Here is a 57,671-nt window from a genome sequence, read left to right as displayed (position 1 = left end):
ACCTATGCTCACGCCGTACATGAAAGACTGCTGCAATCGGATGAACCTCATCTGCAGAGGGCCATTTTTCATGGAGCCGTCAGTGTATATCTGGACCGTTTCTTAAACGTACCGACAGCTGCGCGGCCGAAGCCGTCCAGCTCCGCCACGCCAACCGATCATCGAGAGATGCTCGATTTGCTCGATCTGCGCCAACAGGTTGGGCCAGCCGCGCAATGGGTTGTGGACTACATACATGGTGGTGGCGATCCTGGAGCGCTTCTTAATACGCTCGGCCATGCGCTGCTGCGAGAGGATGCTGAATTCCACACTTTCCAAATGTATGAAGCCTCAGTGGCTGAATACAATCACTGGCAAGCGGTGAAGGGCTCTTTTGCGGAAAAGGCCAAAGAAACGATGCTGCTCGCCTGTACTCGATATCTGGCAGCACATGCGCCAACCGCGCGTGAGCTCCCGCATACGGCCAAAATTGCCTGGAGATTGCATAAAGGTGAACGGTTGTTTGAAGAGGAATGACAGAATGTTGAATCTCTATGGAGAGCGGAGCTATCATTGCTCAGAAAAACAAAGAATCTCTTGTTTCGAAAGAAGTTGATGTAACCCCGTAGGGGGTTGTTTATCGCAAAGCGATTACAAAAACGGAGCGCCGCAGGTTTGCGGGCTCCGTTTTCTAATTAATTATGGAATTTCACAGCACCAATCACTATGAGCGTCAAAAGTTAGATATCGAGTTTGCGGTTACCAAGCCATTTCACCATTTCAGGATCGCGATGCGAAAAGAACAGGCTCTGTTTCGTATCTAGCGTAGTAATGGACTCCATATCCGCTTGGCTTAAATTAAAATCAAAGATGTCAAAGTTTTCAATAATTCTTTCTTTACGGACAGACTTTGGAATCACAACGACTTCTCGTTGTGTCAACCAACGTAAAACGACCTGAGCAACCGATTTATGATATTTTTCAGCTATATTTACCAATAGCTCATTCTGGAACAAGTTATTTTTTCCTTCAGCAAAAGGCGCCCAAGATTCGATCTGAACGTGATTCTCTTTCATGAATTTTGCATTTTCGATTTGTTGGTTGAAAGGATGTGTTTCAACCTGGTTTACTGCAGGAATGACTTCATTATGAATGATTAGATCGATCAGACGATCTTCATGGAAGTTACTAACGCCAATGGCACGGATCTTTCCTTCACGATGCAATTCTTCCATAGCCCGCCAAGAACCATGCACATCGCCGAATGGCTGATGGATTAAATACAAATCCAAATAATCCAATTGTAATCTTTGCAGCGACTTTTCAAATGCCTTTTTTGTGCGCTCATATCCAGTATCCTGAACCCAAAGCTTCGTTGTAATAAATAATTCCTCTCGTGCTACCCCACTGCGTTTAATCCCTCTGCCGACTGCTTCTTCATTTAGATAAGAGGCAGCGGTATCAATCAGCCGATAACCTGCCACAATAGCGTCATAAACGCTTTGTTCACATTCATTTTGATCTGCAATCTGGAAAACTCCAAAACCGAGTATAGGCATTTCAACACCATTATTGAAAGTTACTTTTTGCATATAAAGTCCTCCAGTTTTTTATGATTATGTGCTAGTCAACCTAATGATATCCATAAGAGCCACTCTTTTTACATTCTTATTATGCATCAAATGATAAAACGATCGTTATCCCAATCGTCTCAAATGTTTGCCTAAACCTCTCGCTACCACATGAGTAACGTAAAAGAGGGAGCAGTCGCCTAAGCTACTGCTCCCTCTTTTTCTTGCTTTACGCGTGGACCCGTTGGTCGTAGCCCGCCTTCAAGCGCTTTATATCTTCTCTAGGTGGAAAACCAAACATACGAGAATATTCACGGCTGAACTGCGATGCACTTTCATAGCCTACTCGGAAAGCAACATCAGCGGCATCCGTTGATTCAGACAGTAATAGGCGCCGGGCTTCCTGCAATCTCAGCTGTTTTTGAAATTGAAGCGGACTCATGGCAGTTACTTCCTTGAAGTGTCTGTGGAAAGTAGAAGTCCCCATATTGGCTAATTCCGCAAGCTCCTCGATTCGTAAAGGCTTATCCATATGATGGATAATTTGATCGATAGCCTCCCGGATCCGGTAGGTGCTGCTACCTTCCATCGCGATTTGGGCCAGAGTAGAACCATACTGCCCTTGAAGAAGTCTGTATAAAATTTCTTTCGTGTAGTAGGGAGCCAGAAACGGAATGTCTTTCGGTTTGTCCATTAAACGAGACAATCTCATAATCGCATCCAATATGGAAAACTCGATCTCGCCGACAAACATCGCACGTTTGGTACCCTCTTGCTGGTCGATTTGAATGTTTCCTTCATTTAATATCTCTAATATTTGATTCTGTGTAAATTCCAGCTTTAAGCTAAGATATGGTTCATCGGGAGAAGCCTTTATGACGTGACCGATCACCGGCAAATTCATAGAAGAAACCAGATAGTCAGCAGGACCATACTCAAATCGCTCCTGGGCCAGTAGCACGTCTTTAAAACCTCGAGCGATGAAACAAAAGCAAGGTTTGTATACCCTGTAAACAGGCTGAGACACTTGCGAGGCACGAACAATAAATAATGAAGGAATCACCGTCTCATAAACACCGTCTTGACCCGCATGTCGTTCAATCAATTCAGCAAGTTCATTCTGTAGGTGATCAATTTGTCCTGTCATCCTGTCCTCCTTACGTGTTGACCTTTGATGTTCTCATTATAGTATAACAATCTTCAATTGCGAAAGTAGTGACGAGAGGATTAGGCAATCATTTGAGACGAATGGGATAACGATGACTTTTAAAAGTGTAGCATAATAAGTAGGAAAGGGAGCGATTAAAATGTCAGATTCCAAAGAACTTACTATTGCTCAGAAGGCGATCGGAGATTTCGCGCCTAAGTTGGTTGAACTAACTGACGAGGTATTGTTTGGAGATGTATGGAAGCGCGAGGGACTTTCTCCACGTGACCGCAGTTTGATTACCGTAGCGAGCCTAATTACTGGTGGAAATACGCAGCAGCTGAAAAACCATTTACATTTAGCCAAACAAAACGGTCTGTCGGAAGAAGAGCTGATCGAAGCGATGACCCATCTTGCCTTCTATGCAGGTTGGCCGAAAGCAATGTCAGCCATTATGTTTGCAAAAGACGTATTTACATCCGAGAAATAATTAGCTATTCGGCCTACCCATCAAGAGAGGTGATCAAATGGAGATTCGTTCATTAGGAAGGACAGGATTAAAGGTAACCAATTTGTGTCTGGGGACAATGACCTTTGGCAACCAAGCGGATAAAAAGGCTTCCTTCGAAATTTTGGACAAAGCCTATGAGACTGGCGTGAATTTCATTGACACGGCCGATGTGTATCCGATCGGAAGGCAATCGCATGCCGTCGACGGCGCAACCGAGTCGATCATCGGGGAGTGGCTGCAAGGTAGACGAGACAAGCTGGTACTTGCGACAAAGTGTTTTGGCGCGATGGGACCTGGCCCCAACGAGAAGGGCTTGAGCAGGAAGCATATCTTCACAGCGGTCGAGGACAGTTTGCGCCGCTTTAAGACGGACTATCTAGACCTTTACCAAGCACACCAATACGATAAAGACACGCCCATGGAAGAAACACTGCGCGCGTTAGACGACCTTATCCAACAAGGAAAAGTTCGTTACATCGGAATCTCGAACTGGCGGGCCTGGCAGGTCGCAAAAGCAAACGGCATTGCGGAGCGGAAAAATTATGCCAGGATCGTAAGCGTTCAGCCGCGGTACAATCTGTTGTTTCGGATGATTGAGGACGATTTGGTTCCTATGGCACTTGATGAGGGGATCGAGGGCTGCCGCTATGCCGCAAATTTACGCATACACTCAGGAATCGGCAAATGAAAGCAACTCCGATGACAAGACTTTTGCGATGTCCACTTTACGTTCACTTGTCTCTCTCGGCTTCTTGGTAGGACCTTTAATCGGAACAATCATATTAGGAACTATTGGATATAAGGGACTCTTTTTAGGGACTTCTGCTATTTTTCTCACAATTGCATCTCTTGTTTTTATTTTTCTGCCTAAAAAAGGAGCCACTCAAAAAAAGAGATTGGGTTCTAGCGCAACTACACTCAAACGTAGTCAGATTTATTATCCTTTAATTGCCTTCATCTTTCTATTTGCGGTCAATGCCATTAATGGGGTTGTTACCCCATTATTTATTGTCAACGAGCTTCATGGTACGTATGCCAATGTTGGAATGGTTGTAAGTATATGTGCTGGTTTAGAAATTCCCATTATGTTCTTGTTAGGCGCCGTAAGTAGGAAAATATCGAACCATTCTTTGATGATCAGCGCATGTTTAATTGCTATACTCTACAACATTATTTTAAGTGTTTCTACCGATTCCTGGCAGTTGATTGCAGCACAGCTCTTACAGGCGGCATTTGTCGCTATTGTTATGGGCAATGGATTAAGCTATTTTACGGAACTGATTCCAAATTCACCAGGACTATCTACATCGATTTATTACAACGGGTCTATTATCGGAAGGTTAGTAGGAAATTTAGGTGGAGGTATCATTGCTCAGTTTGCTGGGTTTCGTGAAGTTTATTGGGCAAGTCTGGAAATTGTGATCGTCTCGTTCTTTATCTTATGGAGCATAAGACCCCTTAAGGGTGTTGAAGTAGCTGCTTGAAGAATTAGGAAGATGGAAAAGGCAAGTGAATATGGTTAATGAAGCCGCTGTTTGGCACACGTTTGAATGTATCATATACAATAAAAAGGGTGAGTTTTTTATTACATATTCATTCTGCAATAAACCATCATAGTCATCAGTCAACACATAAGTAAGCACATGGAGTAACACTGGCTAAGGAAGTGCCAGTGTTACTCCATTTGTTAATTAGAAAGAGGAGCAGTGGAGCAGTAGAGATTTATTATGAAGGAGTGTAAGATAGACTGGCACTAAATGACAGCTGTGTGATATCAGCTGCTGAGGCATCCGTCGACGCAAGTGTCCTTACACGAATACCAATACGATCACCGGCAGAGACATTTAAAAATCCGCCAACATTTAGATTCGTTGCGCTACGGAAAGTACCAGCTGTAATAATATTATTTGGAAATCCAAATCTGAGTGAACTAGTTAATGCAGTTGTCACGTAAGGTGAAGATAGATGATCAATCCCATTATTAGGAGCTGACGGTGCAAGGAATACTGTAAAGTCATATTGAAGACCTAGTGTATTGATAGAAACCACAGATGCAACCAATAAATCTGCACTTATTTGTAAATTTTGAACGGTACCATTAAAGGGGATTGGGAAAGCAAAGCCACCTGCTTCGGGTGGACTGGTTGATTGTCCACCTCCGCCAATAACTTCAACCGTATGGTTACCAAAACCCATTAAAATCGGAGCAGCGGATACTACTGTAGCGCCACTGAGGATGATTCCCGTTGAAAATGGAATTAATCCCCCTCCTCCTGGCCCAGGAGCACCCGTTGCACCCGTTGCACCTTGAGCTCCTGGCGTTCCCGGGGCTCCAGTTGCACCCGTTGCTCCCTGAGCTCCTGGCGTTCCGGGGGCACCCGTTGTACCCGTTGCACCTTGAGCTCCTGGCGTTCCGGGAGCACCCGTTGCACCCGTCGCACCTTGAGCTCCTGGCGTTCCTGGAGCTCCAGTTGAACCCGTTGCACCTTGAGCTCCTGGCGTTCCCGGAGCCCCAGTTGAACCCGTTGCACCTTGAGCTCCTGGCGTTCCCGGAGCCCCAGTTGTACCCGTTGCACCTTGAGCTCCTGGCGTTCCCGGAGCTCCAGTTGCACCCGTTGCACCTTGAGCTCCTGGTGTTCCTGCCGGTCCACGTGCTCCAGCTTCTCCTTGTGGCCCTCGCGCCCCAGCAGGACCACGTGGTCCTGCTGGCCCTTCAAATCCTCGAGGCCCTGCTGGACCAGCCGGTCCACGAGGTCCCGTTTCTCCTCCGGCAGGTCCACGAGGTCCTACTGGTCCGGCTGGTCCTTCTGAGCCCGCTGGACCTTGTGGTCCCATTGGGCCAACCAGACCAGGAACCCCTTGTGGCCCCATAGCTCCAGCTGGTCCAGGTATTCCTTGCGGCCCTTGTGGTCCTATTGGACCTTGGGGGCCGCCAGCAGGCCCGGCTGGTCCGCGTGGTCCTTGGGGTCCCGGAGGTCCCCCGGCAGGCCCGGGAGGGCCTTGAGGTCCGGCAGGTCCTATTGGCCCTGGAGGACCCCCGGCAGGACCAACAGGCCCTTGAGGCCCCGTAGGTCCAACAACCGTCGGAGTTGTCACATTCACTTTAGGTGCGGGACATGATACCTGTACAATTTTTTTAATTACTCGAAGACGACGCTTTTTTCTTTTTCCTTTTGGAGGGCAAACAATTACTGTTTTCTTTTTACAGCGTTTCTTTTCATCAAAGCAGCTCAATAATGACACCTCCCTACAGAGATGGTTTATTGTACGTGGATAGTTTAATTTCGGGATGGACTACTAGCCATATGTAGCTAGACTATGATCTATTTATGGAAAAAATAGGCATAAAGGAATTAGGATCAATCATTCGACAAGTGCTGTTATAAGTGTCTACGATTCTTTGAGACATTTTTATTGAGGTCTGGAAAGGATAACAAAGGAGATACGATAAAAGAAAATGAAGGGTTGTTGCATAAACATGGTGAGCACGTATTAAAGACTTGAACGAACAAAAGCCGGCTCCCAGGATGGAAACCGACTTTTCATGATCACTAAGACAATTGTGTAATGACGAGATGTGCGGAAACAGGCATTGTTCCTCCTGCAACAGGAGTTATGGTTAGAGCCGTGGAATTACCCGCGGGGTTCCTTACAGTGATGATGGAATTGATGATTGTTGTTTGCAAAATACTCATGCCTGTTATTTGCGAAGTACCTGTCGCCCGTCCAGCCACCTGGATCTTATTTGGCCTAACCGCGATAGCTTGAGAAATATTTTCAATAGCATACTGTGGTTTTCATTGGAAGGAAGCAATTATTTATCAAGTCGGTGTATGTAGTAAGTATTTCATTGTACCGTTAGTTAACATTGAACTCTTGCAATTCCTAATGCCAAGTGATGCCAGAGGATATTTTCAATACGATCTGCTTGGTTATCTTCACATTCCACGATTAAGATAACCTCCCCGTTTTTCCCGCGCAGAAGTTGCTTACGCCTTTTTATTACTTTATATATAAAAAGATCTATTAGAAATCCCAATAAAAATCCTCCTACTGCTCCAATAAGTCCCCAGTAAATTGGCCCCCATTGTAATTTAAATCCAAGACTTGCTCCAACGACAGAAAATCCCGTGCCCAATGCTGCTCCTGTGCTTATTAGTGAAACCCCATCTGAATTATGAATGGAGTCAAAAATTCTCCGTTCCACTTTTTGATTAGTTAAAGGGACAGCGAAAATGTTTTCTTTGGTCACACCGCTTTTTTCCAACTCATTGATAGCTAACTCTAGATATGTTGAATGCTCAAAGGTGGAGAAAATTTGCAACATTAGCTCACCACCTTTCCTTTTTTAACCTTGAATCCTACGTTTTGATAATTTTTGGCAAGGAAATCTTGTTGTTCTTTCTCGAACAATTTGTTATTTTCTACGGTATTGATATAGGAGTCAAAAATAGAAAACCCCCACATGGAAGGCATATATAACAGCCATTGTTTGTCCAATATTTCTGTTGCATTTTGGATTTTACCATAGAAAAGAAGCTGGACGGCTTCGAGCAAATGTGAAAAATACAAGAACACAATTGTCCAAGTAATTGAAAAAAATGCTACTAAAATACGGTGAATATGCAAATGTCCAAGTCCCGGCATAAATATCGACCAAAAAACAGACATGATCGGACTACGTTTGTCCAAATAGTTGATTTCTAGTGCTCCTAGACTGAAAGAATTAAAAGGAGCGTTTTCTTGTGCCGCGAGCAAATACACCTTGTTCATGTCGACCGCAGTCCGATAACTGTCCCAAATGGCAAAAAGATAAACGGGAATATACATTAACAACCATCTGGAATCCAAGGTTTGTTTAGCTAGTTCAATATCTCCACAAAATGTATGAATCATAGCTAAATTGATTTTGGCATTGTAATTAACAACCACTTCCCAAATGAAAAGGACCAATCCTCGTAAGTATTTACTTAACAAAAGGTGCCCAAATCCAGGAAAAGCTGCCGACCACCACGCCATAATATACGGATTTCGCAAATGAAATTGGGTTGTCCCGAAAATACTTACATGCGCTTTGAAACGCCGATAGTTATTATTTAAATTATTAAAGTTATCCATGAACATGCCCTCACTGTATTGTTTTGAGATGATGCCAAGGTAGTATTTCCAATTCATGTGAATTTAACGATTATCTTTGTTTTCTAACGCAGAACGTTAGTTCAACAACAGAGGTATATAAATCAGGGAATCTTCAATAATAAAAAATGTTAGAAAAACATATTTTTTGTATTCGGCTATTATCGGAGTGAACGATGTGCATAATTCTTTTTGGTTTTTTGCTCTACTTATTTCAAGCACACTGATTTTTTGTTTTATAATATTAAAAAAAAGAAACACGCAAACGCTGTTTCTTTATTTAACAATGGTTGGGTATGGTTATATCATCGAGACCATGATTTTTAATTTCTTAGGAAGCTATGACTATAAGCCAAATATTATCAAGCATAATGCTTTTTATGATAGTGAGTTGGGAGCATTTTTCTCAAACGCATTATCCTTACCGGTCATAGCAACCTTGATAGCAACTTTCCATTTAAACTGGCTTTGGATCGTCTTTTTTTCAGGATACTTTGTAGGGATTGAATGGTTATTTTTAAAGCTCCATATCTATACACATCACTGGTGGAGATTAGAATATACCGGATTAGGTCTTCTCATGTATTTTGGTTTGGCCAAGATCTTTTATAAATGGATATTGCATCCTTCAATAGGATTCAAACACAATTTGATGCTTTATTTAATTACTGGCTCCATTTCTGCGAGTGCCCATATTCTTCCGATGCTCTTTTTCATGAATCGCTTCTACCGTCCTGGATGGTTTGAAGATGTGGGTCGCGACTCTATCGCCTTCTCAGCAATTTACTATTTGTGTGCAAGCCTTATTTATTGCTTAATAGTTAAAATCAATTGGAAAATGAAGTGGATAAAATATATTCTAACAGGTTTATTTATTTACATAGTAAATCAAGTTCTTATAAAGATTGGAATCCTTCACAGTCTCGTATGGTGGGATCAGATGTACTATGTTTTTTTAGCCTTATTTCTTATCATGCTTGTTAAAATCATAGATAAAAGATTATCTAAACCCATATTAGTTAAAAATCCATTTTAAAGAAAACAGGAAGAAAGTTGAGGGCAGTAAACATTTGTTGAATGTAGGTGGTAAATGTACGGCTGTATCAATAACTACAGGAAATACCTTACCACTATAGAAAAAGACGGTATTTACTCCCACTTTCCGAGAGTAAACACCGTCTTTTTTCCCTTTGTAAAGTCCTGTTTGGTATGAGTTTCATTCACTTAACTCGCGTATTGCCCTTGCAAATCTGGCTATCCCCAGGTGAATCTCCTCCGGCTTCGTTCTGGCGAATGTAAACCGCACGTAACCCGAATCTGAACCATACACACTCCCGGGAACAAATATAATTCCTTTCTTAATTGATTCTTCCAACAATTTAGCGTCCGGAATATTGGGGATCAATTTGCACCAAAAATGTAATCCTCCTTCTGGCGCCGCGTATTCGATTAGACCTGAAAGCTCCTTCTCCAGTGCTTCGATAAGCAAATCCCGTTTAAATTGTAGTTGGATACGCAATCGCTCCAAATGGGGATCTAAATAAGATGACTGTAAAAATTGTCCCGCTACCAGCTGAGGAATGATGCTTAATCCAAAATCCATCTGTTGTCTAGCATCGGCTAGTCGTTCCACAATGGAACGAGGCGCTACCATCCATCCTATCCGTAAACCGGGGGCTGCGATCTTGGAGAATGAGCCAATATATAGAATTGAGCCCGTAGTATCCATTGATTTGAGTGGCAAAGGAGGGACACCTTCAAAAGATGTTAAGCTATACGGATCATCTTCCACAACAGGAAGTCCTAATTCACTAATGATATCAAGAAGACGTTTGCGTCTTTCTTCACTTAGTACCGTACCAGTTGGGTTCTGGTAGCTCGGATTCAAGAACACCATCTTTATTCGATGTTTTTTGTATAAAGCGCGAATATCTTCTGGCTCTATGCCATGATTGTCTACCGGAAGGCGGAACAATCGAAGTCCAGCTGATTGAAACATAGGCAGCGAATAGCAGTAGGAAGGATCTTCAATAGCAACTGCATCACCAGGTGACAGCAGGCATTGAGTGATTAAATATAACGATTGCTGGGATCCCGATGTGATAAGAATGGAGGATTCCGTTGTCGGAATGCTTCGATAATTGTTCAGAAATTCTACTAATGCTTCTCTTAATAGAGTAGAACCCTGAGGGTTATCGTACCCCATATAGGATGTATATGCGTTTCTACTCATTAATGTAGCTATTTCATCTGTGGGTGCTAAATCTGCAGATAGTTCAGGACTCGCAAAATCAATCAGCGATGGATTTTGAGCTAACGCTTCGCGGATCCTTCGCAAAAAGGGCAGGTTCGGAAGAAAGTTTCCTCCTTCGGCAAACCGACTCCAGTTTGGAGTATGCTTCGGAGTAGCTCCCCATTTGGATGTACTTACCTGAGTTCCGCTGCCAGTACGGCTTTCGATAATCCCAAGGGATCGAAGTTCGGCGAAAGCAGAAATGACGGTGCTGCGGTTCACTTCAAATTGTTCAGCAAGCTTTCGCTCAGATGGCAGATAACTGCCGGGAGGAAATTCCCCATATGAAATTCTTTGCTCTAGATGGTCGGCAATTTGCTCGTAAAGAGCTTTTTTACTATTCCGATCAGGTTTCCACATCTTAATATCCCCTTGAATATTCAATCAAACCGCACAAATTTTACATATATAATACCATTTATCTACGAAAATTAATCGATGTTTTCGTTTTTATCAGTTAGCATTCTGTGAACAAGGACCATTAGTGGATGGCATAAAAAATGAGTGATTGGTTGGTTACATGCATCCATTTCAATTTTATGATAGTAATCAGAATTACGGTTCATGTCATAAAAAGTTGAAAGGAGATGGACCAATTGGCAGCTTTGATATCTTTTATTTTGCTCTGTAGTGCGATTGTAGCAAGTCCTTTGCTTATCGCCATAGGAGGAGCTTTTCTCATCCGTAAAGATGAGCTTGATAATGCAAATAGTAAATTTTAACAATGACTATAAAAAAGTTTAATTACCAAGGAGTGAATTAAAATGAATAGTTCACAAAGAAACAAATACGAACAAAAAATGGATGGACTTCTCCCGCTGGCTATTATTTTCTTTCTTTTAGTTTTTTCTGGGGCTGTTTATTTTTTTATTAACGAACTTTTAATGAAGTAAGACGATGGTGTGCAATGGGAACTTTAATCAGAGCAGATCGCTTCGGCAACTGCTCTAATTGTCATTACGAATACCTGTCAACCGAAATTTCCGAATATGTTAGGGGAACGGGATTCCCAAAGCCATCGCGGTCTGAAATCCTATGTAGTCTTGCTCGTCGGGCGTTTCCCACCGGAAAGTAAGGATATGGCTTCCGCACTTAATATCGCCGGCTTAATGCGGGAATTGTCTTGGGAGCTTACTCTGGAGGTGTGATCGCCGACAACCTGAGCTTGATTTATACGACTTAGTTGCGTAGAGATGCTTCTAGAACATCCGAAGATAGTGTCTGCAGTCGAATGTTCAGGTAACAACTCACCACGCTGCAATTCCATCAGACAACAATTTCGTAAATACCAATGCAAATTAAAATAAGACCTCCAATTGCGTTTGAATACCGGCCAAACCATGTTTGAGCGATTTGATTTCCAACATGGACACCTAATGCAACTGTCAGTAGTGAAAACATTCCGATCGATAAAGTTGTTCCTAGAGCGGATACGCCAGTAATACCAGCACTAAATCCACTAGCTATACAGTTAAGAGCGAGAGCTACCCCAAGTGTCCAAGACTCTGTCCACGAAATAATATTATCACCATTACGGTCCACCTTATTGGGATTCTTAAGTAGGTTTGCCAATTCACTTGATGTTTCAACCGGTCCAATCGTGCTGATTTCTTTCATATTTGTTTTTATGCCCCATAAACCAACTAATATAATCATAGACCCACCAATCCAGTTTGCAAAAGCAGGCGGTATATAATTAGCAACGAGATGCCCAAATGCAATTGAAGCGTAAGCAGATATTATGGACAGAATGGCAATAAGCAGATTGGAACTAAAGGGAATTTTGGTCGAGCGAGCACCAAATGAAAACCCAATTCCAAGATTATCTAAATTCGCTGCGAGACCGATTCCCAAAATGCTGAGCCAATGCATCTATCTCTCCTCCAAACTTGACTTGAATGATAATTAAAGATATGCGGTGGTCTCTTCTTAGGTTCCTGCCTATATGACTGATCGAGTTGTGTAAAACCGCGGACTTGGCTCGATTGTTTTTTTCATTAATGGAGATAATGATATTAATGAAAAAGAGGTGGGTTACTCATGATATTTATTTATAATGATTTCGGGGGTACACATACTACAGCTTTGGCTGCAGCGTATCATCTGAAGAAATTGGACGAAACTCGCAAGCCCACGGAAAATGAAATATTGAATACACATAATTTCAATAAATTGGTGTACCAGGACAGAGGAAAGCTATACTTCCACGGGAAGGATGAGGACGGCAATAAGGTCTATACAATGGGGAGAGGCAGATCTAAAATCCTAGTTCCCGGCATTTTTAATATGATTGATATGTTGATTGAGAATGGGGTCCTAAAAGAAAAAATTATTTTATCCAATACGTCTCCAACTGTGCCTTTTTCAATGACATGTGGTGGGATGCTGTCACGATGGCTAAAGATTGATTTTTTAGGCGTACCGTTATTGGTTACCGGGGCTAAACAAGCTTATCAAGACATTATTAATCTCGTTCATTATACAAAACAAACCGCGCATTCCTCTAAATCACAACTAATTATGTTGGAAAATAAAGAATTCAAATAAACATTTAGAAAGATTTTCAGAAATTCTTTAAAATACACTGAAAAAGGGCTGTCTCCATAAGAGACAGCCCTTTTTGCCTAAGTTTAGAAGAAAGCCATGTTGTTTATCAGAAAGAATTTTTAATGCTCGATTAAATTGATTAGAGGAACTTCTTGCTCCAGTTCTGGCTGATCGAGTGTGTAGACCATGGCCGTCTCGTTTTTTTCATCAACCGTTTGGATGTAAATTGGAATTTCATTATAGGTCACATGCGCCATTTCTGGGGATGAGGCGATTTCTAATGCTCTGGATTTGTTCACTTTCATGATCTCCTTAAGGTAAATGTACAGACAATTTTAGCATGCCCTCAAATCGATTCAATTATTAGGCAACCTCTCCCTTAGTGAACTGTGACTTTTATTTTGCCTGTGATATATTAGTTATGACTAATACTATAGAGGTGTCTATATTGAAATATAAATTTATGATTCTATTAACTGCGGTCTCACTAACACTTTCGGCCTGTGGATCTAAACAAAAAGTTTCTAACGAGGAACATTCCGAAAGCCAAGCTCATGTACATAATGATACGCAAGAGAAAACGGCATCAACTGACGTTTTGCCGACTTTTCTTAGTTCACAGAGAGAAGAAATTCAAATTGTCTATCAAATAGCTGGTAAATCGACAGATATTATAAAATGGATACCCTGCTACTGTGGATGTGGAGAAAGTTCGGGCCATAAAAGTAATATGAACTGTTTTATTAAAGAAGTAAATTCAGATGGTTCAGTTGTTTGGGATGATCACGGAACCCGATGTGGTGTGTGTTTACAAATTGCAGTTGAGGCCGTCAAGATGAAACAGGAAGGCAAATCCCTTAAAGAAATTAGAACCATTATTGATAACACCTACAAGAAGGGTTATGCTAACCCAACGGACACCCCATTGCCTGTATAAAGGATCTTACTTACCTTCTTTCACAAATTGTTCGATCCGGCTCTTAATGGATTCACGCACTTCACGGAATTTTGCGGTGATTTCTTCTTCCGTCCCAGTTGCTTTGGCAGGATCGTCAAAACCCCAGTGCCATCTTTGAGCCTTATCATTACGGACAACAGGGCAGTGCTCGTCAGCATGACCACACAATGTAATAATGTAATCGGCGCGGCCTAGAATCTCGGTATCAATCACATCCGAAGTATGGTTTGAGATGTCGATGCCGTCTTCATTCATCGTTGCTACTGCGCGTGGATTTAATCCATGGGCTTCCAAGCCAGCACTTTTCACTTCGTATTTCTCCCCGCCTAAAGCTTTCAAATATCCATCAGCGATCTGGCTGCGGCATGAGTTTCCTGTGCAAAGAAAATATACTAACGGTTTTTTGTTCTCCATGGTTTTATTTCTCCTTTTGTTTTTATGATCAACGCGGCGACCACCACAATGACTGCAATCGCAACAATGAACAACCAGATATTCATACTTGTTGTATGAATGACATGAAGCCATAAATGAAGCCCTGAAAGAGTAATCAAGAGCGTTGGAACAGTAAGAACAATACCTGTCTTAAAATAAGTGCCCCATGTGATTTTTACACCTTTTGTAGATAGAACATGTAACCATAAAAGGGTTGCGAGTGACCCAATCGGTGTGATTTTAGGTCCAAGATCGCTTCCGACAACGTTGGCATAAACCAATGCTTCTCGAATAATACCGTCTGTATGTGTACCTTTGATGGCCAGAGCATCAATCATAACTGTGGGCATGTTATTCATGATGGAGGATAAAATAGCCGACAAGAAGCCCATTCCCACAGTTGCAGCAAATAATCCTTGTCCTGCTAAGTTCTCAACGACTTTTCCCAGGGCATCGGTTAGGCCGGCGTTTTTGAGGCCATAAACAACGACATACATGCCGATAGAGAATATGACGACAGCCCAAGGAGCATCTTTGATCACTTGTTTCGTTTCAATCACCTTACTGGATCTAGCCATTAAAATGAAAATCAGTGCTACGACGCCTGCGATAATCGAAACAGGGATTTTAATAAAACCGCTAATTACATAGGCGACCAGAAGGATGCCAAGGATAACCCATGACATTCGGAAAAGCTTATGATCTTTGATGGCATTTGAAGGTTGCCTTAATTGTTTCATATCGTAACTCGTAGGGATGTCCTTTCTGAAAAAAACGAACAAAACAACCAAACTCGCCGCTAAAGAAAATAGGCTTGGGACAATCATGCGGCTTGCATAGGTGACAAAGTCAATACCAAAGAAGTCCGCGGATACGATGTTCACTAAATTGCTGACAATCAAAGGCAAAGAAGTTGTATCTGCAATGAAACCACTTGCCATAATGAAGGGGAGAATCATTTTATCCGGGAGCTTCAACGCTCGAACCATTGCCAGTACAATCGGAGTAAGAATTAAAGCGGCTCCGTCATTGGCGAAAAATGCGGCAACAGCCGCGCCTAACAAAATGACATAAACAAACATGAGTCTTCCATTGCCTTTCGCAATTCGCGCCATGTGTAGGGCTGCCCATTCGAAAAATCCGATATTGTCCAAGATTAGGGAAATGAGAATAATCGCGACAAAAGCGAGTGTAGCATTCCAAACGATGGATGTAACTGTCAGTACATCGTGGAAAGACACGACTTGGAAGAAGAGAGCTAGGATAGCGCCAGCAGAAGATGACCATCCAATGTTGAGACCCTTAGGCTGCCAAATAACAAAAGTTAACGTAATAAGAAAAATAAGTATCGCAATGTAAGTCATGGTTTCTCCTAATCACAACAGTTTAGATCTGCACAAGATATGGCATCTACTTTTTCTTTTTGAGATGGCAGGTGCTGAAAAAATTCGTTCAAAAAGGGTTTATCCTCCATGTTTAGCGAATAAAAAACCCATTGGCCTTTTTTGGCTTCTTTTACTAAACCGCCGGCCTTCAGTTTTCGCATGTGCTGACTCACATTGGGCTGACTGGTTTGTAAGAGTTCAACAAGCTCGTAAACACATAGTTCACGTTCTTTGAGCAAAGAGAGAATCGTTAATCTCATTTTGTCCCCCAGCAGCTTACACACCTCAGATAATTGTTCAATATCGGGCAAAGTTACACGCTCCTTTAAATTCGCACATGCAAGCCTTATGAGATTCGTAAATGATTATATAATTATTCAGTTATATATTAAAGTTAAGGTTTTGTAAACTATAAAGGATTAAATCAAAATAATTTGATTTAATCCTTGAATTTTCCAATTATTATATGTTAAGATTATTTCATCAAATAAAATTGATTTAAGAAAGCGGCTGCGATGTTGAACTCTTACAGCCTGCTGCCCAGCTTGTTGCTAAAGAGGAGTTAAAAATGATGAAAGAGATTCCTATTTTTTCGAGTGTGGAGAGCCATGTTGATTTTTCGAAATACGAACTCCAGTTTAAAGCTTTAGCAGATCAGAAACGATTGCAAATCATGTATGAGCTTACTCAAAAAGGCAGTGTCTGCGTTTGTGATTTGGTTGAGATAGTTAACATGCCACAGTCAAAATTATCATACCATCTGAAAATATTGCTTGATACTAATCTAATCACGAAAGAGACCAAAGGAACTTGGAGTTATTATGAATTAAACCATGCAGAGGTTAACCGATTGCTTTCACCAGAATTATGCTGTATTTTCCGAAAAAGCGAAAATCTATCAAGCGGATGTTGCTCGTAGCCCACTTAGGTGGGTTTTTAAATCAAGTATTAATCAATATTTTTTGATATAACAAAGGAGAGATGACTCATGAGTCAGGTTCAAAATGATGAGGTACGTCAACATGTTCGCAATCGCTATAAACAGATTGCCGTTGAGAGCAATCCTAATGCAAGTTGTTGCTCCTCCACTTCACTAACAACAAGCTGTTGTAACACTCCTGATGAGGTTTCCTCCAAATTAGGTTACTCCACTGAGGAACTAAATGTTGTTCCAAATGGTGCAAATCTCGGTTTAGGATGTGGAAATCCTCAAGCAATAGCGTCACTAAAAGCGGGAGAAGTTGTTCTGGATTTGGGCAGTGGTGCCGGGTTTGATGTTTTTTTAGCTTCTAGACAAGTTGGAGAAACGGGTAAAGTATACGGTGTTGATATGACGCCAGAAATGGTTAGTCGTGCACGTCAAAATGCTCAGAGTCATGGATATGAAAATGTAGAGTTTCGTCTCGGTGAAATTGAGCATTTGCCGATACAGAATGATTCAATTGATGTTATTATTTCAAACTGTGTTATTAATTTGTCACCGGATAAAGAGCAAGTATTCAGTGAAGCTTTTCGTGTATTAAAACCAGGCGGACGCTTGGCTATTTCAGATGTAGTAATGACTTCCGAACTTCCAGAAGAGTTAAAAAGTGACCTTCATTCACTCGCTAGCTGCGTATCAGGTGCCTCTACAATTGATGAAGTAATGGTATACCTGCAAAGAAGCGGATTTCAAAGCATTGTTGTTGAACCTAAAGATGATTCTCGGGAATTTATTAAGGATTGGGTGCCAGGGGCTGACATAGAAAACTATATTCAGTCGGCAATAATCAAAGCCATTAAAAAGGGGTAATAAAGGGTTTTGCAGGAGCAGATCGCAGCGACCGGAAACTAATCACCATGCATGGACTGAGAGAATATACAGTATAAAGAAATCCGTGAGGTGTTATTTGATGCTGTTTCCTGTACTGCAACTAATTGGTGGAGTAATTCTTTCTTTAGGTTGGGTTCCTCAAATTATTCAAATTTTGAAAACGAAATCAGTTTCAGATTTAAGTTTAAAAGCATACTTGCTTATATTTTTAGGAATTAGCTTAATGGAGGTTTATGCGATTAGTTTAGCTGTCAACGGTGCTGGCTTAGCTTTTTTAATAACAAACACATTATCTTTATGTGTCGTGCTGTTCGTTATCACTTTAATTTAACGGTATCGGTAACAACTTGGGAAGACAGCTAATCAAATGAAATCGGCTGTCTTTTCAATTGTTGGGAGTTTAGTTGAAGATTGGATATAATATGATGCATTAGAAGTAAAGGAGGAGTATGAAATGGAGAAAGTAATACCTTTCTTAATGTTTCAAGATGGCAAGGCAGAAGAAGCGATGAGTTTCTATACTTCGCTTATTGAGGATTCTGAAATTACAAAACTTGTTAGGTATGGTCCTAATGAAGCTGGAGATGAAGGAACCATCATGCAGGCTACTTTTACATTAAAAGGGCAGGAGTTTATGTGTATTGACAGTAATGTTAAACATGCATTTTCCTTTACACCTTCGTTTTCGATTTATGTTGCTTGTAATACGGAAGAAGAAATTGATGAGCTTTATGGGAAACTTAATGAAGGTGGACAAGCTCTCATGCCATTAGGTAATTATGGGTTCAGTAAAAAGTTTGGTTGGCTGAATGACCGTTTTGGAGTCTCATGGCAAATTAATTATCTATAAATTCTAGCTAACTAACGAGAGTATTTAGTTAAATCAATTCATGGAGCAGTTGCCATCAGGGCAGCTGCTCCATTTCTCATTAAGCTAGAGGGCAGAATAATAGAATACCATATTCATTTTAAATTATTACGTATTACTCCCTATTTATTGGATTTTTAATTTTATCAATATATAAATCGAAATATAATTTGCCGTTCGTACCCTTTACGGCGTAGCATACTTCTGTTAGAGTCAATTTTCTTTTTTTTAATTCATTATTTATCCAAGATTCGGAGATCTGATTTTGTTCTAAATTTTCATGAACCATTATACCATCCATGATCAGTTCAACTGGAAATGTCGTTTTCGTCTCTTTTTGTCCATTAAATCTGGGTATATCCTTCATTAGAACCTGACGAAATTCAGGTTTTTTTAATACGGATAATCTTCCATTTAACTCAAGAACCGCGAATTCAACTTCCTGTATATCAAAAATATCCTTCTCCCGTAATTCTTGATTCAAAGTATCCAATGTAAGATGCAGTTTTTTTAGATTATCTTCGAGAATTTTTCCATTTTCAATAACAATTGTGGGCCGGCCAGACAGCCATTTCCTTGACTTCCTGCTTTTTAATGAGATGAATGTGACGATAAATGCAATACCACTGAATAACAATAGGGAGGCTAAAAGATTCCAATGATTTAATTTTGTGTTAAATGCCAAATTTCCAGTAATTGCTCCTAATGTTATTGCGGCTACAAAATCATGATAAGTCATTTGTGAGATTGTTTGTTTTCCCAATATCCTAGCAACGATCATAATAATAATAAATGCCGCAAATGTTCTTATTAAAACTTGAATGAATTCCTCCATATACCTCCCCCTATAAGAATAAATTCCCCAATTCTCCCATGGATTATTTCATTTATTTATATTGTTTTTTATGGATAATTAGATTAGATCTTTGGCGGAGTAATATTTCCTTTGTTACTGTAGGGTTGCAGACTAGATAGCCACTGCTTTTTCGTTACCCGATTTATAATAAGAACTTTATCTCATTCACTACGGAGGGTAGAAAGGACTAAATTTCAAATGGTTAATGCTACGGGGGAACAATAGTTGTAAAACCGAATGGTGTGACGCGCTGTAACCCTTCACTGTACGACGGGCAAATTAGTTAAGTTAAAGTAACTAAGTAACAATAATATCACTACTTTTTGGAACACTGGATATGGTGTATTCTAAAATCGATTATAAATGAAGGAGGCTATCCTATGCTGTATAATAACTTGTCAAAAACAAGTCTTAAAGTTTCCAAGATAAGTCTTGGAACCATGATGTTCGGAGGGCAAACAAGCGAAGCTGATAGTCTTAAAATCATGGATTACTCATTTGAGCATGGCATTAATTTTTTTGATACTGCAAACTCGTATAATCAGGGTGAAAGCGAAAAGATTGTCGGCAAAGGTCTCAAAGGGAGGCGTGATGAGATTATTCTTGCGACAAAGGTACGCGGTTCTATGGGTAAAAACCCTAATAACGCGGGATTAAGTCGCCGAAATATTCTATCTGCTGTTGATGCTAGCTTAATGCGATTGGATACTGATTATATCGACATCTACTATATGCATGCGCCAGACAACGATACAACCATCGAAGAATCACTTGAAACGATGTCTACTTTGGTAAAAGCGGGGAAAATTCGATATATTGGTGTCAGCAACTATGCCGCTTGGCAAGTCGCTGATATGTTATCTATTTGTGACAAACGCAATTATATCGCACCCATAATCACTCAGAATGTCTATAACCCTATTACCCGCGGCATAGAAACAGAACTCGTTCCTTTTTTAAAAGCGCATGACGTGGGCATGGTCATCTATAACCCTATTGCCGGGGGGTTACTGGCCGGTAAACATAAGCCGGGTAAGCCTGCGGAAAATACTCGATTTGCCAATAATGAAACATACTTTAACAGGTACTGGTCAGATGAGAATTTTGCCGCAGTAGACAAGCTTACTCAAATTGCTGAGGAATGTGGATTGAGTATCCTGCAACTTGCGATGAAGTGGTGCGCCGCGCAAGAATCCGTGACGAGTATCATTTCAGGAGTAAGCCGATTAGCCCAAATCGAGCAGAATATTGCGTCGATTGAGGGGCAACCGCTGGATGCCGAGACTCTGTTGAAATGCGAAGACGTATGGCGTTCATTAGCAGGAACACGTTTCGGATACAACCGATAAGTAACCCGAATTTTAATATCACTGAAAGAATAAGGCGGATCGGATGATCACGCCTTATTTCTATTCTCGTTGGGCCGATTGCCTCTAGTGCAGATAAATATGATCTTCTAATATGATATCCGACGATTCAGCTGCACCTAACGGTTATTCTTCCTTTATTTTGTTCTCATTTATCGAATGATCACTATCGCACTTAGCATTCGCAGCCAAACAGGCATTTACATCATTGGTGGGATTTCCGCTATGTTTTTGTTTCAGGTTTTCGAAAACATCGGGATGCTGATGGGTATCATGCCGATTACGGGAATCACTCTTCCTTTTATCAGCTATGGAGGCACCTCGCTGTTGATTAACATGGTATCAGTAGGCTTTGTTCTAAGTATAAAAATCTATGATGACATAGATATTGAAGATATTAACGTTTCCAGGAACTATATTAATAAACATTAAGGCTATGACTGCAAGCCATAAACCATGGTCCAGATTGGAATTTGATCGCCTGGATTCATCTCATTGTACACATTGCCGGACCAAGGTGTGCCGCAGATGTGCAGATAGGCGTAAGGTGTGCCATCGAACATCACCCAGGCGCCTGCATCTCTGACTGTGTTGGGCAGTCCGGCATTCTTGGCGTCAAAAGGCCAAATGATCATCCAGTGCGGACCAATCGGGATTGGCGTGCTTGTGGTATCAAACGGATCGGTGTTGCTATGCTGCGTGGCACCGCACAGCATATAGATGAGGCCAGGAGCCATATTCGTGGGTTGCGGCTTCTTGGCCTTGAGATCCATTATCCATTGCAGTCCCATTGGATCGGCGCACATCGGGGGATTGCCGATCTGATTCTCATCCCCGGGAAAGCATATCCAATGGTTGGTGCCTTGGCGTAGGATGATTAGTCTTCCATCCGCACGCATTTCTGCGACGGTTGCATCTTTGGTGATGTGCCGTGGGCCAGAGAGCATCGCCCTCGCTATCTTAATAGCGAGGGCTTGTTCCTGTTTCGATGCAGGGACCGATTGTCCAGGCGGCATCATGGCAATTGCGCTGTTGCTGTATGATCCAGAGGCTCCTTCTTCAATTGAAGCATTAGGTGTGGAACTAATTTTTACTTTCTTCGTTGCCTTCGTTCGGGACTCCACTACAGATGAATTTCTCCTTCGCTTGGCCATTTATTTCCCCTCCAATTTTAATTATTTATTTACACAGCGAAAAGACCTATCAGCATTCTATGCTGTCATTTCTTAAGAAATGTAATTCGTGTTGTACGGGATTATCAAGGAGAGTTTTTGAAAGTGATATCTATTTGGAATGGAAAAATATGTTGTGGGAAATTATATGGGCAGGAGGTGAATTAGATGTCGACGTTTACCAATCCCAAGATAAGTCCCTTACATGGTTATATTTTATGTATGAGCGGGATTTTTTCTTTGGCCCAAATTTCAGGAGCAATCATTTTAATAGAGGAAGCAAAACGCGATGCGTTTGTCAGCAGCATTGTAGGATGCTTAGTATGTTTTTTATTTATTATTGGGATTTATCGAATTGTAAATAAACTGGCGCCTAACCAATCCTTTCTCCAACTGCTAGAACTTAAAATGGGGAGTTTCATTGCTTGGGGAGTGAGAAGTTGGATTGCCTTTTACTTGTTCTGTGAGCTTTTTATTGTCCACAAAAATATTGTGACATGGGTCAAATCCATGATTTTACCCTTTACGCCTATTTGGGCGATATCCTTGCCCTTACTGCTCGTTTGTGCCTATTTAGCAGTGAAAGGTATCAAACCCATCGCGATCTCATTTTCCGTGCTATTCCCGATTCTCGCGACACTGATCTTGTTTATGACCTTATTTACTTTTAAGAATAGGCATATGGAACTTCTGCTGCCTTTAATAAGCGAGGGGGCACGGCCTATCTTTGAAGGGGCTGTAACGACCTTCAGGTACGGTATGGAATTGTTTCTGTTGTTATTATTATCACCTCATATACAAGGTAATTTCAAATGGAAGCACTTTGTAGTGCTGTTCTTTGTTATTTCGATTTTTATCATCAATGCTGTTGTCAGTATGTTGACGATATTCGGCCCCTACGAAGCAGAAAAACAGCGGTTTCCTCTCTTTACTCAGTGGCGGCTGGTTAGAATTAGCAGTTTCGTTGAACATCTTGATTTTTTATCCATGTACCAGTGGCTTAGTACTAGCGCTATTCACATCAGTTTAGGGATGTTTTTATTCAGTGATTTACTAACTTCCAAGCAGCAGCATAAAAAAATAGCGATCATCTTATTTACAACTGTCTTATTTATCCTTGCACAGTTTCAAATCAACGATAGTGATTTTCTAGCTTTCACGAAGTTCTATTTCTATCCTCTATCTACATTGTCTATTCTTTGCTGGATGATAATTGCTTACCTTTCAACAAGAAAGAAAGGTGTAACATGAACATTAGAAATGCAAAAGAAGCGGATTTCAGAGCGATTTTTTCTTCCTGCTATGACGTGAAATTTCAAAAGCGCGGCGCTGCACAGGTCATTTATTGCGAAGGTATGGTGGATAGTAAACAGCTAAATGAAAATATACTTCCACGGATATCAGAATTGATTCAAAACGATGTGTTGAAGCTTCTAGACGACAGTGTCGAACTCAGTCAGATTGAGCAGAGTGTATTCTCAGGGAATGTGTTGATCTATTTTATCCATGAGAATGAAAGTTGCACCATGTATGAAATAAATATTGCCAACCCGCCAAAGCGCCAAACGGAAGAATCCATCAGCGAAATATCGATTCGCGGACCGCGTGATGGATTTACGGAAGAAGTGATCACCAATGTCGCCCTTATTCGTAAACGAATGAAAAGCACTTCGCTTCAATATGAGCACTTCATTGTGGGCAAAAGAGGGAACGCAGGTCTAGCGATTCTATATATCAAGGATATTATCAACCCTGAGTTTGTTACGGAAGTGAAGCGTCGCATTGCCCAAATCGATGTGGACACGATTATTGGGTGTGCGCAGCTGGAGGAATATTTAAGTGATTCGAGTGACTCCATCTTTCCGTTAGTGGATTCAATAGGAAGACCTGACTTTGCAGCAGAAGCGCTGTTGCGCGGCAGATTTGTTATCCTCGTCGACGGATCTCCAATGGCAATCATCGGTCCATCTAGTCTTACAGAGCTATTAAAATCTCCTGAAGATGTTCATTCCGCTTACTATTACACGATTTTACAACGCATCTTACGTCTAGTCGGTTTAGTGACGGCTATGTTTCTCCCTGGATTCTATATTTCATTAACTTGCTATAATATCGACCAAATTCCTTTCCCATTGCTGGCAACCATTTCTGTTGCACGAATTGGTATTCCCTATTCAGCGACGATTGAGAACCTGTTGATTTTGGGATTATTCGAATTGTTTCGCGAAGCCGGCATTCGTCTGCCGAAACCGGTTGGACAGACGGTAACGGTCGTCGGAGGACTTATCATTGGGGATGCTGCGATTCGTTCTGGACTTGCTTCATCCGCCCTGCTCATGGTGACTGCAGCGACAGCTGTTGCATCGTTTACGCTGGTCAATCAATCCTTAACAGGTACCGTCACCCTTATTAGAATCTATATGCTGATCATCTCTTCATTTTTGGGGATATACGGATTTTTTATCGGCATGATTTCAATGGTGGCTTACACCTCTACACTAACATCTTTTGGTATATCTTACTGGTCTCCAATTGCTGAACTCAATATAAGAGCGTCTATAATAGCGCTATTCAACAGGCCTTTCAAATCCAAAAGCAAAAGACCGAGCGCATTACAAACGACTGATTCTACATCACAAGGGGAAAGACAATGAAACCTGTGGTACTCCTCGTTACGATTTGTTGTATGTTGTGTGTCTCCGGTTGTTGGGACAATAAGAATATTCAAGATTTGCTTTACGTTTCTGCTATAGGGGTTGATCACAAAGATAATCTTTATGAAGTGTACATTCAAACGGTATCTTTCAGTAATGTAGCTAAGGCGGAAAATGCAGGAGGAGGGAGCGGGCCGCACGTGTATGTTGGAAAAGGAAAAGGGAAAACCCTCTCTTTGGCATTAGGCAATCTTTACGATACGGTTCAAAGAAGGTTATATTGGAGTCATGTTCGTGCCTATCTGTTTACCGAAAACGCGATTAAAGCTGGGGGTGACGAATACTTTGATAATTTAAAGAGATATCGGGAATTCAGGTACACCCCATGGATATTCGGCACAAAGGAGTCTATTGAGGAAATTTTTAAAACCCCCTCATTTTTTCAAATGTCTCCAATTACGAACATTCTTAGCGAGCCGGAAGATAATTATCGTCAGAAATCGTTCATTAAACCTCTACTTGCGCAAGAATATCAAATTCATCTGAATGAGCCAGGAGATACGGCTATCGTCCCTACCTTAACTATTGATAAAAACGCATGGCAGACCGAGGAGAAATCCGAGAATAAATTGAAAATAAATGGCGTGTTTGTCGTTCGGAAAAACGACTTTCAAGGATGGATAGCCGATACTCAACTTAAGGGACTAAGATGGATGGAGAAAGCGACATCAAGAACATCAGTTGGTGTACAATCTGCAACTGTTTCTCTTGAAAAACCTAAGTCCAAGATATCAATCACGATGCAAGGTGTTAAAACGATTTTCAATATAGAAGTTACAGTAAAAGGCAACATTGTTGAATTACTTGACAGTCATCAATCCGAACAAGAAATTGAAAAAGAAGTAGAAGAGAAAATTAAAGAAGAACTCCGATCGACATTTGAGGAAGGGTTACATCTCGAGGCTGATATATACAATTTTAGAAATACGATGTTTAAAAAAAGGTTCAAAAATTGGCAAGATGTCAAGCTTACTTCCTCATCGCTAAATCGAATTGATGTTCGAGTTAAGCTCCAACATACCGGTGAGCTGAAGAAGATATAACATTCAAAGATCAGGGAGCATCACGCCGCGTGGCTGATGCTCCCTTTTTTTTCTACACTGAAGAGCAGAGTAACCTAACAACTTGGCTTATTCTGAGGTACTTAATATCTTATAAGAAATTCTTGAAATTACAGAAATTTATCCGTTGGGCGGGTGCTATTATACAAATATAAATAAAGACGAGGTGATGATATGCAAGCGAAAATGACAGCGGACGCCATTCCCCTCCCCAGAAAGCGGAATTCATGGATAAGAACGTTACAGAAGTACAAAGTGTTGTATGCTCTCTTATTCCCGGCATTAATTTACTTTGCCGTATTCAAATATATTCCCATGGCGGGAATCGTGATTGCCTTCAAAAACTATAACCTAGCCTTGGGACTATGGGACAGCCCATGGGTGGGATTAAAGAATTTCAAGGATTTTATCAATGGCGTTTATTTCTGGGACATCATGAGAAATACGATTATCATATCGCTGTATAAGTTATTGTTCGGTTTCTCCGCTCCCATCGTACTTGCCCTGCTTCTCAATGAAGTTTATACCCAATGGTTTAAAAAAATCGTGCAAACGATTACGTATTTGCCCCATTTTCTATCATGGGTCATTGTTTATGGACTGATGGTGGCCTTATTAGCCCCAGGAGATGGCCTTTTTAACATGATTTTAAAGCAAAATGGTGTTGGGCCGATTTCTTTTCTAACGGAACCTGCCTGGGGGAGACTGCTGATCATCTTATCTGAAATATGGAAGGATATTGGCTGGGGAGCGATATTGTATCTCGCCGCATTGGCAGGAATTGATCCAAGCTTATATGAAGCAGCTCGAATGGATGGCGCTTCCAAGTGGAGACAGCTATGGCATGTCACATTACCCGGCATTCGAGGCGTTATTATTCTGATGCTGATCCTTAAATTAAGCCATATTTTGGATGCTGGATTTGACCAAATATTCATGTTTGCGAACAGCTTTAACCAAGAGAAGATCGACATTATTGACACATGGGTATACCGTGAAGGGTTAGAGCGGCTGAAGATTGGCTTGGCTACTGCTGTGGGATTGTTTAAAGCTATCATCGGATTTGGATTAGTTTTGGCTGCGAATAAGGTCGCCAAGAAATTCGATGGGCAAATTTGGTGAGGTGGTTTTTAAAATGATCAACATGACAGTCGGGGAAAAAGTATGGCAAGCAGCCGTTTATATAATTCTAATTGTACTATCCCTACTTTGCTTACTCCCCTTTTTATATGTGGTTGCTGTTTCAGTGACGCCAGAATCGGAAGTAGTAAGAAGAGGAATTGTGATTATACCTGAAACCATTACTTTACTAGCCTACAAAGAAGTATTCATTTCTCATGGGATAGGGCAAGCGTATAAAATCACGTTGTTTCGAACGATTGTAGGTACTGCACTAAATGTGCTTTTTACGATCATAGCGGCATATCCGTTATCCAAAAAATATTTGCCGGGACGCAGCACATTTTTAATATTCATTGTGTTTACCATGATGTTTGGTGGAGGGTTAATTCCAACCTATTTGTTAATCCGTTCTCTGGGATTGCTAAACAGTCCGTGGGTATTAATTATTCCACATCTCATTAGTGCTTTTAATCTGGTAATCATTAAAGGTTTTTTCGAGCAATTGCCTGCTGAAATCGAGGAATCGGCAAGGGTCGATGGCGCAAGCGAACTTCAGTCGCTATGGAGAATTATTTTACCCCTGTCCTTGCCCGTCCTTGCCACGATTTCCTTATTTTATGCCGTAGGGCATTGGAACAGTTATTTCGATGCGATTGTTTACTTGAATGATTCGAACTTAATGCCGCTGCAAGTTGTCTTGCGTAACATTTTGCTTAACATCGCAACACAAAGTTCTGAATCGATGGCCAATGCTGGAACGGTTAGCAAGTTCGCCGTGCAAATGGCTGCTGTTGTTGTGACTACGGTTCCGATCTTGATCGTTTATCCATTTATGCAAAAGCATTTTACAAAGGGTGTACTCTTGGGATCGATTAAAGGTTAAAAAAACAATTACTACCTAGGTTGTTAAGGAAACAGCGTGATATTATATATACAAGCAAAAGGAGAGGTCAATATGCAACTTAAGAAGGTTTCATTTACTGTTCTGGCTGCTATCGTAGGGCTAGGAGCGCTATTGTCAGGTTGTGCGGACAAAGAAGAAGTTAAGCCAGGAGCTTCGAGCAGCTCTCAATCCGAATCTAACAAGTTCGCGACCAAAATGAAAATTTCAATGTTTAACCAAGGTACTTTCAATGCTGCCGCACCGATACCTCCACGTGAGGAAGATATTCAACGTCAAATGTTGGAGAAGGCGGTGAACATTGACTTGGATATGATGGTTCCCCAAGCTGGGCAAGCAACAACCAAGCTGAATACGCTCATTGCAGGCGGGGATATTCCAGATCTGATTTTCTTGAAAAGTCGGGCCGATCTCGCGCAATATTATGATCAAGGTGTTCTTGCGGATCTGACGCCTTATTTGGATCAATTTCCTGAACTGCAGAAGCGTTTCGGTAAAGACTCCTGGGATGCGACGTCATATCTAGGAAAAACCATTGGCGTTCCGGGTTATGATAATGTAAACGGGATCAGTCGAAGCTTCTTTATCCGCAACGATTGGTTGAAAAAGCTGAATATGAAAGTGCCGACAACTCCTGATGAGCTGTTCGAAGTAATGAAAGCCTTTACAGAGAAAGACCCGGACGGAAACGGCAAAAACGATACGTACGGATTCATAGGCGGTATGAATAAAGAAGGCAATCTACAAACCTACGGCTTCGATAGCCTAATGTGGATGTTTGGCGTTAATCCGCCTTCAGCCATTGAAGTGAAAGACAATAAACCCGTATTCCTTTTTATCGATCCCAAAATGAAAGAGGCACTCGCTTACATCAATAAAATGATGACAGCGAAAGTTGTCGACCCCGACTGGGTGACGATGACTACACCAGATTTGTTAGACCAAAAGTTATTTAAAGGTAAAGTTGGCTTCATGATTAGAGATGCCCGCAGATTGGAACCGGATTATCAGCAGAAGATGAAAGAAATTGGCGGAGAGATTCCGGAATGGATCGTCATTCCGCCAATGAAAGGGCCTTACGGTGATCAAATCGTGGAGAGAAAATCGTTCCAAGGCAATTCATGGGCGATTTCCAAGAAAGCGGGCAAGGACAAAATCATTCGGATCTTGTCTATGCTGGAATACCTCTTTACGGACAAAGAAGCTTATCCGAATTTTGCATACGGAATTAAAGGGATTCATTGGGATGTCGTAGACGGCAAGATCAAAAATAAAACCTCTGAATTATCCAAAGAAATGAAAGAAAAGTACTTATGGGTCGATCATTATAGAATGCCGCGTCGAGGCGATGATGCCGAGTACTTCAGCTTCCAGAATCCGAAGACGGCAGAAGCGTTCACGAACAATCAGCAATATGTAGGTCCTACTTTACCCGGAAATTTATTGACTGCAGACCCTAGTGATACATTGGCAACGGACCGAACTCGTTTCATTAATGAAAGCTTAGTCAAATTTATGTCGGGCAAGGACCCTCTGACGAACTGGGATCAATTCCTCAAAACATTGGATACCAAGTTTGATATGCAAACCTATAAGGATACAGCAGTTAAGCAATTTAAAGAAGCAGGCTTAATCAAGTAAATAAACAAAGAGAGTGGCGATAAATAGCCCCTCTCTTTGTTGTCCTATGCTATGCTTAGTTTAATCCGGATTTAAAAGGAAGATGGCCATGCGAAGAAGAATCAGCTTGCCTTTAAAACTATTTTTGATTGTGTTTGCCTTTGTATTAAGCTGCATCATCTTGATAAGTCAATTGTCCTATCGCTATGTTCAAAAGGAAATAAGAACCAACGATATTTATTACACGAACCAAATATTGGACAAAGTTGACCAGTATTTGACGGTTAATTTTTCTTCGTTCCAGACGATCTTGTTCTCGGTTGAAACATCGGTGAAAGCAAACATTGACAATACGGAAGTAATTAAAAAGCAATTAAGAGAGTTATATGAACTTAACAGTAATTATGTCAGTAACATTTACTTGATCAAAAGTGATTTATCCATTCTAGGCGGAAGTACGACTACGCGGATTTTTGATGAGCCTTTATCGGACAGAGAACCTTTGTTTGATGCGGCCGACAAGAACAGACGAACTACATTTGTCAGTGATCCTTACAAATCTAAGTATTCCGGCTGGACCGTTACGATGGTTCGATATCTGAACGGCTCTCCTTTTCCTATGGCCATTGCCGTAGATTTGGATCTAAATGCCATTGAAGAAACCCTGTTTAAGATTAACAAAAAAGAACAAATGAATCTGGCTCTGATCACCTCATCGGGCAAAATCATTGCTGGATTTTCGGAAAATAGAGGACCCCTCAGTATTCAAGATCATACGTTTTCAATCGGGGAAACGTCGGCGGAACAAATTCTTAATACGTCGGGAACAAGCCTTCAACTGCATACAAAAGAGGGCTTGCCTGTCTCTATTCTGAAGAAACCGACGGAGAAATTCAATTGGTCCATCATTTCGATTAATGATGAATCTCGTCTGGAAGCTGCACTGTCCAGATTGGAGAAGTATTACATCGTGCTTTTAGTTGCAGGTCTTCTCTTAAGTTTGTTCATTTCTTTTTTTATTGCCAAATATATCAGGAATCCGCTCTATGCGCTCAAAACAAAAATGAAGCGGGTAGAACAAGGTGATCTGACAACGACAGTTACCATCAAGCGAAACGATGAATTTGGCGACCTTTCCCGTGCCTTCGACCGAATGCTGCAGCAAATTGTGGAACTGATTCGGCGAGGAGAGCTTCATAATGAACTGGAGCGGAAGCTGGAAATCCAAGTGCTGCAATCTCAAATAAACCCTCATTTTCTGTATAATACGCTTGGAGCTATCAGTAATGTCATACACCTTGGACAAATAGAAAAAGTAGATGTGGTGATAGGGTCTCTCATTTCATCATTGGAATACGGGATCACCGACGCTTCGGAGAAGGTTTCACTACGTCAGGAGTTGCAAAATGTATCGGACTATATCGCGATTCAGAACATCCGATATAACAGGCACTTTCATTTGATTGAGCATATCGAAGATGGGTTAATGGACTTTCCGGTTTTTCGAATGCTGCTGCAGCCCATTGTAGAGAATAGTATCTTCCATGGCTATAACGGAGGGGAAATCGAAGGTTCGATTACGATTCATGCATACAGGAAAGGCGACATCGTCATGATAGAGGTCATTGATCAAGGCGAGGGAATTCCAGCAGATAAAATAAAGCATATTTTAACTGCAGAACCGAGTGATCTGGAAGTAAAAAGGAAAAGAATCGGGTTACATAATATTCATGGTCGAATAAGACTTCATTATGGGGAGCAGTTCGGGCTCCAAATCATAAGCATACCGAAGGAAAAAACCTGTGTCCGCGCCGTATTCCCGGTAGATTTATTCAAAGGAGGTGTATGTGGGTGAGAGATTACACTTGCTTCATCGTTGACGATGAAGATCTAATCATGCAACGATTGGAACTATTTTTTAGCGAGCTCTCTCCTAAGGAACGCCGATTCCAGTTAGTGGGAAAAGCGATGAATGGGCAGAAGGGGATAGAGGAAATCTTAAAGCTAAAACCGGATATCGTCATAACCGACATCGTGATGCCGCGAATGGATGGGATCTCCATGATTGAGCAATTAAAGCCGGAGCTGCCTCATACCCAATTCATTCTTTTGACCGCCTATTCGTCATTTGAATACGCACAGCGAGCTATTCATGCCAATGTATTGGATTACATTGTTAAGGTTCCGTTAAATGAAGCAAGTTTGGATAGAGCTTTGAATAAGGCAGCTGGCATTTTGGATGAGATTAAGAGGAAAGAAGAGGAATTTCAATCTTTAAACGTATCTATTCTTGAAAATAAATATAGAGTTCGCAAGCAATTTTTTAACGAGCTGATCAGGGGCGAAATACCTTCTCATCGGGCATCACATTTCGTGGATAGCATGCAGTTCCATTTCTTTCAAGCTAACTATTGCTGTTTCATTGTTGAAATGAATCAATATGAAAGTTTTCGAAATGAATATTCAGCGGTTGACCAAAACATCTTGAAATATGCAATTACGAATGTCATCGAAGAAACGGTGATGAATTGTGGCAACGGTGTGGCTACGGATCTATCCGATAATCGTTTTATTGGCTTTCTTTCCTGGGAGCACAATCGTAGCAGCATGGATACGGAATATGCTTGTCAAACGTTAGGGAATCAAATCGTCTCCCATATCCATCAGTATTTGAATCAAAGGGTATCAGTAGCTTTTGGCAGTCCGCATCGAGGTTGGGAGTCTATCAAACAAGCTTACACGGAAGCTCAGAATGTCAGTGAGGATTTCTATTATCATGCAGATAAAGTAGTCAAAACACCGACGCATCGGTTCCATTACCGTAATGACAGTAGAGATGGCTTTCAGCAGAAACTGGCTGATTTCCTTGTGTGGGTGCAAAGACAGGCTGCCAAAGAAGAGCTGGAGAAAGAATTTGCTGTTTTATACCAATTTGTTACGGATCATAAAATCCATAAGTCCATCATGGCTCCTATGCTTAGAGACTTCTACAGAGACATTACGGCGAAATTTAGATCGGGGAGCACGCTGAACACGGATGTAGCGGAGTTTCCCATCGAATTTATGGCATTTCGGGAGCAACTTGCCTATATTAGCGACTTTACGTTCGAATATGTACACGCTGGTCAATTAGTACATCGGACAGAAATTATGGGAGCCATTCGATTTATTGAGAAAAATTTGAAACAGCGTTTGACATTGGAGGCTATTGCCGAGGATGTGAACTTGGCGCCATCGTATTTCAGCAGCCTATTTAAAAAAACAATGAACGAAGGCGTTATTAGCTATATCAACCGCAAAAAAATACAACTGGCTCTCGAGTTATTAAATGTTCAGGATTATTCTTTATTGGAATTGTGCGAGGAAGTAGGCATTGTCAATGAAGGGTATTTTTGCAAACTGTTTAAAGAGTATACGGGTGATACACCTAAGCAATATCGGATAAAAATAACACGGTATGAATCCAAATAAGTTTGCAAGAAAATGTATGAATTTTTCGCGAAATCATGTAAAAAAATGAGGTTTAAAAGGACTACCATGATAGATGTATCTTATCATGGAGGTTATCAAAATGGAGCTAATTAAAGCGGATGTGACCGTCGTTGGCGGAGGAATTGCTGGACTATGCGCCGCCATTGCTGCCGCTCGTCAAGGGCTGCAAGTTTCACTTATCAATGATCGGCCGGTTCTTGGGGGAAATGCCAGCAGCGAAGTTAGGGTTCATATCAACGGGTCGGCTTATCTCGGCAAAAGTCCTTCCTATTATGCGCGTGAGGGCGGGTTGGTGGAAGAGCTCAAGTTGAAAATTTTCCACTATAATCCGTTATATAACAAAAAGCTTATGCTTTCGATTTCGGATACGGTCTTGTTGGATATGGTTTATGATGAGCCTAACATTTCTCTATTTCTGAATACATGCGTGCATGAAACGGGAATGGAGAATGGCAGAATCAAGTGGGTGGAAGGCCTTCAATTGGCTTCTGAAAGGAAATTCCGGTTTGAAAGCCGAACCTACATCGATTGTTCCGGAGACGGAGTTGTCGGATATCAGGCAGGTGCTCTCTTTCGATGGGGAAGAGAAGCGAAGCATGAGTACAAGGAGGACCTGGCTCCTGAAGTGGCGGATCACTACACCATGGGAGACACAATCCTATTCCAAGCCCGCGATGTAGAGTATCATGTTCCGTACAAGAGGCCTGGCTTTGCGTATGATATTACGAAGTTGCCCTTTTTCGATAGTATCAGAAAAGGCTTGAACCATCGGGCTTTTCCTAGAAAAATCAACGGGCTCGGCGGATTGTGGTGGCTGGAATACGGCGGGCATATGGATGTTATTACAAACAATGAAGACATTGCTCTAGAGCTGCGGAAATTGGTTTACGGGATTTGGGATTATATCAAAAATAGCGGTCAATTTGATGATGTGGACAATCTCATCTTGGATTATGTGTGCCCGATTCCGGGAAAACGGGAATCCAGGCGATTTATTGGGAATTACATGTTATCGCAGAACGATCTTACAATGAAGCCGCATTTCGAAGATGCTGTATCCGTTGGGGGCTGGTATATGGATTTACATGCTGCTAAGGGCATCTACGATGAGGGGCCGGCAACAGCGTGGAACTTCGTGCCGGGCTTATACAATATTCCGTTCCGTAGTTTATTTTCGCAAAATATACCTAACCTCATGTTCGCTGGTCGCAATATAAGTGCTACTCATGTTGCTTTCGGATCGACAAGGGTAATGGCAACTTGCGGCTGCATGGGGCAGGCAGTTGGAACCGCGGCTTCGTTATGCTTGAAATATCAGGTAGACCCCGTAGACATCGCCCGAGCTCATATGGGGGAGCTGCAGGCGCTGCTGCTTCGAGACGGACAAACGATCGTAGGGCTTAAAGAGGAGCTGGATCCTTACTTCGCTGATGGATTACATATTCGTTCCTCGTCTCAGCGCAGCTATGACAATGTTCATCCAACCGAAGCGATTCCCTTGGAGCAAGGGTTATGTTTGGTCTTGCCGATTCAGACATCCGAGGCGGAAAGCGTACGGGTCAAAATTAAAAATAGTTCCGAACATTCGGAAACGTTGTTTGTAAAGTTGTTTGGTGGAGATCGGAAGGAAAACTATATGCCCACCAGGGCGTTGAAAGACTACAGCTTGGCTATTGCAGCCGGTTATGACGATTGGATTACGTTAAACCTGGGCTGCACGAAGCCGGCGGACGACAAAATCTACATTGTGCTGGAAGGTACAGAGAGGCTTGCCGTATACGGTAATGAAGAGAAAATAACAGGAGCAGTCAGCTTCCATTATAAGCCGGAAGAGCCGTCTCGGCTGAAGAAATTCAACAAGAGCATTTGCTTTAAGGACCTGCTGCCATACCAGGATATGTATAACCCCGAAAATGTCATCAATGGCTACTCCAGACCTTATGGTCTGCCGAACGTCTGGATTTCCAAATGTACGGAAGGGCAGGAGTGGTTGGAATTCTGTTTTGCCAGTCCTAAAAATCTGGATGAAATCCATCTTGTTTTTAATTCACAACTGGACTTGGAGCATTTTGACGATCCGATTGAGTCCCTGATCCAGGACTATGATATGACCTTAACCTTAGAAGACGAAACCGTAAGGAAAATTGATATCCGTGGAAATTATCTCACGTTGAATAAACATAAAGTGGATTTGAAAGGTGTAACCCGAATCCGGATTCATTTCTCTGCAACGCACGGTTCGCCTTATCATGAAGTATTTGCTGTGAAATTGTTTGCTCCCAAAACGATAAGTGAGGTCAGGTGAAGTCGCGATGAAGGAATTATTCTCTCGAAGAGGGTTACCTAATATCATTCAGAAGTTGAAAAATGGGGAAAAGGTTACAATCGTTTATTTTGGCGGCAGTAATACGCGTTCTGAAGGATATAGAGTCATGACGACGGATTGGCTTCGGGGACAATATCCCAACGCGGATATCCGCTCTGTGAATGCAGGCATTGACGGAACTGGATCTGATTTGGGCTGCGCCCGTTTGGAGACGGATGTGCTTCGTCATGAGCCTGATCTCGTGTTTGTGGAGTTTGTCGGTAACGATGGCGGAGTCCCAGAGTCCAAGGCGCGGATTGAAGGAATTGTTCGTCAAATTCGCAAGCGGAGCCGGCTTATAGATATCCTGTTCGTTTATACGTTGAAGGAGCGGGATGTCGTAGGATTTCAGTCCGGGGAATACCAGAAGGGAGCTCTTATGCAAGAGGAAGTGGCTGATTATTACGGTATTCCTTCGATTCATCTGGGTGTATCGGTCAGTCGCTTGGTGTCGGATGGAAAGCTTGTTTTCACGGCAAGATCAGGAGAGTCCTTTCCCGGGGTCGTTGTTTTTACGCATGATGCGATCCATCCGTTAATTCCCGAAGGGCACCGGATTTACACGGATACGATCACTCGGTCATTTGAGCGGATTCGTGAACTTGGGGTTAATTCGGGTAGTTTTGAACATAACCTGCCTCAGAACCCCCTGGTTCCAGCCAATCCATGGGAGTACGCCGCAATGTTGTCGCTGGATGACCATGCCCATTTATCGGAAGGATGGTCCTTCGTGACTCCCGATGATTTTGCGCTGGCCCGCAAGTACGATTGGTTGTTCTCAGGACTATGGCGAGCAGTCGATCCTGGAGAGGCTATCACGGTGCAGTTCCAAGGAACTCACATCGGGCTGTTCGATATTGGGGGACCTGATTCCGGCAGGCTGAAGGTGACTGTGGATGGCGGGGAATCGTTCCTTGTCGACAGATTCACACCGTATAACGACCATAATCGGAATCAGTATGTTTTCTTACCGGAGCTTCCGAATGGGAACCATACGGTTCGCTTTGAAATCGATAACGAGAAGACAGATAAAGCAGCCGTGTTTGAGGCATCCGGCAATGAACGAAGTAAAGAGCATGTTCAGCAGCATCTGGATTGGTACAACCAAACGGTGATCCAGCTTGGGAAATTGTTGGTGGTGCAGCCGTTATTATAGCGGGGGCTCCGAGACGGTTACCGTTGATGAGTCGGTGGCCATCTTGTCGAACCAGGACGAACTGCAGATGACTCGAGCTGCTCAACTGCGTGTAACCGGTTATTTGAATAACGGTCTGATCGGTGATCTGGCACATGCCAATGTGCAGTATTTTGTTGATAGAACCGATCTTGCTGAAGTGGACAGCAACGGTTTGTTAACCCTACAAAGCCTAGATGGAGCCACAGACCATATCACGGTGTGGGCCACTGTTACGATGGATGGAGTGACCTTAACAACACCAACATTGGCTATAACAATTAAGGATCTGACGGTTATCGTCGACAGCACGGATACGACTGGGTTGTACTCGACGGAAGGGTCGAAACATCAGTCCGTTACCGAGGTCACGTATATCGATGCAACAGTCGGCACATCGAGTTGGGTTAATCTTGGAACGTTTGACTTTACAGGGGACGGCAGCGAGTATGTTCGTTTAACTAGAGAGACTCCGACTACAGTAGATCCGCCAACCCTTCCTGCTGATATGATTTATACGAGGGTTGATGCAGTCAAGTTCGAACGGTAATCCTTCAGGCCAATTAAACAAAAACCGAAAGAATGAGTATTGATCTCAGTCTTTCGGTTTTTTTGTTATTTAATTAGCTCTCCATAATATGAAACCGTTGGCTTCTTCATTTTCGCTTGGCTGTTGATAGATACATGAAAACGTATGATAATGAAAGACATACATTTCTTAACAATAATGCTGGGGGTATGATATGAAGCTGCAGGCTGCTGGCAGATCCAGATGGCTCGTTTATCAGAAGATTGTTATCGTGTTTATCGTGTTGCTTATTCCTTTGGTCGTCATGAATATAGGAGTGAATTACAAAGGGCTAGCTTTTGTTAAGGATGAAATATCCGAATCGGCGGTTGCCGGCGCGTCCTTTTATTCGAAGCAGCTTGATAATGAGTTATATTTTATTCGGAACCAACAGCTGCTGTTCATGAACAATCGCGATCTGCAGAAGCTCAGTTTTGTAGGCGGCACGATTGAGAATTTTGAAGAGGTCCAACTAATCGATCAAGTGAAAGACAGCCTGCTTACGCTGCAAAGCTCAAGCGATTATGTGGTCGATGCAGGGGTGTATATCAAGTCAGTGGGCAAAATGATATCCATGATGAATGGCGTCGAGAATACGCCGAATGATACATTTAGGATGATCTCCACGTTAATGGAAACCACGCCAAAGCCTTCTTTTTATAGACTCGGAGATCGTATGTTATTTATTGAAAGCGAAAACAATTCAGGCATAATGTCTTATATTGAAATTTCTAAAAGTAAGCTATTGGCGGCCTTGAACCAAATTGCGGCTCTGTACCAGAAGTCAGCAGTTCTGCTGGGAGAGGGGAAACGGGGAAGTATACTCTCTACTACAAAAGACACGGATGTTATCCCTACGGTGCTGTCGCTTGTTGAGGAACAGAGTGAACGAAATGCGAACAAACCCATCATTCAGAAAATAAATGGCACAAGCTATTTCATCACGCACAGTCAAGTCAGTTCATTAAATTTGTCGCTGGTTATGTATGTCAATCAGAATGAACTGACAAGCAAGCTGAGTCAGTTTACTACTTGGTTTTACGCGATCTTCGCTATCACCATTACGGTCCTTCTTCTTTATTCCTTCTCTATCCACTTCATGATTCATAAACCGCTTTCTAAGCTGACCAAGGCGTTTCAGATGATTGAAACAGATAATTTGAATTTGAGTATTGAGTCAAAGCGAAAAGATGAGTTCCATTATTTATTTAACAGCTTTAACCGGATGGCGTATCGATTGAAGCGCTCGATCGAGGAAAATTATGAACAGAAAATCGCTCTTCAGCATTCTGAATTGAAGCAGCTGCAATCACAGATTAACCCGCATTTTCTATATAACAGTTTCTTTAATATTTACATGATGTGTAAAACGGGGGATTCAGATACCGCTGCTGAGCTTTCGCAGAAGCTTGGGAGCTACTATCAGTACATCACAAGGAGCGGCTCCGATGAGGTGCCTTTATTTAAGGAGTATCGACATGCGCTCGATTATTGCGAAATTCAGTGTATCCGGTTTTCCAATCGCATCCGTTATGAATATGCAGAAATGACGGATCCCATACAGTCGGTACTGGTACCTCGACTGATTATTCAACCCATTGTAGAGAATGTCTTCGAGCATGCTTTTGAAGACGGAACGATGCAGGGAATCGTCTACCTCTGTGTTGACTACCGGGAGCAAGGCATACGTGTTACGGTGGAAGATAACGGGAAGTCGCTAACGGACGAGAAGCTTGAGCAATTGCGCACCAAACTTGCGAACAGTGCAGAACAAAAAGAGAAGACGGGAATGACGAATGTAAACGTCAGACTTCAACTGAAGTATGGGGCGGGCAGTGGTGTATTCGTCTCCCGAAGCCAACACGGAGGCTTGCAAGTAGATCTGATAATAAACTTCACCAAGGAGACATGATCATGTACCGATTGCTTATTGTGGATGACGAGCCGGCTATTGTAAATGGTCTGGCACTACTTTTTCAGGAAAAAGCGGATTTCGAGCTTGAGGTTTGCAAAGCCTACTCGGCCAGAGAAGCACTCGAAATCGCTAGAAAAACGAAGCTTGATGTCGTAGTTAGCGATATTCGAATGCCCCAGAAGAGCGGTCTGCAGCTAATGGACGATATTGTGTATTATTGGCCTTCTTGCCGGATTATTTTGTTGACTGGTTACAGTGAATTTGACTACGTCTACGAAGCCATGCGTAAGAATGTGGAGAACTATATTCTGAAGACAGAAGGTATCGAACCGATTTTTCAGGCTGTTAAGAGGGCTATCGATAAATTAGAACAAGAAAATCACCATAGCATGTTGGAGGAAAAAGCACTGATGCACGCTCAATTCGCTGAGCCACTGCTCAAGAAAGAAATGCTGGAAGCTTTGCTGCTAGGTGAGCCGGTGACTTCGCTTCTTACGAATGCTCGATACGCAGAGATGGAGTTTCGGGTGAAGATAGAGCAGCCAGCCTTTTTTATAGCAGGGCAGATTAACCGTCTGGAGGAGCAATCTCCCTCCCATAAATCGAAGCTGCTGCATGCGGTGCAACAGATCTTCGATACTCATCTACCGGTATCCATTCATGGCGAACAAGCGATTTATGATGCGAACACACTTGTTTGGCTGCTTCAACCGGATCATGAATTAATAGCCCGGTTCACGGTAGAGGAACATGAAGTGGACTGGCAGGGCATTGTTGGTTATATGAAAAGTATTCTGGAAGCGGTGCAGAATGACTGCGAAGAGAATTTGAATATTTCCGTCTCGTTTGCGCTGTCAGGAAATTTAGTGAAGGAGTGGGAGCATCTTCATGAGCAAGTAGAGGCTGCCCGTACGAGTATCCTCAAAAGATTTCAGCTGGGACAAGAGATGGTTGTTCTTGATCTGGGCATGAAGGCAGAGATGATGTCATCTCAAATGCTGTTGATTGAACAAATTCATCACTATATCCAGAATCATCTTTCGGGCGATTTGTCGCTTACAGCCATAGCAGCAGAGGTACACTTTAATCCCTCTTATTTATCCCGCTATTATAAACAAATTACAGGCCGCAATCTGATGGAATATATTCAATCGACCAAGCTGGAATTAGCGATAGCCATGATGGCCAATCCGCAGATGAAATTGAACGAGATCGCATCCAAGTTAGGTTTCGATTCGCCTTCTTATTTCACGACTTTTTTCAAGAAAATGACGGGCACCTCACCTCAAGAATTTCGCAATTTACAATAAGTAAAACAATAAGTAAATAAAGTTAAAGCAATGTAAAAGAATTGAAATTGTTTGCTTTCTCCGTTTACCTTTACAATAAAAACGTAGGGAAACAAATGAAAAACCTATTGCTAATCATAAAGGGGGAAAGCGTTTTATGAAAAGTAATCCAAGAGTGAAGCTGCTTCTGACAGGAGGGATGGCCCTCTCGCTGTTGGCCGCCTGCAGCAATCAAGTTGGCGACAAACCGAGTTCTCCTGCGCAAGCGACAGCTGGCACAAGTACTGGTTCTGCGCAAGATCCGTTAGGCAAGTACGCTGAGCCCATAACGGTTACACAAGTACTCGGATTCAACCCGCCGGAAGATCCGAGAACACAGCAGGGGATTACACCTGATAAGAACGCCTATTTTAAAGATTTAAAAGAGATGACGAATATCGAGGTTAAATATAAATGGACTGTACCTTCAAGTCAGTTTGAGCAAAAATTTGCTCTATCCATGGCTTCAGGAGATCTGCCCGATATTTTGGAACTCGATCAGAAAAATTATGAGAAGTTAAAGAAACAGGGCATGCTTGCTGATTTGACGGAAGCTTACAAACAGTACGCGTCCCCTGCGCTCAAAAAGTATATGGAGTCGGACGGCGGATTCGCCATGAAAACGTTCAGCTCAGAAGGTAAGCAGCTTGGTATTCCTGCTTTCGAAGATCCTTTCCTTTCAACGCAGCTGCTTTGGATTCGCAAGGACTGGTTGGACAATCTGAAGCTTCAGCCACCCAAATCGATTGATGAGCTTGAGAAAGTCGCTGAAGCTTTTGTTAAAGGCGACCCGGACAAGAATGGGAAAAACGATACCTATGGAATCGCGATGCAAAAGAACTTTTTCTTCTGGGGATTTGATGTTAGGGGCTTATTTAACGGGTTCGGAGCTTACCCTTCTGTCGGCGATAATCAGTCCGCTTGGATTAAAGGCGCAGATGGCAAGTTAGTGCCGGGACTTATTCAACCTGAAGTAAAGAATGCACTGGCTAGAATGCAGTCTTGGTATCAAAAAGGCATCTTCTATAAAGAGTTTGCCCTGAAGGATGAGAATAAAGCGGTAGAAGATATCACGGCCGGCAAAGTAGGTATATCCTACGGCGAATGGTGGTACCCGAACTGGCCGCTTAACTTGAACGTGGACAAAGATCCAAATGCAAATTGGATCGCGCTTCAAATCCCTTCACTGGATGGAAAACCTGGGAAGTCACTTGTTCCGACATTGCGCAGCAATAAAGTATTTGCAGTGAATAAGAATGCGAAAAATCCGGAAGCTGCTATTAAAATGATCAATTTCTACATTGAAATGGGTAAAAAGAAATACATCGAAAAGAATAAAGCGGAAAATGGTTATGTCTATAACTGGTTCAATCCGAGAATCTACAATCCGGCTCAGATCGATACGATCTACACGGAAGTCAACAAAGCTCTCGATGCCAAACAAAATGAGATTACGCTCGATGACGAAAATTACAAAAACGTAGCGGACGTCTTCAAAGCGACGCAGGACTTCCTCGCTAACAATACGACGAATGCAAGCAAAGGCGTCAATTGGGGCCAGTACTACAGTCGTGCAGCCAAAGAAGGCGGCTGGGGGCTGACGCGTCAGATTCGCGAAAATAAAGCGTTCGTTAACAACGAGTTCTACAGTGTCCCTACCCCGACGCAAGTTGAAAAAGGCGGCCAGTTGGATAAGTTAATGTCGGAATCATTTACAAAGATTGTGTTAGGCGGTTCGCTTGACGAGTTCGATAAGTTTGTAACCAGTTGGAAGACGCTGGGCGGCGACCAAATTACGAAAGAAGTTAATGAGTGGTATAGCACGGTAAAAAAATAAACAAGTTGAAATAGCGGGGGGAGTTACGGGTCAATAACTTCTCCCGCTCTATTTCTACACACCGAGGAAAGGGAGGGGCATTCCACTATGCGAACATTACGTAGAGATTTCCCGCTGCATCTCATGCTAGTGCCGGGAGTGATCTTGACGCTTATATATGCTTACGGTCCAATGGCTGGCATTATTATGGCTTTCCAAAATTTTGAGCCGTTGTCTGGATTTTTTAAGTCCAAATGGGTCGGGTTTGACAACTTTACCTATGTGTTTCATTTGCCGGATTTCAATCAAGTTCTATGGAATACCCTTCTGATCTCCCTATTCAAAATGATTTTATTTTTGCTTGTGCCTCTTATCCTTGCGCTGCTGTTGAATGAAATCACGAAAAAATGGTTCTCGGGCTTGATTCAATCGAGTATTTTTCTGCCCTTCTTTCTGTCATGGACGGTACTGGGGGGCGTCATTATTGAATTGTTCTCCTTAAATGGACCCGTTAACGGTTTGATATCGCTGATGGGTTTAAAGCCAATCTTGTTTATGCTGAACAACGATTGGTTCAGGGGAATTATCATAGGCTCAGATGTCTGGAAAGGGATGGGCTATAACATGATCATCATGTTGGCTGCTATCACGGGCATTAATATGAGTCTCTACGAAGCAGCCGAGGTCGATGGGGGAGGAAAATGGAAGCAAATGCTTCACATTACGCTGCCGGGTATTGCGCCGATGCTTATTTTACTGGGCGTATTGAGTTTAGGAAATATTTTAAATGCTGGTTTCGAGCAAATCTTACTCATGTATAACCCGACTGTGTATCAGGGCTCAGATATTATCGATACATTCGTATACCGGCTTGGGATGTTCAGTCAGCAATTCGGGCCTGCAGCAGCAGTCGGCTTATTTAAGTCTATCATTTCTTTAGGATTGGTTTCTATTTCTTACTATGCTGCCTACAAATACAACAATTACAGAATATTTTAGACAATTGGAGGATGTAGTGTGGTCTATAAGCAATCGTTAAGCAGGAAGCTTTTTGTCGTGTTCAATGTGCTGTTGCTAACTCTAATCACCGTACTGGGTATCATACCTTTTGTGCATTTGCTATCCGTTTCACTTAGTTCGAACACGGCAGCAATGGCTGGCGAAGTGAAACTTTGGCCTGTCGGCTTTTCTTGGGATGCGTATGTCTATCTGGGTGAAAAGGTGGAATTTTTCCGGTCCTTGTGGGTATCCGTGAAGCGGGTTGCGCTCGGCAGTGTAGTGAATATGCTGCTTGTGTTCATTACGGCGTATCCTCTTTCCAAATCGCAAGATCAGTTTGCATGGCGAACACCTTATGTTTGGTTTTTTGCCGTTACCATGTTTTTTGGCGGAGGACTTATCCCGACGTATATCATTGTGAAAAATACAGGGATTATGGATTCGATCTGGGCGCTTATTTTACCAGGCGCATTAAATGTTTGGAATATGATTCTCATGCTGAACTTTTTCAGAACGATTCCCAAAGAAATGGAAGAAGCGGCAACGATTGACGGAGCCGGCCATTGGAAGATGCTATGGCAGATTTACTTGCCAGTTTCGCTCCCTTCCATCGCTACGATCGGGTTGTTTACCATTGTTGGCCATTGGAATGCTTGGTTCGACGGCATCCTTTATATGAATTCGCCTGAAAATTACCCGCTGCAAACGTATCTTTCTACCCTGATTACAGCGATGAGTTCGCAGATGACAGCAGTTTCTGCCGAGCAATTGAAAGCAATGGAGAATCTTAGCGAGAAGACACTGCGGACAGCACAAATTTTTATGGGAGCTTTGCCGATTATGGTTGTCTATCCTTTTGCTCAAAAATACTTCGTTAAAGGCATGACGGTCGGCAGTGTTAAAGAGTAAATGAATAGTTGTTCAAAGGAGACATGTGGCAGATGAAAAAGGTGAAAGTTGCGTTAATTGGAGCAGGTTTAAGAGGTGTTAATTATTTGGAATACGCCTTGCAGCATCCGCATGAACTTGAGGTCACCGCTGTAGCTGAACCTAATAAGGAGCGCAGAGAGAATTTTAAAGTAAGGCATGGTTTACAGGAAGACATGTGTTTCACGAGCTGGGACGATCTATTTGCAGCGCCAAAGCTGGCGGATGCTGTACTGATCTGTACGCAGGATAAGCAGCACTATGAACCAACGATTAAAGCTTTGAAGGCAGGTTATCACGTTCTTTTGGAAAAGCCGATGTCTCCTGATGCGCAGGAATGCGTGTTGATGGGAGAGATCGCCACTCAATCAAATCGCGTTTTTTCCATTTGCCATGTTTTAAGGTATACGAACTTTTTTTCCACGATCAAAGGGTTGTTAGAAAGCGGTTCCATCGGGAATCTTATGTCGATTACCCATAATGAAAATGTGGGCTATTGGCATCAGGCCCATAGCTTCGTACGAGGAAATTGGCGCAGAAAAGAGGACTCCAGCCCGATGATTCTGGCCAAATCGTGCCATGACTTGGACATCCTGCTATGGTTAGCAGGCTCGGATTGCGTACGTGTATCTTCCTTCGGTTCTTTATCCCATTTTACTTCCGATCAGGCGCCGGCGGGTGCGCCGCTTCGCTGCCTGGACGGCTGCCCGGTTGCGGACGACTGTCTGTACTATGCGCCTAAACAGTATTTGACGGATAATACGCATTGGCCTACGTCTGCGATTAGCGATGATCTCAGCTATGAGGCTCGCTTGAAAGCGCTGCAGGAAGGGCCTTATGGCCGCTGCGTGTATCACTGTGATAATGATGTCGTTGACCATCAAGTGGTGAATTTAGAATTCGCAAACGGCGCAACGGCTGCATTCACGATGAGTGCGTTCACCAAGGACGTTAGCCGAACCATCAAGCTCATGGGCACGAAGGGCGAAATTCGCGGTTCGCTGGAGAAGCAAGAAATAGAAGTGATTCATTTCGGCAGCGGGAAAGTGGAGCGAATTACCTTCGAGAATGCCGGGGGCCATGTTGGACACGGTGGCGGAGACACAGGTTTGATCAAAGATTTCCTCAAGCTGGTTCGAGAGGACGGCAGCAGCCAGGGCCTTACGGCAGCCTATCATTCCGTACAAAGCCATATGATGGCATTTGCCGCTGAGCAGGCGCGAGTGGAACACAGCGTTATTGATTTGAAAGCTTTTGTTGAGTCAATAAAGGTCCAATGACCGATTAAGCAAAATAGGTATTGGATAGGTTCACACAACCAAGCAAAATGGTCAAGTTTACATATAATAAGGACAAGATGAAGATTAAGGGGCTGAGATGTTGATGCGGAAACAATCTATTATCGGTGCCTTAAATATCGACACGAATTCAGGAACCATCATCAACGGCGATATGATTAACATTTCGCCCACTGAAATAACTAGAAGTTTCAGGGGTTCTGGCATCGACGTGACGGGTGACCATGCCACGACGGTTTCAATTATTAACATAACAATGATTTATGGTTCAAGTCCAATTGACGATAGTCCAACCAAGCTCAAAAGAAAAGTATCGAAATTAAAGTGAGAAGAACCTTAAGAAGGGCTGCCTTGTGGCAGTCCTTTGTTTGTGTGATTTAGTTCGCAGTCGGGAGGGGCAAACTTCACGTCCTATCGATCTATAAAAATGGATGCGGATGCGGATTAAGCTGGCCAATCTTCAACGGCTTTTTCGCATATCCCAGCTCCACAGGCACCTGAAGGACCCGCTTCAGCCCCGTCAAGCGTTGCAAATGATGTCCGAACGTCATCGGCAGCATGCCCGGAATCAGGACTTTTACGCAATGCAATCCGTTTCGCAAGGTTTCGGGCGACGACTGATCCACCACGATCAAATCGAGATTCAAGCGGCGAAACACCTCGATGATGTCCTTCAGATCATCAGTCAGATCCGCATGATGTGCTCTACGCTTGAACTCCTCGTCAAACGTTCTGAGAGGGCGCTGTCCGTCCAGCAAAAAATGCAGCCGTTCCTCTGCTTGTGGCAAACCGTATAGCAGGGCATGATCTTCCATTTGCAACACGAGAAAGGGATCGTCCAGCATTTGCTTGACATGCTCCTGGCTAGCTTCGAATCTCTCTTGCAGGAATACCAACCTGCCGGCCAATTCGTGAATGGCGCTTTTCGCAGCCCGTACAGGATCCAAATGGGCTCCCGCAGCACAGATAAGATTTATCTTTCCGGGACAGACGCTTTTGGCAAGTGCCCAAATGCTCGGAATCCCGTTCTCCATCGTCATGTTAAACAAATGTACGTCGTATCCAGCTACTGCGCGCAACCTATACAGCATGAGCAGCAGTTCGTGATCGTTAGCGGAATAGGGGTCCAGGCGCGGGATTGGCAACTGCGCGTACCAGGTCATGAGGAACGCGTCGCGCTCCGTCACTTCCAAAATCCCATGCAAGATGGCTTCCTCCAAGCTTCCGCCTAACGCGCATCCGTTGGAGCCTTCCTGGACAAATCCGCTGCCGAATCCCGAGCTGTAATAGGCGAGACTCTCCGGAACAAGGATCGGACACTGCCGAACGAATGAATAGCCCCATACCCAATCGATCGGGAGATCGGGATCAAACGGTTCGAACGTGAAATCAGGCTGCGCGTACTGTTTCTTCGAATATAACCCAACCGTGGAGGGATCCAGCGCTTGATCTGCAACACGGTTGAAGCTGTCGTAGATTACGGTACGTTTACCACGGGGGGTTATCCCGCAATGTCGCTCCAATCCTTCCAAGATCGCGGTCAATTCGCTTTCCGCATAAGAAAAGCTGCGCCCTCCCGTTACCTCATCTCCCATCAGAAAGGAAGGCAGATTGACCCCCGCCCCGGCAAACGGCGACTCAAGGTCAAGCATCTTGGCATTAAAAACGCCAGTCTGCGAATCTATATAATCCTTAACCAAATGTGGTTTCAAGTCGTCTATTGAACGGCTGCGGTAACTGTTGGCGCTTGTTTTAGGTCTCGGCTTGAGCGAAATGGTGGACGCCGCCGATGAATCGTCGGGCAAGCTGCCGCACACCTCACAGAGCGGGTCAGGCAGAATGAAATGGAGCGAGTTATTCAGCGTGAGCAGGTTAACGATATACATATGCTCCTCCGTGTAAGCTCGGCTGCCCTGCAGCACTCGCTCTATCTCTGCAATCAGCAAGTGAGCTGTTTGCCTAATTCCTGAAGGCGAAGTGCTGACGCATTGCATGTCCCCAGGCGATGCCGTGAACCGTCGGTTATCCGCGCATTGGGAGCAGCCTGGGATGCTCGGACGAACGAGCGGACCGACGATGCCCTCATCCCTTGAAAGAAAGCCTCGCAACCATGGGATGCCGGTCTGCTGCAGAATCTCTTCAACCTCGAAGTATCCGGAGGAAGGCCAGTCATCGTGCAGCACGACCACTAATTTTACCGATTTCGGTATTTCTGAAGTGAAATCTGACTGCCGAACGACCTCATAACGGTCCAATAGTTCTCCGTATACGTAGTCAGCCAATAAACCTTCCCCGACAACGGATAGGATAGCATTCATGCCGTACACCTCATCTCACGTTGAGTTGCTTACCACTTTCTTTAAGTTGATTTCATTATATCTGTGTGATGATGAATATATGTGCGCTTTGGATCATGAGGGACAAATAGCTATACATAAAATTACTTGTGAAGGGTTGGAAAAGATCGGGAATTAGAAAGGAGGAAGAAAATGATAAATTTCAAGCCCAACGTATTGGCGATCGGCTCTGGTCCATTTTTGATTTCGCTCATTTCTGCGCTGCTTGCTTCCGGAGCGACCAAGATTCATGTGTTAATCTCTGGCTCAGTGCCGACGGATCGGCAACGGATGTTAGAACGGGTGGCACATAGCCGTAAAATAGACCCCGAGATAACCATAGAGGAAGTTACCCTTGAGAAGGAAGGAGAACGTGGTTGGCGAGAGGCACTGAGGCCATTTGAATCCATTTTGTATGTATCACAGGAGGGGAATATCGAAGAACTGCGAATGCTTCATGCTATTTGCAAGGAGGAGAAGAAGCTGTTTCTTCCCGGAGTAGGTCTGCAGCAGGTGGGACTTGCGGGTCCACTTGTGCATCACGACGATGAGGGATGTTGGGAGTCAGCGTTTCGCCGCTTTCACGAATCTGCGATTTATAAAGATCCTCAGCGTCACAACTTTTCTTCTACTGCCGGAGCAATGTTAGCGAATGTAGTCGTATTTCAATTATTAAAAAAGATGACGGCAGCGAACGATGCGGTACAAAGGAATCAATTCTTCCTGCTTAATCTGGAGACACTAGAAGGAAACTGGCATTCCTTCCTGCCTCATCCACTTGTCAACAGACGTGTCGCAGCGGAGTGGATTCACGATTTCGAATTACAGTTCGAACGAAGATCAAGCAAAGTGGAGAGCGGATTGCTTCCTTACTTTGGCCGGCTGACATCGGCGGAATCAGGAATTTTCCATCTTTGGGAGGAGGGAGACTTGAAGCAGTTACCGCTTGCTCAGTGTCGTGTTCAGGCCGTTGATCCGCTATCGGAAGGTCCGGCTAAGCTTATGACAGACATGATTTGTGCAGATTTGACGCATGAAGGAGCGAGGCGGGAAGCAGGGTTAACCGGGATTGAAGTGTATGTGTCTCGCATGGCCGGTCTGCTCGGGCAGGAAGAATTTATTGGTGTCGGAGCGGGAGAAACCGTCGCGGAAGGCATTGGCCGAGGGCTGCAAAGGAGTTTGGCGGAGCTACTGGACAAGCGACAGGCCCATCAATTGCCAGCTGTCTTCCGAGTACAGTTGTCTACCATAGAAGATAAATACTGCCGGTTTTATTTGCAGGCTTTGACAACGATGAAGGGAGCGCCAATGATTGGTTTGGGAGAGGAACTATATGGATTCCCTGTGATATGGGTCGGTACAAGTGATCGTTGGTATGGCTGTGCAGGCTTGAATATAACCGTGGCATTACGGGATGCTTTACAACAGGCTCTGATGGAGGCACAAAACATACTTGCTTCCCCCACATCAAAAGTATTGGAGGTACCGGCTGTACATTTAGCCGAACAGTTGCCTTTCAGTGTTGAAATCCCTTCTTGTGACGTGACGTTACAAACGAATGATCTGCAATCCGCTGTACAGGTTTTGGAACGGAACAGTAAGAGGCTCTTGGTTTTGGATCTGGCCGTAGAACCGTTTTTGAAAGAGGAAATAGCCGGTGTGTTCGGCGTGTTGCTTAGGAATAACGGGGAAAAACGGCCCCGAATTTGAATTCGGGGCCGTTTTTTCTCGTTGTTTTTTGGGTTGGACTAAGAAATTACCATACGAAAGCCGATGTGATGATTACCAAAAGAATAAAGAGAACCAAAATAGCTGCTGCGCTCGAACCGTAGCCTGCACAACTTGCACCATAACCAACTGCACCCATGTTTTACTCATTCCCTTCTGGTGATTTATCACTACCGTATAAGATATGTTAGATAAGCGCCGTGTGATTGGACGTATGTACCTATTTTCATGACATGGGAAAATTCTCGAGACCTCCCACTCGTGACTTTTTATACTAAGAAAGCAACAGGAAAAGAAAAAAACGGCTCGCATTTTATTAGCGGCCGTTTTCTTTTTGTGTTGGTTAAGAAATTACCATACAAATGCAGATGTGATGATTACCAAAAGAATAAAGAGAACCAAAATAGCTGCTGCGCTTGAACCGTAACCTGCACAACTTGCTCCATAACCTACTGCTCCCATATTGTCTCATTCCTTCCTGGTAATTTGTAACTACGGTATAGATTATGTCCGCTAATTAGTAATTGATTGGACGTATGTACCTAATTGCAGTTATACGTTAACCAGGATATTTTTCCTGTAAGTCTCGATAAGTTCAGTCGCTGTATCGCTTGTATGATACACTCCGTGAAAAGGGCCGGTCGGTGAGCAGTAACCAACAGGAATTTGGAAAATTTCTTCGATTAACAATTTGATTCCGGGTAAATTTCCGATTGCGGCCTTTGAATACGTCTCAGTGACTTCATTGGCGCGATATTGAAGATCACGCGCTTCTTCGTAAAGGCCTGCGCTCATTTTTTCCATCATCACTATACGAGGCCGCTTTCTGGAATTAGTGATTGATGCTCACCGGGAAATCTTTGAAACCGAAGATGAAGTAGAGGAAGTTAACGCAACCTACATGATTTCTTTGCAAGCGATTATGAGGGGCGAGTCGATTTCAGAAATCAAGCTGCATGCAAGCAAGATGCTGATGAATATATCATAGAAATGAAGATGAATGACGCCAAAAAAATGTTAGCAAGCACCAAAATGAAGATTATGGATATTTCCGAAGAAACAGGTTTTCTCAGAAGGTATAAAATCCTTATTCAACATTGAACGGAAGCGACAAGGTTGTATAGTCCGAAAAGCTGATTCGATTGGAAGCTGCCCCCGATCACATGATCATCAAAATGAGTTAAATAAAACGAGAGTGAAATATGATTGGGAAGAACAAGCTCTACCCATTGATCTTTACAGGCCTCTGCTTGTTGGGAGTTTTGAATGGCAGACCCGTTGCAGATTAAGGAATTATAAGATTGGTGGGTTAAAAATCCTGATGCAAGATTGAAATTAGCATTAGTTACATATACATGTAAATTAGTCCCATCTGCTAATTGGATGGTCACCCATTTATTCATACATTGTAAAAGGTTCGAAATCCCTGGTCTGTTATCTTGATATGGCGGGAAGTTATTCCACATAAAGTTATCTCCTTTGAAATGAGATCCTGCATTGCTTCCACCATATGCAATGCAGTGGGCGTTTGTGCACAAAGGGTATTGACTTTTGAGTGTCGCAGACAATAAAGAAAAGGCTGAAACGGTCATTGTATTGGCTGTGATTGTAAACCGATTTAAAAATTGTATATGATAACTAGTATTGAGGAGAGATTTGATCCATATTGAGGAGGGATACAAAATGATGAAACGAAACAGATTAGGTACTTCAGAGCTCATGGTCGGCGAAATAGGATTAGGTTGCATGTCGTTAGGCACTAATCGCCAGCATGCAATTTCCATGATTCATACAGCATTGGAACGTGGGGTAAATTTTCTAGATACGGCCGATTTGTACGATGAAGGTCTTAATGAAGAAATCGTGGGTTCAGCGATTCAAGGTCGCAATCGTGGGGAAATCATTATAGCTACAAAAGTCGGTAACAGACGAATTCCAGGCAAAGAGGGCTGGGTGTGGGATGCCTCCAAAGCGTACATACTCTCCGCGGTTAAAGAAAGCTTGAAACGGCTGGGTACGGATTATATTGATTTATATCAACTGCATGGTGGTACGCTTGAAGACCCGATCGACGAGACGATCGAAGCTTTTGAACAATTGAAACAAGAGGGAGTTATCCGCTATTATGGTATATCCTCGATTCGTCCAAATGTCATTCGTGAATATACGAAGCGATCATCGATTATAAGCGTCATGAGTCAATATAGTTTATTAGATCGACGACCAGAGGAAGCGGTGCTGCCTTGGCTTACCGAGCATTCAATCAGTATGATCGCTCGTGGTCCAGTGGCGAAAGGAATTCTGTCAAATTGCGGACGGCGGCTTCAGGGAGATTACCTTGACTACACAGGAGAATCACTTAGCAGCCTGTATCCCAAATTACTGGATTCAGCCAATGTAAATGACCGTAGTTTAAGTCAGCTTGCCATTCGCTATGTGCTTTCGCATCCTGCGGTGGCTGTGACCATCCCTGGGGCTAGCTCTCTAGAACAATTGTTGGAAAATATCGACGTTGCAGAGGCCCCTCCCCTTAGAGAAGAAGAGATCATTCTGCTACAGAGATTGACTCGTTCAAACAAATATGAACAACATCGATAATTTATATCTATCATAGAAAATGAAAACTTTGGATCTCATACCGAGTATAACCAGATATAGGTTTAACTTGAGATAGGAGTGTGATCCAATGAGCTGGAAAAAAGCAGCCATTGCGGCTGTAGTTGGAGCGCAAGTCATGATGACATGTGCTTTCGACGCTTCAGCGGAAGGACCAACTGTTGTTTGGAAGCCCATACCAAGTGTGCAGCCGGAGTTTCAGCACGAAATGTTTCCTTCGGAGGTCCCCGAATCAGGTAGAGTGCCTGCCGTTATTCAGTTATTGAGCAACGTTCCTTATTATGACAAATACGAAGATTCCGGGGGGCCACCTCAGGGCTATCTGGCTCCTCAGGAGGTGCATGTAGTCAAGGCAGGCATGCCATGGTCGGAAACGTATAATTGGTGGAAAGTCAGCACCTGGCTTGGCGATAAGTGGATCAATGTGCCTTCAAAAGCGTTAGATGTCGCTCCTCCGAAGCAAATATCTTTGCTGGATAATACGCTGATGTACGCCAACCCGAATACCGATTCACCATCAACGGGTTCATTGGCACCACAGGATGTCGAAGTAGTGGCTGCTGCGAAAAGGTGGTTTGTTGCCGAGAACTTCGATTACAACACGATGACATGGCTGAAGATCCATACCACCTGGCTCGGTGATCAATGGATTCAAATTCCCCTTAATCGTATTGGTACGCTGCGGAGTGTTGTGCCGGAGAAAGAATATTTCTTGAACGTAAGCAGCATTCCGCAAGGTGTTGGGGAAATAACAGCAGAGTTCATTTCGCCATTCAATAGCACGGGCTATCGTGTGGAGACAATGAGCGGAGTTCAGTGGATGTTTTACAGAGGCGCGAAGATTGAAGAATCCCAAGAAAGCTTGGCGCTGGATACAAGAACAACGCTTTTTGCACAACCGTATTCCTATGGGGAAGAGGTGGCTATTCTTCAGCCTCAAAAAGTAGATGTGTTCGAGCGAATCAATAACAATCCCTATGGGAACACACCGGATGAACCCATCTGGTATCATGTTCATACTTCGGCAGGGGATGGTTGGGTGAATAAACAGTTTGCCGATCCTATTGCTGCCAAACCGACAGACGTGGCCATTGAATTGAAATCCAATGCGCAGTTAATGAACTATCCCACAGGTAACTGGTATAAATTTGCGCAAGCGTCGCCTCAGATTGTTCACCCGATTCGTTATTGGGATGATCCCTTAGGGAACCGTTGGTACCAGATTGATTCTTATGTCGGGCTTGTCTGGTTCAAGTTAAATCCATACACAGATCATATTGTGGGTGAAGGGTTTGATCCGGCTATAGACATGTCCTTCTACACTTTGTATTACAATAGTGCGAAGATTGATGGCGACGAGCTTAAGTTTCAAGATCGACAAGTGGGATATATACGCGATAACGCTTGGTATGTATCCATTCCCTTTCTGTCCGAAGGTTTCCGCTACGACAAAAGTGAGTCAGGAGGCTGGACCACATACCAAAACACCAACTTCGGTAATGGTTTCCGCATTCAGGCTGGCTCCTTGCAGGCGACAACACTTTGGAATGGAAAAAAGGTTCAGCAAGTTAACTTGACGGCAGCACCACAGGTCTCGTCAAACGGAGAGATCTATCTGAACGAAGCGGATGTACGGAACTTGTTCGGTTCTCTTATTGCTAAGGTTGATAACTCCCTTACATTCACACTTCAGGCGTACAAGGTGACTGCTCTTGCAATTCCCACATCCGTTGATTTAGATCAGATGGTGCTCAATGTAGCTTTCAGAGACAGCACCCAGCAGCTCCCAGCCGGTGCTTCACCTGAGTTAAGACCCAAGTTGACTGTCGAGGAGATAGGAGCTCAACCGACAGAGGCCATTCAGGCCTATCCAAAATGGGTTGCACCCATTCAGTGGGACATGGCTTTCTTCCAGTACCAGGCTGCCAAGCCGCTGAAGGTCGGGCAGAATCAGCTACGGGCCAGACTTGAGATTGGCGGAAGGGTTTTATGGCAGCAAGAATTTACGGTTTTGAGGACGAAATAGAGCAAAAGCCTTCATCCTTTTTAAGGGCGAAGGCTTTTTTTGTAGATTTTTACTGTTGCTTCGCTCTACCTTGACAAACGCGCTCGTCCTAATGGACAACGAAGTCGTCTATCCTAGTATGTTTTGGGTTATGGGGTAGGCGAAGCTTTCGTCTTATTGATGTTCGCTCACGGAGTATCTGGAATTCCTACTGCTAAAAATGGCGCGGAGTAGGGCTTTGATGAAATAACGGGAGTTTGTGCGGTTGTTTCAATCGATTCGCATCATTTCGTATGAAACTTGAGTAATTAGCAGGATAATTTACATTTAATGGATCGATAGCAGCTCGTAATGAACAAATTAGCTGCACTTTTTCCCGTTTTGCAACTTTAAGAAGATCCCATCCGTCTATTGAATAGGCTTAATTTTACTAATGTGGATGAAGGAGGTAAACGTTAAATGGTGAAAGTGGAACGAGATTTGCATGTAGATATTGCAATAATAGGCGGAGGAGTAGGAGGGTGCGCTGCAGCTCTAGCTGCCTGTAGGATGGACAAAAATGTGTATATGACCGATGAATACGACTGGATTGGCGGTCAGTTGACAAGTCAGGCCGTACCGCCTGACGAGCACAAATGGATCGAGCAATTCGGCTGTACGCGAAGCTATCGGAAATTTCGCGACGAGGTCAGAGAGTACTACCGTCAACACTATCCGTTATCCGAGTATGGGCGTTCGGCATACTATTTGAATCCAGGAAATGGTGGAGTAAGCCGGTTGTGCGCCGAACCACGTGTCACGCATGCCGTATTGCAGCAGATGCTCGCGCCGTTCGTTAACAGCGGGAAACTTACCATCCATACACGAAGTAAAATCGTGAAAGCGTGTAGACATGGCGATGAGATCCAAGCCGTTACTGTCAAACGCGAAAACGGGGAAAAGCTGACTGTTCATGCGCCTTATTTTCTTGATGCAACGGAATGTGGGGATGTATTGCCACTTGCGGAAGTCGACTACGTAACTGGGGCAGAATCGAAGTCAGAAACAAACGAACCTCATGCCTTGGAGGGTCCCGCAGATCCTCATGATATACAAGCTTTTACTTACTGCTTTGCGATGGATTACATCGAAGGAGAGAATCATGTCATAGATAAACCCGAAGATTACGAGTTCTGGCGTTCAATTCAAGCACCGTTTTGGCCGAATCTGCAGTTGAATTGGGTATCGCCCGATCCCAAGACGTTGGAACCAACAGAAGAAACGCTTTTTCCCGGTACGGATAAATATCCTTTGTTTATCTATCGCCGAATTGTGGATAAAGCGAATTTCGCGGCGGGGGCTTACACGTCGGACATTTCGTTAGTCAACTGGGCGCAGAACGATTATTTTCTTGGCAATGTTTACGATGTACCTGAACAGTTGGCTGAAAAGCATCTGCATCAAGCGAAACAACTGAGCTTTTCATTGTTATATTGGCTGCAGACGGAAGCTCCGCGGCCTGACGGGGGAGTGGGCTATCCGGGGTTGAGGCTGCGTCCGGATGTCGTCGGGACCGCTGATGGCATGGCACAGGCACCGTATATTCGGGAATCACGTAGAATCAAAGCGGAATTTACGGTTTTGGAACAGCATATAAGCGCAGCTATACGAGGCGATCAAGGGGCAGTAGAGTTCCCGGACAGCGTAGGCATCGGATGTTACCGTATCGATTTGCATCCGAGTATGAAGGGACGGAATTTCCTCGATATATCTTCGTTGCCTTTTCAGATTCCATTAGGAAGTTTGATTCCCAAGCAGGTTACGAACTTGCTAGCTGCCTGCAAAAATATAGGAACAACCCATATTACCAATGGCTGCTACAGGCTTCATCCCGTTGAATGGAATATCGGGGAGTCCGCAGGCTATACGGCCGCTTTTTGTTTGGATCAAGGTATGACCCCAAGTGAGGTTCGCGCTGACGCAGCAAAGCTCAAAGAGCTTCAAGCTTTACTGACGGCGAATGGCATCGAACTGGCTTGGCCAAAGATTGGAGCTGTATAAACAACCTATCAAAGATCAACTTGTTCTTAAATAGGGGGCATTTTATGGATCATAAAAAAAATTTGCTTTACGGGATAGTAGCTGGAGTACTCCTTCTTTTCTTAAATAATTCTATTGCTCTAAGTACAATAAAAAGTCTTTTCGATAGCATGCCAATTGCTTATCTTACTGTTAGATGCATGCTCTATATTCTGTCTTTTATCGGTATTTTGACGGTGGCTTTTTGTTCAATAGAATTGATAATAGAAGTACATAAATTCAGAAAGCAAAGATAAACTTGTCTGGTGACAAGAATAGGGTTACATTTAAAAGTCGCATGTTATGCGGCTTTTTCGATTTATGCCCTCATTTCCCGAGGGATCGGACATGGATATGGATAGTTAGGTAATCTTGTTCAAGAGTCCCCAAACACACGTTGATAACTTGGGTGAATTTCATGGACAGAGTGGATATGGCTTTAAGCAAGCAAACTCATCCTTTTCTTATTGAATTTAAAGAATAATAGATTGAGAAGCACTAATATGAAGTAGGTACATAGAACTTGCTTCCTCTTATACCCATCAATTACACTTTGAGGAGTAGCAATTTTATTAATTATTAGAGGAACTACATTTTAGTATCACCAATGGTAAGAAAAGAAAGGGTGCCAACGTTAATATGAAACTAACTTATTTACGCGGGGGCATTATTGCAATAATTGCAATCGCTGCACTAATCATAGGAATTAAGGCATTGTTAACGATTCAGAACATAAATCGCATTACTAATGTAGAGTTGGTTGGGGAGCAAACGATTTACGGAAAACCGGGCTCCCAAATGATCGTACGAATGGGAAAAACAGTGGCTGTGGCTACGGATAAAGAAGGTATTCCGGATCTGACTGCAGGTTTGGATCTTCAGCCAGGAACCTCGATTCCGGATAATCATTTGCTGTTTTTTCCTAAAACGACCCGAGGGCTCCAAGCCGATCTCCACACAGATAACGAGATTTGGATCACGGTTCGCGGAGGGAATACAGTTTATAATGAGAGCGGAAAGAAAATCAAACCCAATATTGAATGATTACATTATCTCTTTCCCGACGGAAGGTAGGGAAGAGATAGGTACAGTTTAACGTGGAACTATAACTTATAAACACCAGTGGAGGTAGCCGATACAAAGCGGCTGCCTTTTCCCCTTTAACGGGCAGATTTGCATGAAGACGGGAGGGAATCGAAACCCGATAACGAATGTTTTTTAGGTCGTAATTGAACAATGAATGGGATGTTCAAAAGTGGGGGGTGAAAGAAATGCATATTGGAATAGATTTAGATAATACAGTTCTTGATGCCACTTCGTCTTATTTGCATTTTTATAATAAGGCTTCTGGTTTGTCGTATAGCCCTAAAGATGTTAACGATTTTTATTTTTACCGGTTATATGGGTGGGATAATGCAGAACGTGAAAAAGTTTATTATCAATATGGTCATGATATTCATTGGAACTCATCGCCTTTTCCTCATGCAGTAGAAGTATTACAGGAATTATCTCTTTGTCATCAAATCTATTACTGCTCGTCCTTTACTTTTTCGAGATGTTACTATTGATTGGCTTAAATATCATGGGGTT

The 57,671-nt window shown here is 43.0% G+C and carries 59 protein-coding genes and 1 pseudogene (2 of these 60 cut by a window edge); 42 read left to right on the top strand and 18 right to left on the bottom strand.

Annotated elements, in window-relative coordinates; genetic code table 11:
* Nucleotides 1–516: the 3' end of a Rieske (2Fe-2S) protein gene (locus tag RQP52_RS26850; protein ID WP_315954690.1), read on the top strand. 1,242 nt of this gene lie to the left of the window's left edge; only the last 516 of its 1,758 coding nucleotides appear in the window; the start codon falls outside the window, past its left edge; it ends in the stop codon at nt 514–516.
* Nucleotides 517–719: 203 nt separating this feature from the next.
* Here the strand turns inward: RQP52_RS26850 and RQP52_RS26845 are convergent, their stop codons facing one another.
* Nucleotides 720–1,571, bottom strand: coding sequence for an aldo/keto reductase (locus RQP52_RS26845; protein WP_315954689.1), 852 nt, complete (start codon nt 1,569–1,571; stop codon nt 720–722).
* A gap of 208 nt (nt 1,572–1,779) precedes the next feature.
* Entirely contained in the window at nt 1,780–2,697 is a 918-nt protein-coding gene (locus tag RQP52_RS26840; RefSeq protein ID WP_315954688.1) for an AraC family transcriptional regulator, read from the bottom strand.
* Nucleotides 2,698–2,857: 160 nt separating this feature from the next.
* On the opposite strand from RQP52_RS26840, the gene RQP52_RS26835 reads away from it, so the two are divergent.
* Genes RQP52_RS26835 through RQP52_RS26825 form a run of 3 tightly spaced genes read left to right on the top strand, consistent with a single transcriptional unit; the run spans nt 2,858 to nt 4,692 of the window.
* Nucleotides 2,858–3,187, top strand: a complete 330-nt coding sequence (locus RQP52_RS26835) for a carboxymuconolactone decarboxylase family protein (protein ID WP_315954687.1) — start codon at nt 2,858–2,860, stop codon at nt 3,185–3,187.
* Nucleotides 3,188–3,224: 37 nt separating this feature from the next.
* A complete protein-coding gene (locus tag RQP52_RS26830) occupies nt 3,225–3,896 on the top strand; it encodes an aldo/keto reductase (RefSeq protein WP_315954686.1) in 672 nt (223 codons plus the stop codon).
* Nucleotides 3,856–4,692 carry an MFS transporter gene (locus tag RQP52_RS26825; protein ID WP_315954685.1) on the top strand — a complete coding sequence of 279 codons (837 nt, stop codon included), beginning with the start codon at nt 3,856–3,858 and terminating at the stop codon, nt 4,690–4,692. Before RQP52_RS26830 ends, RQP52_RS26825 begins: the two co-directional genes overlap by 41 nt.
* A 241-nt stretch (nt 4,693–4,933) precedes the next feature.
* Here the strand turns inward: RQP52_RS26825 and RQP52_RS26820 are convergent, their stop codons facing one another.
* Nucleotides 4,934–6,310, bottom strand: a complete 1,377-nt coding sequence (locus tag RQP52_RS26820; protein ID WP_315954684.1) for a hypothetical protein — start codon at nt 6,308–6,310, stop codon at nt 4,934–4,936.
* Nucleotides 6,311–6,775: 465 nt separating this feature from the next.
* Here RQP52_RS26820 and RQP52_RS26815 point away from each other — a divergent pair, with 465 nt between their 5' ends.
* Nucleotides 6,776–6,976 carry a hypothetical protein gene (locus RQP52_RS26815; protein ID WP_315954683.1) on the top strand — a complete coding sequence of 67 codons (201 nt, stop codon included), beginning with the start codon at nt 6,776–6,778 and terminating at the stop codon, nt 6,974–6,976.
* A 94-nt stretch (nt 6,977–7,070) separates the two neighbouring features.
* Here the strand turns inward: RQP52_RS26815 and RQP52_RS26810 are convergent, their stop codons facing one another.
* The gene (locus tag RQP52_RS26810) at nt 7,071–7,532 is read right to left on the bottom strand and encodes a hypothetical protein (RefSeq protein WP_315954881.1); all 462 of its coding nucleotides are present in this window, start codon (nt 7,530–7,532) and stop codon (nt 7,071–7,073) included.
* A 2-nt stretch (nt 7,533–7,534) separates the two neighbouring features.
* Nucleotides 7,535–8,326 (bottom strand): hypothetical protein, encoded by a 792-nt coding sequence (locus RQP52_RS26805; protein WP_315954682.1) that lies wholly within the window; start codon nt 8,324–8,326, stop codon nt 7,535–7,537.
* A gap of 196 nt (nt 8,327–8,522) precedes the next feature.
* Here RQP52_RS26805 and RQP52_RS26800 point away from each other — a divergent pair, with 196 nt between their 5' ends.
* Nucleotides 8,523–9,380 carry a hypothetical protein gene (locus RQP52_RS26800; RefSeq protein WP_315954681.1) on the top strand — a complete coding sequence of 286 codons (858 nt, stop codon included), beginning with the start codon at nt 8,523–8,525 and terminating at the stop codon, nt 9,378–9,380.
* Nucleotides 9,381–9,560: 180 nt separating this feature from the next.
* Here the strand turns inward: RQP52_RS26800 and pdxR are convergent, their stop codons facing one another.
* Entirely contained in the window at nt 9,561–10,997 is a 1,437-nt protein-coding gene (gene pdxR / locus RQP52_RS26795) for a MocR-like pyridoxine biosynthesis transcription factor PdxR (protein ID WP_315954680.1), read from the bottom strand.
* Nucleotides 10,998–11,233: 236 nt separating this feature from the next.
* On the opposite strand from pdxR, the gene RQP52_RS26790 reads away from it, so the two are divergent.
* Entirely contained in the window at nt 11,234–11,359 is a 126-nt protein-coding gene (locus RQP52_RS26790) for a hypothetical protein (RefSeq protein ID WP_315954679.1), read from the top strand.
* A 544-nt stretch (nt 11,360–11,903) separates the two neighbouring features.
* On the opposite strand, the gene RQP52_RS26785 is transcribed toward RQP52_RS26790, so the two are convergent.
* Nucleotides 11,904–12,509, bottom strand: coding sequence for a manganese efflux pump (locus RQP52_RS26785; protein WP_315954678.1), 606 nt, complete (start codon nt 12,507–12,509; stop codon nt 11,904–11,906).
* A gap of 168 nt (nt 12,510–12,677) precedes the next feature.
* Here RQP52_RS26785 and RQP52_RS26780 point away from each other — a divergent pair, with 168 nt between their 5' ends.
* Nucleotides 12,678–13,184 (top strand): DUF3189 family protein, encoded by a 507-nt coding sequence (locus RQP52_RS26780; protein ID WP_315954677.1) that lies wholly within the window; start codon nt 12,678–12,680, stop codon nt 13,182–13,184.
* 119 nt (nt 13,185–13,303) lie between these two features.
* Here the strand turns inward: RQP52_RS26780 and RQP52_RS26775 are convergent, their stop codons facing one another.
* Complete coding sequence (locus RQP52_RS26775; protein ID WP_315954676.1) at nt 13,304–13,483, bottom strand: H-type small acid-soluble spore protein; 180 nt, start codon at nt 13,481–13,483, stop codon at nt 13,304–13,306.
* Nucleotides 13,484–13,632: 149 nt separating this feature from the next.
* Here RQP52_RS26775 and RQP52_RS26770 point away from each other — a divergent pair, with 149 nt between their 5' ends.
* Complete coding sequence (locus RQP52_RS26770; RefSeq protein WP_379175314.1) at nt 13,633–14,121, top strand: PCYCGC motif-containing (lipo)protein; 489 nt, start codon at nt 13,633–13,635, stop codon at nt 14,119–14,121.
* Between the two features lie 6 nt (nt 14,122–14,127).
* On the opposite strand, the gene arsC is transcribed toward RQP52_RS26770, so the two are convergent.
* From arsC to RQP52_RS26755, 3 genes are read right to left on the bottom strand one after another with little or no spacing between them, the layout of a single operon-like run.
* On the bottom strand, nt 14,128–14,556 hold the full coding sequence (arsC, locus tag RQP52_RS26765; RefSeq protein ID WP_315954674.1) for an arsenate reductase (thioredoxin): 429 nt from the start codon (nt 14,554–14,556) through the stop codon (nt 14,128–14,130).
* Nucleotides 14,535–15,941, bottom strand: a complete 1,407-nt coding sequence (locus RQP52_RS26760) for an arsenic transporter (protein ID WP_315954673.1) — start codon at nt 15,939–15,941, stop codon at nt 14,535–14,537. The genes arsC and RQP52_RS26760 overlap by 22 nt, the downstream gene beginning before the upstream one ends.
* 8 nt (nt 15,942–15,949) lie before the next feature.
* Nucleotides 15,950–16,273 (bottom strand): ArsR/SmtB family transcription factor, encoded by a 324-nt coding sequence (locus RQP52_RS26755; RefSeq protein ID WP_315954672.1) that lies wholly within the window; start codon nt 16,271–16,273, stop codon nt 15,950–15,952.
* A gap of 260 nt (nt 16,274–16,533) precedes the next feature.
* Here RQP52_RS26755 and RQP52_RS26750 point away from each other — a divergent pair, with 260 nt between their 5' ends.
* The 4 genes from RQP52_RS26750 (at nt 16,534) to RQP52_RS26735 (ending at nt 18,625) form a co-directional block, all read left to right on the top strand.
* Entirely contained in the window at nt 16,534–16,881 is a 348-nt protein-coding gene (locus RQP52_RS26750) for an ArsR/SmtB family transcription factor (protein ID WP_315954880.1), read from the top strand.
* 69 nt (nt 16,882–16,950) lie between these two features.
* Nucleotides 16,951–17,754: an arsenite methyltransferase gene (locus tag RQP52_RS26745; protein ID WP_315954671.1), complete on the top strand. Its 804-nt coding sequence runs from the start codon at nt 16,951–16,953 to the stop codon at nt 17,752–17,754.
* A 100-nt stretch (nt 17,755–17,854) separates the two neighbouring features.
* Complete coding sequence (locus RQP52_RS26740; protein WP_315954670.1) at nt 17,855–18,106, top strand: PQ-loop domain-containing transporter; 252 nt, start codon at nt 17,855–17,857, stop codon at nt 18,104–18,106.
* Between the two features lie 123 nt (nt 18,107–18,229).
* On the top strand, nt 18,230–18,625 hold the full coding sequence (locus RQP52_RS26735; RefSeq protein ID WP_315954669.1) for a VOC family protein: 396 nt from the start codon (nt 18,230–18,232) through the stop codon (nt 18,623–18,625).
* Nucleotides 18,626–18,758: 133 nt separating this feature from the next.
* On the opposite strand, the gene RQP52_RS26730 is transcribed toward RQP52_RS26735, so the two are convergent.
* A complete protein-coding gene (locus tag RQP52_RS26730; RefSeq protein ID WP_315954668.1) occupies nt 18,759–19,478 on the bottom strand; it encodes a DUF421 domain-containing protein in 720 nt (239 codons plus the stop codon).
* A 401-nt stretch (nt 19,479–19,879) separates the two neighbouring features.
* Here RQP52_RS26730 and RQP52_RS26725 point away from each other — a divergent pair, with 401 nt between their 5' ends.
* Nucleotides 19,880–20,848 carry an aldo/keto reductase gene (locus RQP52_RS26725; protein WP_315954667.1) on the top strand — a complete coding sequence of 323 codons (969 nt, stop codon included), beginning with the start codon at nt 19,880–19,882 and terminating at the stop codon, nt 20,846–20,848.
* A 144-nt stretch (nt 20,849–20,992) separates the two neighbouring features.
* Nucleotides 20,993–21,298: pseudogene (locus tag RQP52_RS26720) on the top strand (FtsW/RodA/SpoVE family cell cycle protein); the annotation flags it as partial.
* Nucleotides 21,299–21,300: 2 nt separating this feature from the next.
* On the opposite strand, the gene RQP52_RS26715 reads toward RQP52_RS26720, so the two are convergent.
* Nucleotides 21,301–22,020: a hypothetical protein gene (locus RQP52_RS26715; RefSeq protein ID WP_315954666.1), complete on the bottom strand. Its 720-nt coding sequence runs from the start codon at nt 22,018–22,020 to the stop codon at nt 21,301–21,303.
* A 186-nt stretch (nt 22,021–22,206) separates the two neighbouring features.
* Between RQP52_RS26715 and RQP52_RS26710 the strand changes: the two genes are divergently transcribed.
* From RQP52_RS26710 to RQP52_RS26625, 18 genes are all read left to right on the top strand, one after another.
* On the top strand, nt 22,207–23,289 hold the full coding sequence (locus RQP52_RS26710; protein WP_315954665.1) for a GerAB/ArcD/ProY family transporter: 1,083 nt from the start codon (nt 22,207–22,209) through the stop codon (nt 23,287–23,289).
* Nucleotides 23,286–24,692: a spore germination protein gene (locus RQP52_RS26705; RefSeq protein WP_315954664.1), complete on the top strand. Its 1,407-nt coding sequence runs from the start codon at nt 23,286–23,288 to the stop codon at nt 24,690–24,692. The genes RQP52_RS26710 and RQP52_RS26705 overlap by 4 nt, the downstream gene beginning before the upstream one ends.
* Nucleotides 24,689–25,795: a Ger(x)C family spore germination protein gene (locus tag RQP52_RS26700; RefSeq protein ID WP_315954663.1), complete on the top strand. Its 1,107-nt coding sequence runs from the start codon at nt 24,689–24,691 to the stop codon at nt 25,793–25,795. The genes RQP52_RS26705 and RQP52_RS26700 overlap by 4 nt, the downstream gene beginning before the upstream one ends.
* A gap of 192 nt (nt 25,796–25,987) precedes the next feature.
* On the top strand, nt 25,988–26,935 hold the full coding sequence (locus RQP52_RS26695) for an ABC transporter permease (RefSeq protein WP_315954662.1): 948 nt from the start codon (nt 25,988–25,990) through the stop codon (nt 26,933–26,935).
* Between the two features lie 13 nt (nt 26,936–26,948).
* Nucleotides 26,949–27,818, top strand: a complete 870-nt coding sequence (locus tag RQP52_RS26690) for a carbohydrate ABC transporter permease (protein WP_315954661.1) — start codon at nt 26,949–26,951, stop codon at nt 27,816–27,818.
* Nucleotides 27,819–27,890: 72 nt separating this feature from the next.
* On the top strand, nt 27,891–29,477 hold the full coding sequence (locus RQP52_RS26685) for an extracellular solute-binding protein (RefSeq protein WP_315954660.1): 1,587 nt from the start codon (nt 27,891–27,893) through the stop codon (nt 29,475–29,477).
* A gap of 88 nt (nt 29,478–29,565) precedes the next feature.
* A complete protein-coding gene (locus RQP52_RS26680) occupies nt 29,566–31,311 on the top strand; it encodes a sensor histidine kinase (RefSeq protein WP_315954659.1) in 1,746 nt (581 codons plus the stop codon).
* Nucleotides 31,308–32,927: a response regulator gene (locus RQP52_RS26675; RefSeq protein ID WP_315954658.1), complete on the top strand. Its 1,620-nt coding sequence runs from the start codon at nt 31,308–31,310 to the stop codon at nt 32,925–32,927. The genes RQP52_RS26680 and RQP52_RS26675 overlap by 4 nt, the downstream gene beginning before the upstream one ends.
* Before the next feature lie 100 nt (nt 32,928–33,027).
* A complete protein-coding gene (locus RQP52_RS26670; RefSeq protein ID WP_315954657.1) occupies nt 33,028–35,253 on the top strand; it encodes an FAD-dependent oxidoreductase in 2,226 nt (741 codons plus the stop codon).
* 7 nt (nt 35,254–35,260) lie between these two features.
* Nucleotides 35,261–36,469: a GDSL-type esterase/lipase family protein gene (locus RQP52_RS26665; protein WP_315954656.1), complete on the top strand. Its 1,209-nt coding sequence runs from the start codon at nt 35,261–35,263 to the stop codon at nt 36,467–36,469.
* The gene (locus RQP52_RS26660) at nt 36,435–37,037 is read left to right on the top strand and encodes a carbohydrate-binding protein (protein ID WP_315954655.1); all 603 of its coding nucleotides are present in this window, start codon (nt 36,435–36,437) and stop codon (nt 37,035–37,037) included. The genes RQP52_RS26665 and RQP52_RS26660 overlap by 35 nt, the downstream gene beginning before the upstream one ends.
* A gap of 193 nt (nt 37,038–37,230) precedes the next feature.
* Nucleotides 37,231–38,967, top strand: a complete 1,737-nt coding sequence (locus RQP52_RS26655) for a sensor histidine kinase (protein ID WP_315954654.1) — start codon at nt 37,231–37,233, stop codon at nt 38,965–38,967.
* A 2-nt stretch (nt 38,968–38,969) separates the two neighbouring features.
* A complete protein-coding gene (locus tag RQP52_RS26650; RefSeq protein WP_315954653.1) occupies nt 38,970–40,280 on the top strand; it encodes a response regulator transcription factor in 1,311 nt (436 codons plus the stop codon).
* 136 nt (nt 40,281–40,416) lie between these two features.
* Nucleotides 40,417–42,135: an extracellular solute-binding protein gene (locus RQP52_RS26645; RefSeq protein ID WP_315954652.1), complete on the top strand. Its 1,719-nt coding sequence runs from the start codon at nt 40,417–40,419 to the stop codon at nt 42,133–42,135.
* Between the two features lie 87 nt (nt 42,136–42,222).
* Complete coding sequence (locus RQP52_RS26640; RefSeq protein WP_315954651.1) at nt 42,223–43,113, top strand: ABC transporter permease; 891 nt, start codon at nt 42,223–42,225, stop codon at nt 43,111–43,113.
* Nucleotides 43,114–43,131: 18 nt separating this feature from the next.
* Entirely contained in the window at nt 43,132–44,022 is an 891-nt protein-coding gene (locus tag RQP52_RS26635) for a carbohydrate ABC transporter permease (protein ID WP_315954650.1), read from the top strand.
* Nucleotides 44,023–44,054: 32 nt separating this feature from the next.
* Entirely contained in the window at nt 44,055–45,320 is a 1,266-nt protein-coding gene (locus RQP52_RS26630; protein WP_315954649.1) for a Gfo/Idh/MocA family protein, read from the top strand.
* Nucleotides 45,321–45,423: 103 nt separating this feature from the next.
* Nucleotides 45,424–45,666: a spore germination protein gene (locus tag RQP52_RS26625; protein WP_315954648.1), complete on the top strand. Its 243-nt coding sequence runs from the start codon at nt 45,424–45,426 to the stop codon at nt 45,664–45,666.
* A gap of 91 nt (nt 45,667–45,757) precedes the next feature.
* Here the strand turns inward: RQP52_RS26625 and RQP52_RS26620 are convergent, their stop codons facing one another.
* Entirely contained in the window at nt 45,758–47,656 is a 1,899-nt protein-coding gene (locus tag RQP52_RS26620) for a TOMM precursor leader peptide-binding protein (RefSeq protein ID WP_315954647.1), read from the bottom strand.
* A 171-nt stretch (nt 47,657–47,827) separates the two neighbouring features.
* Between RQP52_RS26620 and RQP52_RS26615 the strand changes: the two genes are divergently transcribed.
* Entirely contained in the window at nt 47,828–49,384 is a 1,557-nt protein-coding gene (locus tag RQP52_RS26615) for a bacteriocin maturation protein (protein ID WP_315954646.1), read from the top strand.
* Nucleotides 49,385–49,430: 46 nt separating this feature from the next.
* On the opposite strand, the gene RQP52_RS26610 is transcribed toward RQP52_RS26615, so the two are convergent.
* The 3 genes from RQP52_RS26610 to RQP52_RS26600 form a co-directional block, all read right to left on the bottom strand.
* On the bottom strand, nt 49,431–49,541 hold the full coding sequence (locus RQP52_RS26610) for a YjcZ family sporulation protein (protein WP_163954161.1): 111 nt from the start codon (nt 49,539–49,541) through the stop codon (nt 49,431–49,433).
* Between the two features lie 212 nt (nt 49,542–49,753).
* The gene (locus RQP52_RS26605; protein ID WP_163954161.1) at nt 49,754–49,864 is read right to left on the bottom strand and encodes a YjcZ family sporulation protein; all 111 of its coding nucleotides are present in this window, start codon (nt 49,862–49,864) and stop codon (nt 49,754–49,756) included.
* 90 nt (nt 49,865–49,954) lie between these two features.
* Nucleotides 49,955–50,212 carry a hypothetical protein gene (locus RQP52_RS26600; RefSeq protein WP_315954645.1) on the bottom strand — a complete coding sequence of 86 codons (258 nt, stop codon included), beginning with the start codon at nt 50,210–50,212 and terminating at the stop codon, nt 49,955–49,957.
* 25 nt (nt 50,213–50,237) lie between these two features.
* On the opposite strand from RQP52_RS26600, the gene RQP52_RS26595 reads away from it, so the two are divergent.
* Nucleotides 50,238–50,390, top strand: a complete 153-nt coding sequence (locus tag RQP52_RS26595) for a hypothetical protein (protein ID WP_315954644.1) — start codon at nt 50,238–50,240, stop codon at nt 50,388–50,390.
* Nucleotides 50,391–50,493: 103 nt separating this feature from the next.
* Here the strand turns inward: RQP52_RS26595 and RQP52_RS26590 are convergent, their stop codons facing one another.
* Nucleotides 50,494–50,868: a hypothetical protein gene (locus tag RQP52_RS26590; protein ID WP_315954643.1), complete on the bottom strand. Its 375-nt coding sequence runs from the start codon at nt 50,866–50,868 to the stop codon at nt 50,494–50,496.
* 220 nt (nt 50,869–51,088) lie between these two features.
* Here RQP52_RS26590 and RQP52_RS26585 point away from each other — a divergent pair, with 220 nt between their 5' ends.
* From RQP52_RS26585 to RQP52_RS36535, 7 genes are all read left to right on the top strand, one after another.
* Nucleotides 51,089–52,000 carry an aldo/keto reductase gene (locus RQP52_RS26585; protein ID WP_315954879.1) on the top strand — a complete coding sequence of 304 codons (912 nt, stop codon included), beginning with the start codon at nt 51,089–51,091 and terminating at the stop codon, nt 51,998–52,000.
* Between the two features lie 88 nt (nt 52,001–52,088).
* Nucleotides 52,089–54,044, top strand: coding sequence for a hypothetical protein (locus tag RQP52_RS26580; protein ID WP_315954642.1), 1,956 nt, complete (start codon nt 52,089–52,091; stop codon nt 54,042–54,044).
* Nucleotides 54,045–54,482: 438 nt separating this feature from the next.
* The gene (locus RQP52_RS26575) at nt 54,483–56,063 is read left to right on the top strand and encodes an FAD-dependent oxidoreductase (protein ID WP_315954641.1); all 1,581 of its coding nucleotides are present in this window, start codon (nt 54,483–54,485) and stop codon (nt 56,061–56,063) included.
* Between the two features lie 44 nt (nt 56,064–56,107).
* Nucleotides 56,108–56,338, top strand: a complete 231-nt coding sequence (locus RQP52_RS26570) for a hypothetical protein (protein WP_315954640.1) — start codon at nt 56,108–56,110, stop codon at nt 56,336–56,338.
* A 382-nt stretch (nt 56,339–56,720) separates the two neighbouring features.
* On the top strand, nt 56,721–57,125 hold the full coding sequence (locus RQP52_RS26565) for a hypothetical protein (RefSeq protein WP_315954639.1): 405 nt from the start codon (nt 56,721–56,723) through the stop codon (nt 57,123–57,125).
* 185 nt (nt 57,126–57,310) lie between these two features.
* Entirely contained in the window at nt 57,311–57,649 is a 339-nt protein-coding gene (locus RQP52_RS26560) for a hypothetical protein (protein ID WP_315954638.1), read from the top strand.
* Nucleotides 57,600–57,671, top strand: partial view of a 5' nucleotidase, NT5C type gene (locus RQP52_RS36535; RefSeq protein WP_394358176.1) — the start only. 249 nt of this gene lie beyond the right edge of the window; 72 of the gene's 321 nt are visible here — the first part of the coding sequence; it begins with the start codon at nt 57,600–57,602; its stop codon lies off the right edge, out of view. Before RQP52_RS26560 ends, RQP52_RS36535 begins: the two co-directional genes overlap by 50 nt.

The sequence above is a fragment of the Paenibacillus violae genome (genome assembly GCF_032461945.1).
Classification (GTDB): Bacteria; Bacillota; Bacilli; order Paenibacillales; family NBRC-103111; genus Paenibacillus_E; species Paenibacillus_E violae.
The sequence above is the reverse complement of the archived record's forward strand: the minus strand, read 5'-3'. Positions and strand labels throughout refer to the sequence as shown.

Excerpts from the sequence above, each read along its gene's own strand:
- RQP52_RS26735 (WP_315954669.1), top strand. The coding sequence starts at position 18,230 with ATGGAGAAAGTAATACCTTTCTTAATGTTTCAAGATGGCAAGGCAGAA.
- RQP52_RS26740 (WP_315954670.1), top strand. The coding sequence starts at position 17,855 with ATGCTGTTTCCTGTACTGCAACTAATTGGTGGAGTAATTCTTTCTTTA.
- RQP52_RS26825 (WP_315954685.1), top strand. The coding sequence starts at position 3,856 with ATGCCGCAAATTTACGCATACACTCAGGAATCGGCAAATGAAAGCAAC.
- RQP52_RS26570 (WP_315954640.1), top strand. The coding sequence starts at position 56,108 with ATGGATCATAAAAAAAATTTGCTTTACGGGATAGTAGCTGGAGTACTC.
- RQP52_RS26780 (WP_315954677.1), top strand. The coding sequence starts at position 12,678 with ATGATATTTATTTATAATGATTTCGGGGGTACACATACTACAGCTTTG.
- RQP52_RS26845 (WP_315954689.1), bottom strand. The coding sequence starts at position 1,571 with ATGCAAAAAGTAACTTTCAATAATGGTGTTGAAATGCCTATACTCGGT.
- RQP52_RS26745 (WP_315954671.1), top strand. The coding sequence starts at position 16,951 with ATGAGTCAGGTTCAAAATGATGAGGTACGTCAACATGTTCGCAATCGC.
- RQP52_RS26750 (WP_315954880.1), top strand. The coding sequence starts at position 16,534 with ATGAAAGAGATTCCTATTTTTTCGAGTGTGGAGAGCCATGTTGATTTT.
- RQP52_RS26710 (WP_315954665.1), top strand. The coding sequence starts at position 22,207 with ATGTCGACGTTTACCAATCCCAAGATAAGTCCCTTACATGGTTATATT.
- RQP52_RS26705 (WP_315954664.1), top strand. The coding sequence starts at position 23,286 with ATGAACATTAGAAATGCAAAAGAAGCGGATTTCAGAGCGATTTTTTCT.
- RQP52_RS26685 (WP_315954660.1), top strand. The coding sequence starts at position 27,891 with ATGCAACTTAAGAAGGTTTCATTTACTGTTCTGGCTGCTATCGTAGGG.
- RQP52_RS26620 (WP_315954647.1), bottom strand. The coding sequence starts at position 47,656 with ATGAATGCTATCCTATCCGTTGTCGGGGAAGGTTTATTGGCTGACTAC.
- RQP52_RS26575 (WP_315954641.1), top strand. The coding sequence starts at position 54,483 with ATGGTGAAAGTGGAACGAGATTTGCATGTAGATATTGCAATAATAGGC.
- RQP52_RS26605 (WP_163954161.1), bottom strand. The coding sequence starts at position 49,864 with ATGGGAGCAGTAGGTTATGGAGCAAGTTGTGCAGGTTACGGTTCAAGC.
- RQP52_RS26725 (WP_315954667.1), top strand. The coding sequence starts at position 19,880 with ATGCTGTATAATAACTTGTCAAAAACAAGTCTTAAAGTTTCCAAGATA.
- RQP52_RS26680 (WP_315954659.1), top strand. The coding sequence starts at position 29,566 with ATGCGAAGAAGAATCAGCTTGCCTTTAAAACTATTTTTGATTGTGTTT.
- RQP52_RS26650 (WP_315954653.1), top strand. The coding sequence starts at position 38,970 with ATGTACCGATTGCTTATTGTGGATGACGAGCCGGCTATTGTAAATGGT.
- RQP52_RS26565 (WP_315954639.1), top strand. The coding sequence starts at position 56,721 with ATGAAACTAACTTATTTACGCGGGGGCATTATTGCAATAATTGCAATC.
- RQP52_RS26590 (WP_315954643.1), bottom strand. The coding sequence starts at position 50,868 with ATGTGGAATAACTTCCCGCCATATCAAGATAACAGACCAGGGATTTCG.
- RQP52_RS26730 (WP_315954668.1), bottom strand. The coding sequence starts at position 19,478 with ATGGAGGAATTCATTCAAGTTTTAATAAGAACATTTGCGGCATTTATT.
- RQP52_RS26715 (WP_315954666.1), bottom strand. The coding sequence starts at position 22,020 with ATGGCCAAGCGAAGGAGAAATTCATCTGTAGTGGAGTCCCGAACGAAG.
- RQP52_RS26585 (WP_315954879.1), top strand. The coding sequence starts at position 51,089 with ATGAAACGAAACAGATTAGGTACTTCAGAGCTCATGGTCGGCGAAATA.
- RQP52_RS26785 (WP_315954678.1), bottom strand. The coding sequence starts at position 12,509 with ATGCATTGGCTCAGCATTTTGGGAATCGGTCTCGCAGCGAATTTAGAT.
- RQP52_RS26580 (WP_315954642.1), top strand. The coding sequence starts at position 52,089 with ATGAGCTGGAAAAAAGCAGCCATTGCGGCTGTAGTTGGAGCGCAAGTC.
- pdxR (WP_315954680.1), bottom strand. The coding sequence starts at position 10,997 with ATGTGGAAACCTGATCGGAATAGTAAAAAAGCTCTTTACGAGCAAATT.
- RQP52_RS26690 (WP_315954661.1), top strand. The coding sequence starts at position 26,949 with ATGATCAACATGACAGTCGGGGAAAAAGTATGGCAAGCAGCCGTTTAT.
- RQP52_RS26700 (WP_315954663.1), top strand. The coding sequence starts at position 24,689 with ATGAAACCTGTGGTACTCCTCGTTACGATTTGTTGTATGTTGTGTGTC.
- RQP52_RS26815 (WP_315954683.1), top strand. The coding sequence starts at position 6,776 with ATGACGAGATGTGCGGAAACAGGCATTGTTCCTCCTGCAACAGGAGTT.
- RQP52_RS26840 (WP_315954688.1), bottom strand. The coding sequence starts at position 2,697 with ATGACAGGACAAATTGATCACCTACAGAATGAACTTGCTGAATTGATT.
- RQP52_RS26665 (WP_315954656.1), top strand. The coding sequence starts at position 35,261 with ATGAAGGAATTATTCTCTCGAAGAGGGTTACCTAATATCATTCAGAAG.
- RQP52_RS26695 (WP_315954662.1), top strand. The coding sequence starts at position 25,988 with ATGCAAGCGAAAATGACAGCGGACGCCATTCCCCTCCCCAGAAAGCGG.
- RQP52_RS26760 (WP_315954673.1), bottom strand. The coding sequence starts at position 15,941 with ATGACTTACATTGCGATACTTATTTTTCTTATTACGTTAACTTTTGTT.
- RQP52_RS26610 (WP_163954161.1), bottom strand. The coding sequence starts at position 49,541 with ATGGGTGCAGTTGGTTATGGTGCAAGTTGTGCAGGCTACGGTTCGAGC.
- RQP52_RS26630 (WP_315954649.1), top strand. The coding sequence starts at position 44,055 with ATGAAAAAGGTGAAAGTTGCGTTAATTGGAGCAGGTTTAAGAGGTGTT.
- RQP52_RS26830 (WP_315954686.1), top strand. The coding sequence starts at position 3,225 with ATGGAGATTCGTTCATTAGGAAGGACAGGATTAAAGGTAACCAATTTG.
- RQP52_RS26645 (WP_315954652.1), top strand. The coding sequence starts at position 40,417 with ATGAAAAGTAATCCAAGAGTGAAGCTGCTTCTGACAGGAGGGATGGCC.
- RQP52_RS26640 (WP_315954651.1), top strand. The coding sequence starts at position 42,223 with ATGCGAACATTACGTAGAGATTTCCCGCTGCATCTCATGCTAGTGCCG.
- RQP52_RS26805 (WP_315954682.1), bottom strand. The coding sequence starts at position 8,326 with ATGGATAACTTTAATAATTTAAATAATAACTATCGGCGTTTCAAAGCG.
- RQP52_RS26655 (WP_315954654.1), top strand. The coding sequence starts at position 37,231 with ATGAAGCTGCAGGCTGCTGGCAGATCCAGATGGCTCGTTTATCAGAAG.
- RQP52_RS26615 (WP_315954646.1), top strand. The coding sequence starts at position 47,828 with ATGATAAATTTCAAGCCCAACGTATTGGCGATCGGCTCTGGTCCATTT.
- RQP52_RS26670 (WP_315954657.1), top strand. The coding sequence starts at position 33,028 with ATGGAGCTAATTAAAGCGGATGTGACCGTCGTTGGCGGAGGAATTGCT.
- arsC (WP_315954674.1), bottom strand. The coding sequence starts at position 14,556 with ATGGAGAACAAAAAACCGTTAGTATATTTTCTTTGCACAGGAAACTCA.
- RQP52_RS26835 (WP_315954687.1), top strand. The coding sequence starts at position 2,858 with ATGTCAGATTCCAAAGAACTTACTATTGCTCAGAAGGCGATCGGAGAT.
- RQP52_RS26625 (WP_315954648.1), top strand. The coding sequence starts at position 45,424 with ATGCGGAAACAATCTATTATCGGTGCCTTAAATATCGACACGAATTCA.